Source organism: Streptomyces sp. NBC_01216 (assembly GCF_035994945.1).
Classification (GTDB): domain Bacteria; phylum Actinomycetota; class Actinomycetes; order Streptomycetales; family Streptomycetaceae; genus Streptomyces.
Genome location: NZ_CP108677.1, coordinates 5,305,426 through 5,361,320 on the forward strand (window position 1 = coordinate 5,305,426; position 55,895 = coordinate 5,361,320).

At 71.7% G+C, this 55,895-nt stretch carries 53 protein-coding genes, 1 other RNA gene and 3 pseudogenes (2 of these 57 only partly in view); 24 read left to right on the forward strand and 33 right to left on the reverse strand.

Translation table 11 applies throughout. The features are described from left to right. Together OG393_RS23760 and OG393_RS23765 are read left to right on the forward strand one after the other, a co-directional pair. A protein-coding gene (locus tag OG393_RS23760) for a bifunctional RNase H/acid phosphatase (protein WP_327376713.1) crosses the window boundary here: on the forward strand, positions 1 to 177 show its end. Its footprint begins 1,317 nt before the window's first position; only the last 177 of its 1,494 coding nucleotides appear in the window; the start codon falls outside the window, past its left edge; it ends in the stop codon at positions 175 to 177. Positions 178 to 250: 73 nt separating this feature from the next. Continuing rightward, entirely contained in the window at positions 251 to 1,057 is an 807-nt protein-coding gene (locus tag OG393_RS23765) for a GNAT family N-acetyltransferase (RefSeq protein WP_327376714.1), read from the forward strand. Positions 1,058 to 1,211: 154 nt separating this feature from the next. On the opposite strand, the gene eda is transcribed toward OG393_RS23765, so the two are convergent. Next, positions 1,212 to 1,850, reverse strand: a complete 639-nt coding sequence (gene eda, locus OG393_RS23770; RefSeq protein ID WP_327376715.1) for a bifunctional 4-hydroxy-2-oxoglutarate aldolase/2-dehydro-3-deoxy-phosphogluconate aldolase — start codon at positions 1,848 to 1,850, stop codon at positions 1,212 to 1,214. A gap of 222 nt (positions 1,851 to 2,072) precedes the next feature. Beyond that, entirely contained in the window at positions 2,073 to 2,837 is a 765-nt protein-coding gene (yaaA, locus tag OG393_RS23775; protein ID WP_327376716.1) for a peroxide stress protein YaaA, read from the reverse strand. A gap of 215 nt (positions 2,838 to 3,052) precedes the next feature. On the opposite strand from yaaA, the gene OG393_RS23780 reads away from it, so the two are divergent. Continuing rightward, a complete protein-coding gene (locus OG393_RS23780; protein ID WP_327376717.1) occupies positions 3,053 to 4,495 on the forward strand; it encodes an RNB domain-containing ribonuclease in 1,443 nt (480 codons plus the stop codon). A gap of 135 nt (positions 4,496 to 4,630) precedes the next feature. Here the strand turns inward: OG393_RS23780 and OG393_RS23785 are convergent, their stop codons facing one another. Then, entirely contained in the window at positions 4,631 to 5,437 is an 807-nt protein-coding gene (locus OG393_RS23785; protein WP_327376718.1) for a hypothetical protein, read from the reverse strand. A gap of 185 nt (positions 5,438 to 5,622) precedes the next feature. Further along, on the reverse strand, positions 5,623 to 6,441 hold the full coding sequence (locus OG393_RS23790; RefSeq protein WP_327376719.1) for a MerR family transcriptional regulator: 819 nt from the start codon (positions 6,439 to 6,441) through the stop codon (positions 5,623 to 5,625). A 164-nt stretch (positions 6,442 to 6,605) separates the two neighbouring features. Between OG393_RS23790 and rnpB the strand changes: the two genes are divergently transcribed. From rnpB to OG393_RS23805, 3 genes are all read left to right on the forward strand, one after another. Then, an RNA gene (rnpB, locus tag OG393_RS23795) (RNase P RNA component class A) lies at positions 6,606 to 7,010 on the forward strand. A gap of 571 nt (positions 7,011 to 7,581) precedes the next feature. Beyond that, positions 7,582 to 8,829, forward strand: a complete 1,248-nt coding sequence (locus tag OG393_RS23800) for a hypothetical protein (RefSeq protein ID WP_327376720.1) — start codon at positions 7,582 to 7,584, stop codon at positions 8,827 to 8,829. Continuing rightward, entirely contained in the window at positions 8,826 to 11,357 is a 2,532-nt protein-coding gene (locus OG393_RS23805; RefSeq protein WP_327376721.1) for a hypothetical protein, read from the forward strand. The genes OG393_RS23800 and OG393_RS23805 overlap by 4 nt, the downstream gene beginning before the upstream one ends. A 14-nt stretch (positions 11,358 to 11,371) precedes the next feature. On the opposite strand, the gene OG393_RS23810 is transcribed toward OG393_RS23805, so the two are convergent. The 12 genes from OG393_RS23810 to OG393_RS23865 form a co-directional block, all read right to left on the reverse strand. After that, positions 11,372 to 11,662, reverse strand: a complete 291-nt coding sequence (locus tag OG393_RS23810; protein ID WP_327376722.1) for a hypothetical protein — start codon at positions 11,660 to 11,662, stop codon at positions 11,372 to 11,374. Positions 11,663 to 12,004: 342 nt separating this feature from the next. Continuing rightward, positions 12,005 to 12,895 carry an aKG-HExxH-type peptide beta-hydroxylase gene (locus OG393_RS23815; RefSeq protein WP_327376723.1) on the reverse strand — a complete coding sequence of 297 codons (891 nt, stop codon included), beginning with the start codon at positions 12,893 to 12,895 and terminating at the stop codon, positions 12,005 to 12,007. A gap of 55 nt (positions 12,896 to 12,950) precedes the next feature. Continuing rightward, positions 12,951 to 13,112, reverse strand: coding sequence for a hypothetical protein (locus OG393_RS23820; RefSeq protein ID WP_327376724.1), 162 nt, complete (start codon positions 13,110 to 13,112; stop codon positions 12,951 to 12,953). Between the two features lie 73 nt (positions 13,113 to 13,185). Continuing rightward, complete coding sequence (locus OG393_RS23825) at positions 13,186 to 13,923, reverse strand: 2OG-Fe(II) oxygenase (protein WP_327376725.1); 738 nt, start codon at positions 13,921 to 13,923, stop codon at positions 13,186 to 13,188. Further along, positions 13,920 to 15,779 carry a radical SAM protein gene (locus tag OG393_RS23830; RefSeq protein ID WP_327376726.1) on the reverse strand — a complete coding sequence of 620 codons (1,860 nt, stop codon included), beginning with the start codon at positions 15,777 to 15,779 and terminating at the stop codon, positions 13,920 to 13,922. The genes OG393_RS23825 and OG393_RS23830 overlap by 4 nt, the downstream gene beginning before the upstream one ends. Before the next feature lie 30 nt (positions 15,780 to 15,809). Then, entirely contained in the window at positions 15,810 to 16,676 is an 867-nt protein-coding gene (locus tag OG393_RS23835) for a hypothetical protein (RefSeq protein ID WP_327376727.1), read from the reverse strand. Next, positions 16,673 to 17,596 carry an NAD(P)-dependent oxidoreductase gene (locus OG393_RS23840; RefSeq protein ID WP_327376728.1) on the reverse strand — a complete coding sequence of 308 codons (924 nt, stop codon included), beginning with the start codon at positions 17,594 to 17,596 and terminating at the stop codon, positions 16,673 to 16,675. Before OG393_RS23840 ends, OG393_RS23835 begins: the two co-directional genes overlap by 4 nt. Next, a complete protein-coding gene (locus tag OG393_RS23845) occupies positions 17,593 to 18,258 on the reverse strand; it encodes a TylF/MycF/NovP-related O-methyltransferase (RefSeq protein WP_327376729.1) in 666 nt (221 codons plus the stop codon). The genes OG393_RS23840 and OG393_RS23845 overlap by 4 nt, the downstream gene beginning before the upstream one ends. A 5-nt stretch (positions 18,259 to 18,263) precedes the next feature. Further along, positions 18,264 to 18,734: an NUDIX domain-containing protein gene (locus tag OG393_RS23850; protein WP_327376730.1), complete on the reverse strand. Its 471-nt coding sequence runs from the start codon at positions 18,732 to 18,734 to the stop codon at positions 18,264 to 18,266. Further along, complete coding sequence (locus tag OG393_RS23855; protein ID WP_327376731.1) at positions 18,725 to 19,594, reverse strand: isocitrate lyase/phosphoenolpyruvate mutase family protein; 870 nt, start codon at positions 19,592 to 19,594, stop codon at positions 18,725 to 18,727. The genes OG393_RS23850 and OG393_RS23855 overlap by 10 nt, the downstream gene beginning before the upstream one ends. Beyond that, a complete protein-coding gene (locus tag OG393_RS23860; protein ID WP_327376732.1) occupies positions 19,587 to 20,273 on the reverse strand; it encodes a dTMP kinase in 687 nt (228 codons plus the stop codon). Before OG393_RS23860 ends, OG393_RS23855 begins: the two co-directional genes overlap by 8 nt. After that, complete coding sequence (locus OG393_RS23865) at positions 20,270 to 21,031, reverse strand: hypothetical protein (RefSeq protein ID WP_327376733.1); 762 nt, start codon at positions 21,029 to 21,031, stop codon at positions 20,270 to 20,272. Before OG393_RS23865 ends, OG393_RS23860 begins: the two co-directional genes overlap by 4 nt. A 305-nt stretch (positions 21,032 to 21,336) precedes the next feature. On the opposite strand from OG393_RS23865, the gene OG393_RS23870 reads away from it, so the two are divergent. The 3 genes from OG393_RS23870 to OG393_RS23880 are packed head-to-tail and all read left to right on the forward strand — an operon-like array spanning position 21,337 to position 24,296. Further along, positions 21,337 to 22,749, forward strand: coding sequence for a helix-turn-helix domain-containing protein (locus tag OG393_RS23870; RefSeq protein ID WP_327376734.1), 1,413 nt, complete (start codon positions 21,337 to 21,339; stop codon positions 22,747 to 22,749). 59 nt (positions 22,750 to 22,808) lie between these two features. Continuing rightward, a complete protein-coding gene (locus OG393_RS23875) occupies positions 22,809 to 23,810 on the forward strand; it encodes an asparaginase (protein WP_327376735.1) in 1,002 nt (333 codons plus the stop codon). Between the two features lie 27 nt (positions 23,811 to 23,837). After that, a complete protein-coding gene (locus OG393_RS23880) occupies positions 23,838 to 24,296 on the forward strand; it encodes a PPC domain-containing DNA-binding protein (protein WP_327376736.1) in 459 nt (152 codons plus the stop codon). Here OG393_RS23880 and OG393_RS23885 read toward each other — a convergent pair. After that, positions 24,283 to 24,906: a nucleotidyltransferase domain-containing protein gene (locus OG393_RS23885; RefSeq protein ID WP_327376737.1), complete on the reverse strand. Its 624-nt coding sequence runs from the start codon at positions 24,904 to 24,906 to the stop codon at positions 24,283 to 24,285. The two genes, OG393_RS23880 and OG393_RS23885, sit on opposite strands and share 14 nt — an antisense overlap. A gap of 328 nt (positions 24,907 to 25,234) precedes the next feature. Between OG393_RS23885 and OG393_RS23890 the strand changes: the two genes are divergently transcribed. The 5 genes and pseudogenes from OG393_RS23890 to OG393_RS23910 all read left to right on the forward strand — a co-directional run. Then, on the forward strand, positions 25,235 to 25,915 hold the full coding sequence (locus OG393_RS23890; RefSeq protein ID WP_327376738.1) for an ATP-binding protein: 681 nt from the start codon (positions 25,235 to 25,237) through the stop codon (positions 25,913 to 25,915). Beyond that, positions 25,912 to 27,453 (forward strand): restriction endonuclease fold toxin-2 domain-containing protein, encoded by a 1,542-nt coding sequence (locus OG393_RS23895; RefSeq protein WP_327376739.1) that lies wholly within the window; start codon positions 25,912 to 25,914, stop codon positions 27,451 to 27,453. Before OG393_RS23890 ends, OG393_RS23895 begins: the two co-directional genes overlap by 4 nt. A gap of 29 nt (positions 27,454 to 27,482) precedes the next feature. Continuing rightward, positions 27,483 to 27,929 (forward strand): hypothetical protein, encoded by a 447-nt coding sequence (locus OG393_RS23900; RefSeq protein WP_327376740.1) that lies wholly within the window; start codon positions 27,483 to 27,485, stop codon positions 27,927 to 27,929. A gap of 60 nt (positions 27,930 to 27,989) precedes the next feature. Beyond that, positions 27,990 to 28,379, forward strand: a pseudogene (locus OG393_RS23905) (hypothetical protein); the annotation flags it as partial. Then, positions 28,370 to 28,887 (forward strand): annotated as a pseudogene (locus OG393_RS23910) (transposase); the annotation flags it as partial. The pseudogenes OG393_RS23905 and OG393_RS23910, both read left to right, overlap by 10 nt. 153 nt (positions 28,888 to 29,040) lie before the next feature. On the opposite strand, the gene OG393_RS23915 reads toward OG393_RS23910, so the two are convergent. Further along, a complete protein-coding gene (locus tag OG393_RS23915; RefSeq protein WP_327376741.1) occupies positions 29,041 to 30,075 on the reverse strand; it encodes a PASTA domain-containing protein in 1,035 nt (344 codons plus the stop codon). A 251-nt stretch (positions 30,076 to 30,326) separates the two neighbouring features. Beyond that, a pseudogene (locus tag OG393_RS23920) lies at positions 30,327 to 30,643 on the reverse strand (MazG-like family protein). Positions 30,644 to 30,782: 139 nt separating this feature from the next. Here OG393_RS23920 and OG393_RS23925 point away from each other — a divergent pair. After that, the gene (locus tag OG393_RS23925; RefSeq protein WP_327376742.1) at positions 30,783 to 31,106 is read left to right on the forward strand and encodes a nuclear transport factor 2 family protein; all 324 of its coding nucleotides are present in this window, start codon (positions 30,783 to 30,785) and stop codon (positions 31,104 to 31,106) included. 111 nt (positions 31,107 to 31,217) lie between these two features. Here the strand turns inward: OG393_RS23925 and OG393_RS23930 are convergent, their stop codons facing one another. Beyond that, entirely contained in the window at positions 31,218 to 31,973 is a 756-nt protein-coding gene (locus OG393_RS23930) for an SDR family oxidoreductase (RefSeq protein ID WP_327376743.1), read from the reverse strand. 135 nt (positions 31,974 to 32,108) lie between these two features. Between OG393_RS23930 and OG393_RS23935 the strand changes: the two genes are divergently transcribed. Next, positions 32,109 to 33,740, forward strand: a complete 1,632-nt coding sequence (locus OG393_RS23935) for an alkaline phosphatase D family protein (RefSeq protein WP_327376744.1) — start codon at positions 32,109 to 32,111, stop codon at positions 33,738 to 33,740. 6 nt (positions 33,741 to 33,746) lie between these two features. Here the strand turns inward: OG393_RS23935 and OG393_RS23940 are convergent, their stop codons facing one another. Then, positions 33,747 to 34,796, reverse strand: a complete 1,050-nt coding sequence (locus OG393_RS23940; RefSeq protein WP_327376745.1) for a Gfo/Idh/MocA family protein — start codon at positions 34,794 to 34,796, stop codon at positions 33,747 to 33,749. An 82-nt stretch (positions 34,797 to 34,878) separates the two neighbouring features. Here OG393_RS23940 and OG393_RS23945 point away from each other — a divergent pair, with 82 nt between their 5' ends. Both OG393_RS23945 and OG393_RS23950 read left to right on the forward strand, forming a co-directional pair. After that, the gene (locus OG393_RS23945) at positions 34,879 to 36,150 is read left to right on the forward strand and encodes a Bcr/CflA family multidrug efflux MFS transporter (protein ID WP_327378526.1); all 1,272 of its coding nucleotides are present in this window, start codon (positions 34,879 to 34,881) and stop codon (positions 36,148 to 36,150) included. Positions 36,151 to 36,224: 74 nt separating this feature from the next. Next, positions 36,225 to 37,214 carry a small ribosomal subunit Rsm22 family protein gene (locus OG393_RS23950; RefSeq protein WP_327376746.1) on the forward strand — a complete coding sequence of 330 codons (990 nt, stop codon included), beginning with the start codon at positions 36,225 to 36,227 and terminating at the stop codon, positions 37,212 to 37,214. A gap of 153 nt (positions 37,215 to 37,367) precedes the next feature. Here the strand turns inward: OG393_RS23950 and ddaH are convergent, their stop codons facing one another. After that, positions 37,368 to 38,234 carry a dimethylargininase gene (ddaH, locus tag OG393_RS23955; RefSeq protein WP_442817354.1) on the reverse strand — a complete coding sequence of 289 codons (867 nt, stop codon included), beginning with the start codon at positions 38,232 to 38,234 and terminating at the stop codon, positions 37,368 to 37,370. Positions 38,235 to 38,626: 392 nt separating this feature from the next. On the opposite strand from ddaH, the gene OG393_RS23960 reads away from it, so the two are divergent. Then, on the forward strand, positions 38,627 to 39,394 hold the full coding sequence (locus OG393_RS23960; RefSeq protein WP_327376747.1) for a bifunctional DNA primase/polymerase: 768 nt from the start codon (positions 38,627 to 38,629) through the stop codon (positions 39,392 to 39,394). Positions 39,395 to 39,611: 217 nt separating this feature from the next. On the opposite strand, the gene OG393_RS23965 is transcribed toward OG393_RS23960, so the two are convergent. The 4 genes from OG393_RS23965 to efeO are packed head-to-tail and all read right to left on the reverse strand — an operon-like array spanning position 39,612 to position 43,927. After that, a complete protein-coding gene (locus OG393_RS23965) occupies positions 39,612 to 40,532 on the reverse strand; it encodes a hypothetical protein (protein WP_327376748.1) in 921 nt (306 codons plus the stop codon). After that, complete coding sequence (efeU, locus tag OG393_RS23970) at positions 40,483 to 41,451, reverse strand: iron uptake transporter permease EfeU (protein ID WP_327376749.1); 969 nt, start codon at positions 41,449 to 41,451, stop codon at positions 40,483 to 40,485. Before efeU ends, OG393_RS23965 begins: the two co-directional genes overlap by 50 nt. A 37-nt stretch (positions 41,452 to 41,488) precedes the next feature. After that, positions 41,489 to 42,760 carry an iron uptake transporter deferrochelatase/peroxidase subunit gene (efeB, locus tag OG393_RS23975; protein WP_327376750.1) on the reverse strand — a complete coding sequence of 424 codons (1,272 nt, stop codon included), beginning with the start codon at positions 42,758 to 42,760 and terminating at the stop codon, positions 41,489 to 41,491. 15 nt (positions 42,761 to 42,775) lie between these two features. Continuing rightward, entirely contained in the window at positions 42,776 to 43,927 is a 1,152-nt protein-coding gene (gene efeO, locus OG393_RS23980; RefSeq protein WP_327376751.1) for an iron uptake system protein EfeO, read from the reverse strand. A 386-nt stretch (positions 43,928 to 44,313) separates the two neighbouring features. On the opposite strand from efeO, the gene OG393_RS23985 reads away from it, so the two are divergent. Next, positions 44,314 to 45,009, forward strand: a complete 696-nt coding sequence (locus tag OG393_RS23985; protein WP_327376752.1) for a PhzF family phenazine biosynthesis protein — start codon at positions 44,314 to 44,316, stop codon at positions 45,007 to 45,009. Positions 45,010 to 45,042: 33 nt separating this feature from the next. Here OG393_RS23985 and OG393_RS23990 read toward each other — a convergent pair whose 3' ends face one another. Both OG393_RS23990 and map read right to left on the reverse strand, forming a co-directional pair. Beyond that, positions 45,043 to 45,693 carry a biliverdin-producing heme oxygenase gene (locus tag OG393_RS23990; protein WP_327376753.1) on the reverse strand — a complete coding sequence of 217 codons (651 nt, stop codon included), beginning with the start codon at positions 45,691 to 45,693 and terminating at the stop codon, positions 45,043 to 45,045. Positions 45,694 to 45,812: 119 nt separating this feature from the next. Further along, positions 45,813 to 46,670, reverse strand: coding sequence for a type I methionyl aminopeptidase (gene map, locus OG393_RS23995; protein WP_327376754.1), 858 nt, complete (start codon positions 46,668 to 46,670; stop codon positions 45,813 to 45,815). A gap of 58 nt (positions 46,671 to 46,728) precedes the next feature. Here map and OG393_RS24000 point away from each other — a divergent pair, with 58 nt between their 5' ends. Beyond that, entirely contained in the window at positions 46,729 to 46,974 is a 246-nt protein-coding gene (locus tag OG393_RS24000; RefSeq protein WP_327376755.1) for a hypothetical protein, read from the forward strand. Between the two features lie 163 nt (positions 46,975 to 47,137). Here OG393_RS24000 and OG393_RS24005 read toward each other — a convergent pair whose 3' ends face one another. After that, a complete protein-coding gene (locus OG393_RS24005) occupies positions 47,138 to 47,740 on the reverse strand; it encodes a hypothetical protein (RefSeq protein ID WP_327376756.1) in 603 nt (200 codons plus the stop codon). A gap of 102 nt (positions 47,741 to 47,842) precedes the next feature. Between OG393_RS24005 and npdG the strand changes: the two genes are divergently transcribed. After that, positions 47,843 to 48,547, forward strand: a complete 705-nt coding sequence (gene npdG / locus OG393_RS24010; protein WP_327376758.1) for an NADPH-dependent F420 reductase — start codon at positions 47,843 to 47,845, stop codon at positions 48,545 to 48,547. A gap of 185 nt (positions 48,548 to 48,732) precedes the next feature. Beyond that, the gene (locus OG393_RS24015; RefSeq protein ID WP_327376759.1) at positions 48,733 to 48,918 is read left to right on the forward strand and encodes a hypothetical protein; all 186 of its coding nucleotides are present in this window, start codon (positions 48,733 to 48,735) and stop codon (positions 48,916 to 48,918) included. Positions 48,919 to 49,004: 86 nt separating this feature from the next. Here the strand turns inward: OG393_RS24015 and OG393_RS24020 are convergent, their stop codons facing one another. Further along, positions 49,005 to 49,802, reverse strand: coding sequence for a site-2 protease family protein (locus OG393_RS24020; protein WP_327376760.1), 798 nt, complete (start codon positions 49,800 to 49,802; stop codon positions 49,005 to 49,007). 95 nt (positions 49,803 to 49,897) lie between these two features. Here OG393_RS24020 and OG393_RS24025 point away from each other — a divergent pair, with 95 nt between their 5' ends. Next, on the forward strand, positions 49,898 to 53,224 hold the full coding sequence (locus OG393_RS24025) for an ATP-binding protein (protein WP_327376761.1): 3,327 nt from the start codon (positions 49,898 to 49,900) through the stop codon (positions 53,222 to 53,224). Between the two features lie 28 nt (positions 53,225 to 53,252). Here the strand turns inward: OG393_RS24025 and OG393_RS24030 are convergent, their stop codons facing one another. The 3 genes from OG393_RS24030 to panB all read right to left on the reverse strand — a co-directional run. Beyond that, positions 53,253 to 54,110, reverse strand: coding sequence for an ABC transporter permease (locus OG393_RS24030; RefSeq protein ID WP_327376762.1), 858 nt, complete (start codon positions 54,108 to 54,110; stop codon positions 53,253 to 53,255). Continuing rightward, the gene (locus tag OG393_RS24035) at positions 54,110 to 55,114 is read right to left on the reverse strand and encodes an ATP-binding cassette domain-containing protein (RefSeq protein ID WP_327376763.1); all 1,005 of its coding nucleotides are present in this window, start codon (positions 55,112 to 55,114) and stop codon (positions 54,110 to 54,112) included. The genes OG393_RS24030 and OG393_RS24035 overlap by 1 nt, the downstream gene beginning before the upstream one ends. Before the next feature lie 117 nt (positions 55,115 to 55,231). After that, positions 55,232 to 55,895: the 3' portion of a 3-methyl-2-oxobutanoate hydroxymethyltransferase gene (gene panB, locus OG393_RS24040; protein ID WP_327376764.1), read on the reverse strand. The gene runs 197 nt beyond the window's last position; the window shows 664 of its 861 coding nt (coding positions 198–861); its start codon lies beyond the right edge, outside the window; the stop codon is at positions 55,232 to 55,234.

Here is a 55,895-nt window from a genome sequence, read left to right on the forward strand (position 1 = left end):
GTCCTCCTCGTCACGCACGTCACACCGATCAAGACCCTGGTCCGGCTGGCCCTCGGCGCCCCGCCGGAATCCCTGTTCCGGATGGAGCTGTCGGCCGCTTCCCTGTCGGCGGTCGCCTACTACGCGGACGGCAACGCGTCCGTACGGCTCCTGAACGACACCGCGCACCTGAGGTGACCGACGACGGGGCGCCGGCAAGGGGGAGGAAAACACCTGGCCCCGCACCGCCGTCCCGTCGCACCATCGAACCATGACCTGGCACTTCACCCGGGACGCCGGGGCGTTCCGTACCGCCGCCGGCGACCGTCTGGCCGCCGCTCCCGCCCGCCACACCACCGTGCTCACGCTCGCCGACGGCGCCGCGCTCCTCGGCTGGTGGACCGAGCCCGACGGCGCCGTCACCGGCACCTGCGTGCTCGCCGCGCCCGATGTGCCGGTACTCGGGGTGATGGCGCGGCCCGCGGCCCGCGCCCTCGCTCGCACCCTCCCCGGCGTCGACGCCGTGACGGGCGTACGCGGCGAGACGGACACCTGCGGGACGTTCGCCCGGCAGCTGGGCCGCTCGTGGAGGACGACCCGCCGGATGCGGCTCTTCCGGCTCGGCGAACCGACCCCGCCGTGCCCGCCGCCCCCCGGCAGGGCGCGCCCGGCGACCGCCGAGGACGTGCCCCTCGCCGTGGCGTGGACGCGGGACTTCGCCCGCGGCGTCGGCGAGCCCCCCGGCGACGACCACACTCCGCAGATCTCGGCCCGCGTCGCCGACGGCCGCCTGTACCTCTGGGAGGACGAGGGCGTCCCCGTGTCGATGGCGGGCCTCTCCCCGACTCTGGCCGGCCAGGCGCGGGTCTCGCTCGTCTACACACCTCCGGAGCGGCGCGGACGGGGCTACGCGGGAGCCGTCACCAGCACGGTCGGGCGTGTGGCGGCCGATGCGGGCGCCGCACACGTCCTGCTCTTCACGGACCTGGCCAATCCGACGAGCAACGCCCTCTACCCGCGGCTCGGCTACCGCCCGGTGTGCGACCACGCGGCGCTCTCGTTCACGGCCGGCCCCTGACCGCGCCGCCGCCGGCCGTCCCGGGCCGGCGCCCCTCTCCGCGCCGCGCCGGCGACCGCACCCCGGCGCGGGCCGGCGACCGCACCCCGGCGCGGGCCGGCGACCGCCTCCCGGGACGTCGAGAGGTGCCTTCGGCCGGCCGCTCCGAGGGGGCTCAGTGGTCCGGAGCCGGGCGCAGCACGGCCGCCCGACGCGCCAGTGACTCCACCCGCGCCCAGTCGCGGTCCGCGAGCGCGCCGGGCGGCAGCATCCAGGTGCCGCCGACACAGCCGACGTTCGGCAGAGCGAGATAGGACGGCGCGGACGTGACCGAGATCCCGCCGGTCGGGCAGAAGCGGGCCTGCGGCAACGGCCCGGCCAGCGACCGCAGGTACGGGACGCCACCGGCCGCCTCCGCGGGGAAGAACTTCATCTCCCGGACGCCGTGCTCCAGCAGTGCCACGACCTCCGAGGCCGTGGAGACGCCCGGCAGGAAGGGCACGCCCGACCCCCGCAGGGCGTCGAGCAGGCTCGCCGTCCAGCCGGGGCTCACGAGGAAGCCCGCCCCCGCGCCGACGGCCGCCGTGACGTCGGCCGCCGTGACGACGGTGCCCGCTCCGACGACGGCCTCCGGCACCTCGGCGGCGATGGCCCGGACGGCGTCCAGTGCCGCCGGGGTCCGCAGGGTCACCTCGATCAGCGGCAGTCCGCCCGCCACCAGGGCGCGGGCCAGCGGAACGGCGTCGGCGACGTCCTCGATCACGAGGACCGGGACGACGGGGGTATCGGGTGCGAGGCCGAACACGCTCTCCATGCGCTCATCGTGCCGACGCCGGGTGAGCCGCGCAACGATCGTTGCGCAGAACGCAACGCCCTGTCCGTCTCCGCGTCCTCGCATCTCCGTTCTCCGCCCCTCCGCCCGCTGCCCGTCCGCGCCGCCCGACGGAGTGCGAGGCGGAGCGCGAGACGGCGATCGACGCCGAGGAGGGAGGGCCCGTGGACGGCCGTCCGGACGCGAGAGCCGTCCGGCCCGCCCTCAGTGGACCTCGTCCACCAGCACGTCCAGCGTCCCCGGCTTCCCCTCCTCGACGACGTACCCCAGCTCGCGCAGCGTCCCGGCCAGTTCCGCCCGCCCCCTCGGGCGGGCCCCGGCCTCCAGGAGACTGCGGACGATCCGCCCCTTCGTCGCCTTGTTGAAGTGACTGACGACCTTCCGCGTCGGCGCGTGGAGCACCCGCACCGTCGTGGTCCGCGCCGCCGCCTCGCCCTTCGGCTTCCAGGCCGAGGCGTACGCCGACGACCGCAGGTCGAGTACCAGACCGTCGCCGGCGGCCTCCGGCATGACGGTGGCCATCGCTCCGCGCCAGTGGGCGCCCAGCGCCCCGAGGCCCGGCAGCCTCACCCCCATCGAGCAGCGGTAGGACGGAATCCGGTCGTCCACCCGGACCGCGCCCCACAGCCCGGAGAACACGAGCAGCGACTGCCGGGCCCGCTTGCGGGCCGCGGCGTCGAGCGTCGCCAGGCCGAGCGCGTCGTACAGCACCCCCGTGTAGATCTCCCCGGCCGGCCGGGCTCCCGCCGTCAGCAGCCCGGCGTTCTTGGCGACCTCGCCGCGCAGACCCTCGCTCAGGCCCAGTACCTCCCGCGCCTTCTCCTCGTCGCCGGCGCACAGCTCGACCAGTTCGTCCAGGACCGCCGCCCGCGCCCCGGCCAGGCCGGGCAGCGACAACGACTCCGGCTTGAGCGGCGCCCCGCGGCCCGAGGAAGCCTTTCCTTCGGAGGGCGGCAACAGCACGAGCACGGCGGTTCTCCTTCGTACGTACGGGGTGGGGGTGCCCCGGCCGTTCAGCCTACAAAGCCGACAGCCCCCGCCCGTCCCGCGCCCGGCCGGGAGGGGGGACACCGCCCGCATCGCCTCCCGCGGCACCGCGGAGGCGCACCTCGGTCCCGCCCGCCGGCCCGGCCAGGACCGCACGCCGACGTGCCGGGGCCCGTACGCCGCCCTACGCTCGGTCCATGCCCCGCCGCCACATCCATGTGACCGGCGCAGCCGAGGCTCCGCTGCGGGCCGCCCTGCGCGCACTCCGTACCGAGCTCGCGACCCCGGACGCCTTCCCGCCGGCCGTCCTCGCCGAGGCGGAGCTGGCCGCCACGTCCCCCCGGCTCCCCGGTCGCGACGCCACCGACATTCCCTTCCTCACGATCGACCCACCGGGCTCCACCGATCTCGACCAGGCCATGCACCTGGCCCGGCGCGCGGACGGCGGCTACCGCGTCCACTACGCCATCGCCGACGTCGCCGCCTTCGTCGCCCCCGGCTCCCTCCTCGACGCCGAGGCACACCGCCGCGTCCTCACCCTCTACTTCCCCGACGGCAGGGTGCCGCTGTACCCGCCCGTGCTCTCCGAGGGGGCCGCCAGCCTGCTGCCCGGCGCCCCACGCCCCGCGCTGCTGTGGCGGATCGACCTCGACGCCGAGGGCCGGCGCGTCGCCACCGACGTGCGCCGTGCCCTCGTCCGGAGCCGTGCCAGGCTCGACTACGCGGAGGTACAGCACCGGATCGACTCGGGGACGGCGGAGGAACCCCTGGCCCTGCTCCGCGACATCGGGCGGCTGCGCGAAGCCCTCGAGGCCGAGCGTGGCGGCGTCTCCCTCCGCGTGCCCGAACAGGAGATCGTCGAGCGGGACCACACCTACACCCTCGCCTACCGTGCCCCGCTGCCCGCGGACGGCTGGAACGCCCAGATCTCCCTGCTCACCGGCATGGCCGCGGCCGACCTCATGACAGCGGCCGGCACCGGAATCCTGCGCACCCTCCCCACCGCCCCCGACGGCGCCGTCGCCCGGCTGCGCCGCTCCGCGCACGCCCTCGGGGTCGACTGGCCGCACCACGTCTCGTACGCGGACGTCGTCCGCTCCGCCGACCCCTCCGACCCCCGCCAGGCGGCCTTCCTCCAGGACTGCACCACCCTCCTGCGCGGCGCCGGCTACACCGTCTTCACCGACGGCAAGGTGCCGACCCCTGCGGTCCACGCGGCGGTCGCGGACGAGTACACCCACTGCACCGCGCCGCTGCGCCGGCTGGTCGACCGGTTCGCGGGGGAACTGTGCGTGGCGGCCGTCGCGGGGGAGGAGCCGCCGGAGTGGGTACGGTCCGCCCTGCCCGGCCTTCCGGACCGGATGGCGGCGGGTTCGCGGCGTGCCAACACCGTCGAGCGCGAGTCCGTCGACATCGTCGAGGCCGCCCTGCTGTCGGGACGGGTCGGCGAGGTCTTCGACGCCTGTGTGATCGACGTGAAGGAGAACGAACCCGCCGTCGGCACCGTGCACCTGGAGGACCCGGCGGTGGTGGCCCGGATCGAGGGTGGCGAGGCCGCGCTCCCGTTGGGCGAACGGCTGCGGGTCAGACTGACGGAGGCGGAGCCGGGAGCCGCGAAGGCGCGGTTCGCGCCCGCCTAGCTGTGCTGTCCCGTGAGGTCGGGGACGCGCCTGCCGGCCGACGCCCCGCACGGCGCCCCGGCCGGGAGGTCCGCGCACCCTCCCCGCGCGTGCCTCGACCCGGCCCTCGGGGGTCCGGCCCGCTGGTGTGTGGGGCTATACGCCGGGTACCTCCCGCTCACGTGCCCGCGCGAGGGCGTCCCCCAGCGCGCGGGCGAGCGCGCGGGCGTCGTCGGCGTGGCAGCGCACGATCCGTACCGGCCGGGGCGCACCGAACAACCGGGGCGCGTCGACCGGGTCGGTCAGCTCGAAGGTCAGGGAGGTCTGCGAACCGACGGCGAGATTCAGCTCCCCCTCGGCCCGCTCGTGCGTGAAGAGCGTTTCGTGCCGGACGGCCGCGATCCTCTCCAGCGGGACCCGCAGGTCGACGTGCGCGGCCTGGCGCAGCCGCAGGTGGTCGGAGGTGAGGATGTGCGGCCGGGTCACGGAGGCCGCGTGCAGGCCGAGGACGAACGCCACGGTGTACACGTCGAGGACGAGCACCGCGGCGTGGATCTTCGGCCAGTCGGCGAGCAGGTACGACATGCCGACGGTCTCGACGAGGCACACGAAGGCGAAGCCGTACATGAGGGCGGCCTGGTCCCTGGCGTGCGAGAAGGGCACGTCCCCCGCGCCGACGCCGGTCCTGCGGCGCGCGACCCACAGGCCGAGGCTCGACAGCAGCCGCAGCTCGTGGCCCACGAGCCGGAGGACCGGAGCGGGCACGAGCACGGCGAGCGCGCCCCACGAGGAGAGGCCGCGCCGCCGCAACCCTAGGAAGGCCCCGGCGCCGGCGGCCGACAGCACCAGGGCGGCGGCCTCGGCGACGAGGAGCAGGGGCTCGGGTATCCGCACGCCCGCGACGAGACAGACGGCGAGCGCGATCTCGGCGGCCGGCACCGTGCAGCCGACGGCCCGGAGCAAGCGGATTCCGGCACCCCGGGGGAGGGGCGGGACGGGGTGGCCTTCCGCGGCGGAGCGGAGGGAGCCGGGAGAGCCAGGACGGAGGGCGTCGGTCGCGTCGGTCACGCCCGCGGCGGCGGGAACCGGCGCGGTGGCGCCACCGCGCCGATTCCCGCTTGGCGCGGTCTCCTCGCGCGGGGGCCGGCTCACGCCGCACGCTCCCGGACGAGCCGGAGCGCGTGACGCACGGCGGCGGTCTGCGCCTCGGAGAAGGCTGCGAAGAAGGCGTCCGGTACCTGTCCGTCCTGTCCGTCCTGTCCGTCCTGTCCATCCCGTGCGTCCCGTGCGTCCCGTGCGTTCCGTGTGTCCCGGCCGTCCATGGCGGCCACCACCGTGTCGGGAAGGCAGTCGGCGAGGGCCCGGCCCGCCTCGGCCACCCGGGGATCGCCCGCGGTCGCCTCGGCCAGCGCGTCGAGCCGCGCGTACACGTCATGGACGCGTTCCCGTACCCCCGGTGCCTCCGTCAGGTCCCGCATCGCGCCGAACAGCCGGGCTCGTTCCTGCTCGGGCGCCACGGCCTCCAGCAGATCGAGCAGGTCCCGGTCCAGGGCCGCCGCCGGGGACGCGGGCAGCTCGCCCATGCCGGCGAGCAGCCCGGCCAGCTCCACCGAGAACGGGCCCTCCGCCGTCACCCGGCCGGCCCGCGCCTCGGTGAGCAGCGCGCCGAGGCGCGTCCGCCGCTCCCTGATCACCGCCTCCTGCCGCCCGAGATCGGCGTCCAGCTCCTCCAGGACCTCCACCAGCTCCCGCCCGGCGTCGTCCGCGAGGACGCCCTTCACCTCGTCGAGCCCGAGGCCGAGTTCGGCCAGCCGCCGGATCCGTGCGAGCAGCACGGCGTCCCGGATGTCGTACTTCCGGTAGCCGTTGGCCCGCCGGGCGGGCTCGGGCAGCAGCCCGAGACGGTGGTAGTGCCGCACGGCCCGCGGGGTGACCCCGGCGAGCGCGGCGATCTCGCCGATTCGCATGAGCCCAGTACAAACCCTGACGCTGCGACAAGGTCAAGCGCGGCCCGCGACGCCGGGCCGCTCCGCCGCCGACCCCGCCGGGCCCTCCCCAGGGTCCTCGGAGCCGGCGCGCCGGGACGGCCCGGCCCCGGCGGATCGGCGGGTAGCATGGTCGCCACGGCAGACGAGCCGGGCGGGCGGCCGCGTGGGGATCCTCGGATCCTCCCGAGGAACGTCCGGGCTCCACAGAGCAGGGTGATGGCTAACGGCCACCCGGGGTGACCCGCGGGACAGTGCCACAGAAAACAGACCGCCGGGGGCCTCGGTCCCCGGTAAGGGTGAAACGGTGGTGTAAGAGACCACCAGCGCCTGAGGTGACTCAGGCGGCTAGGTAAACCCCACCCGGAGCAAGGTCAAGAGGGGCCGCTTGGCGACAGGCGGCTCTGCGCGGACGTTCGAGGGCTGCTCGCCCGAGTCCGCGGGTAGACCGCACGAGACCGGCGGCAACGCCGGTCCTAGATGGATGGCCGTCACCCCGACGACCGCGAGGTCCCGGGGGACAGAACCCGGCGTACAGCCCGACTCGTCTGCCGCCACCTGCGGCTTTGCCTCGGAAAGGGCCTCTGACCTGCGTCGGAGGCCCTTTCCGGTCTTTCGGGGGCTTGCCGCGTTAGGCGGCCGAAAGTCCCTCGAAAGTCCCTCGGACAGCACTGAAAGTCCCTGAAAAGTCCCTGGAACGGAGGGGCGGGCGAGGCCTCTGAGCTGGGTGTTCGCGACAGCCGTCGAAGCGTGACGCTGACGTCGCGGACCTCGGGGTGATCTTGGACAGGAGGGATTACGTGGCCTCGACGTTGTCGGTCGTGGCGGTCCGTGCGGCCACCACCCAAGGTTCCTTGAACGTCTGGCGCGGTGACTACCGATGCCGGATGTACGCAGTCCGGCAATGACCTTACGGAACTGGTCGGCGAACTGGCGGCCCGTTCCGCTGTGCATGAAGATGCGGCGCCCAGTGCGCCTGCACACGGTAATTTGAAGCGAGTTTCGGACACCGGCTTTCTACGCTGACGTACTCGGGAGAACGGGGGCAAGGTGGGCAAGGGTCGAAAGAAGACAGGACGGACACCTCCCCAAGGGTTGGACCGACGACTCGCAGGTATGGACATGGCGAGCATGCAGGCTCTGCTCACTGCGGCGGGTGCCAGTCCCGGAACCCGGCACAGATGGGCGTCGGTCGGGTACCTCCTTCAGCAGCTGCTGGCTGCGCCGCCAACCGGGCGGTCTTCTGCCAAGGCTGTGGCCGTGGGCGGGCTACTGGACGCGTGTCGCCGGGAGGCGCCCTGGCTGGCTGGACTGGAAGACTTCGTTCCGGCGGATCCCCGCCAGGTTGTGCGCGCGAGGCTCGGTGACGAGGTGCTGCGGCTGGCTCCGGGCCAGGTGGAGAGGCCGCTGGCCGACGTCACGCGGTGGAAGACGGTGGCCCAGGCGACGGATTCGGTCTTGGTGCCCGAGCTGGGGTTCGGGATCTGCGAATACGTCGAGGTGGGGTTGCGGTACGCCGACCTTGCCATTGGGGCACTGGCCTCATCGTGGCCCGATGGGGACATGCCGACAGAGGGTCCTGCAACGTTGAGTGACCAGGAACTCGCGGCGGCGCAGATGCTTCTGAGCATGCCAGTGGATGCGATGGTCGCCCCCTCCGAGGCACTGCGGGCAGCGCTCGACTGGGCTACCGCACAGCAGGGAGAGCCGATTTACGATCCCCGTTCCCCGCAGAGTACGTTCGGCAGGTACCTGGCCGTTTCCCATCAGCAGTCCGACGGTGGCGCAGCGAGGTTCTGGCTACCGTTGGGCTTCCTGCCCGAAAGCCTGGGGCAGGGCGTCGTTGATCTCGCTCGGCACGCCGCCTCGGCGGAAGCGAACGTCAGCCTGCGCTTTGCCCAGCTCACAGCTGAACGTGCACGCCGAGCTCTGTGGCGGTTCTCGGACACGATTGTCGGCCCCCCTGACACTAGCAACGGCCCGGCTGTCTCCCCTCGCGACGTTGTCCAGTGGGTGGTGATGTTCGGACCTGCCAGGGCGTTGCTGGTACAGCTGTTCGCCCGCCCCCATCTGACGGATGCTCCCTTCCGGGAGGAACCAGCAGTGCTGCGGACCAGCGAGCATGCCCGTGCCCATTCGGACGAAGAGGTTCGTGTGCCGCTGCCCGGTGGGTCCCTGACCTTCCCGCAGGGACGGAGGTCGTTCCGCTTCTCCTCGTCGCATCTGCCGGACATCTGGTTGCGCCCCAACGGCCGGGGCTGGCCGCCATGTCCCTTGAGGATCTGCTTTGGGCCTCGACCACCGCCGACAGCGACACGGATCTCTACACCTTTTGCCGTGAACTTGCCGCGCCAGACAGACCCCACATGATCGTTTGGGAGGCGTTTGACCTATGGGAGTGGTGGCGCGGCAACAACAAGACGTTCTTCGGTGGCGGCAGGGCCCCGGACTTGATGATGGTCAGTCCCCACCACAGCGCCGCCGGGTGGGAACGCGGCCAGCGCCTGCAGGACCTGGAGCACGCGCTTGCCCTGCTCGCCCTGCCGGGAACGGACTCTTGGGATGCCCTGGATCCCATCGGACAGGGCGCATACGGGATCTACGAGTGGCGCCGAGCGCATGCGGATGAGCGGTCCGATGTGGGTACCCGATCGCCGGACCATGACCGCCCTGACCTGTACGGCTGGCGGATCCGGGCCGGCACCCCTGCTGTGGCCGTACGTTCCGCGCACCCTGCTTGGGGCGACGACCATCACCAACTTCTCCACGACCTCGCAGGCTCGTACGCCTTCGGCTTCGAGCAGGTGGATGACGCGTGGAAGGTGGCGCATGACGAAGCCTCGCCGGTCGGGTACATCCTCGAAATGCGGCCCGTTACGCTGGCCGAACGTGATCACGCCAAGTCCATCCGGGTCGGATCTGTCGAGGCACGTACCAGTGCGCACGGCCGGGTGATCCACGCCGAGTTCCTTGTCGACTGTGAGTTGCTCGCGGAGCAGACTCACCAGGACGCCGCAACCACGCGGGATGTCATGGCGCAGACGATCAAGTCCCTGCTGGAACAAAGTGATCTGTCGCCGGGGGCAGTTGGGACGGTCGCAACGGCCTGGCAGGTAGCTTCGCCCACACTTGCGATCCGCATCATGGCGGCGCCCATGAGCCGTCCACACCTTGCCCGCCCGTGGCAGGTGGACGCCCACCTGGTGGGCATGGTGGACCAGGAGGTGGCCCGTGCTGTGCAGGCAGCGGGCGTCGCACCCGGAACGTACGTGGGCGCACAGGCCAAAGCGCTTGACCGTGATGTGCTGGCACCAGCTGCGTTGGACGCTCTGAACCGTCGTCTCGCTCAACACTCCTCCGACGACCTTGTCACCGTCGGGATGCGACAGATCGAACGCACCTTGGCGACGAAGAACCAGCAATTCCGCGATCTCGAACAGGCCTCCCGCCTTCTCTCGGTGGCCTGGGACCCACTGGAGCGTCAGGCCGAACTCGAGCAAGAACATCTGTGGCTGCGGCGGAGCAACGAAATCGCGATCGAAGCAGCCTTGCGCGCTCAACCCACTGGAAACCGCCGCGTGGATCAGTACGCATGGATGGAGATCACCGCTGCGGCCTCCGCCTACCTGGCCGCGACGATGCGGAGCGAAGCGATTCATCATCAAGTTCGCCCCACCGGACTGAGAATCAGCGACGCATACGAGATCACCGTGGTGACCGATCTGGCCGATGCCGATGCCGATGCCGGGTCCGGGGGTGCGGGCTCCCGGGTGTTCGATCTGAACCTTGGTGCGTTCAGGCGGGCCCGAGCGGCTCACATGCTCGCGGCTCCGGTGATCCCCGCCGGACATACCCAGAGCGACGAGTTGGATCCGCCCGTCGAAGTCGTCGACCGGGAACAGACCGCCGAACTCGTCGATGCCGCTGTTGACGCTGCCATGCTTGCCACGTACGGAGCATCGGTGAGCGATATCCTGCAGGTCCTGTTCTCGTTGGCCCACTGGCCGCTGGCACCTGAGGATCCGGATGCTGTGGCCGCCCATGCAGATGCCGTACGGCAGCATCTGCTCGACACGTTGCGTCTCGCAGATGAGCCTGACGGACCTGCCCGTATAGCCGCTGCTCAGGGACTGCTCACCAGTACATCCTCCGCGCTGCGGGCTGTCGACTGGAAGCCGTGGCATGCGCGCAGCAGGCAGAAACGACTGGTCGTCCAGCCCCTGACAGAACTCACCGATGGGCGGATCGTCGTGGGCCCGCAGCTCTGCTACGCGAGTGCAGGTATCTACGGCAACTTCGTGGCCCAGGGAATCCTGCCCTGGACACAGCCGCCGCCTCCGCGCCGGGTGGCAGACGCTCTGGAGGCGGTTCGCGACCGCAAGAACAGGGCCCTTGAGACCGAGGTGGGACAAACGCTCCGGGCAGCCGGCTATGTGGTCGAGGAGCGCATCCGGGAGCAGGATCCGCAGCGTCTCGGAGTCCCGTCGCTCCAGACCGAGATCGATGTAGTCGCTGGGCGCGGGGCTGACTCGACCATCTGGCTGATTGAGGTGAAGGACCCAGCCGACGTACACGTGACACCAGAGATCCGACGCCACCTGGACGGCTTCTACGTCGACCGCCGAAAACCGTGTTACGCGACACAGCTCCAGCGGAAACTCGACGACCTGGCACCTTACGCCGACGAGGTGGCGGCCGCGCTCGGCCTGCCGACGTCAGTTCAGCCGCGTGTGGTCAAGGCGATCTTTGTCACCCGTGCGCCGGTGCCGGCGGGATTCGTTGGTGGTCCCTTCCAGTTCCACACCCTGAGGGATTTGGCGGCTGCTCTGGACGACGCCACCAGCCCGCCGCCGGGAGTCGCTGCTCCCGGACAGACCAGTGACACGGCCGGACGTTAACTCACGGCACTCCTTCAAAGCCCCGACATGGAGACCGGCACGCGGGCGAGAGCCCCGACGAGTTCCGGGAGGGTGACGTTGTTCAGCCACTCGCCGTTGAAACGCAGGTCGGCACGCCCGAACTCGATGAACGGCGTGCCCTGCCGCGGGTAGCCGCTCAGGTTGCGGGCGATGTCCTCGTCGGTGAGGGGTGGTCGCTCCGAGGAGCGTCCCGACGGGTCACCGATGTTGGCCGTGACGTCGCCGATGATGAAGACGATGTGATGGCCCATCCGCTGGAACCGGCTGACAATGATGATCGGCACCGCGTGGCTGAGGTGGACTCGGGCGACGTCGGGTCGATGCCGTACTTGACGACGAACGGACGTCCCGCGGCCTGCGCGACTTGGATCTTCTCGGCGAGCACCGCGGCCGGGATCAGGTGATTCGCGCGTCCCTCGACCAAGGCGGCCTGCTCCTGGAGGGAGAGGTCGGAGAGGTCCAGACTGCGCCGTGCCTTTGTCTCGCCGATCAGCTGCACGACCGTATAGTCCGCGCCCAGGTCCGCTCCATCGAGGATGTGCATGACACGGGTGACAGACTAACTCAAATAGCTCATGGTGTCTTTAGGCTCCTGCATCGGACAAAGTGATCGGATAGCCGCCGGGTTACGCCGAATCGACGGCCTTGCTCACTGCATGGCTGACGCGATCGCGGAGCGCGTTGGCGGAGACATAGGGGAGTGCCTCGGCCAGCGAATCCACTGCGGAGGCGAACTGGCCCTCCTGCTGGCGCAGATGGGCGTCAAGAAAGGAGGCCAGGGCCCCCGTGGCGCTGCGGCGGGCCTGCCGCGCGTACAGCACGGTGAGGGAGAAGGCCCAGCACGCGTGCAAGAAGCCGTAGACGGGGCGAGGAGATTCCCGCCAGGGGGAGAAGAAGGTGACGTCGGCTGGGAGGCTCACGTCGCGCGCGGCCAAGGCGTCGTTGAGCCAGTTGTGGGCGGCCTCGTGGATGAGGTCGCGGGCCAGGACCTCGGGGTGGGCGGTGTAGTCGGTGAAGACGGTGCCAGGGAGGCGGGTGAGGGCCCAACTGTGGAGGGTCTCATCGAGCCGGCGGTGGTTGAGCAGGCAGATGACGGGGGCGTGCTGGGTGAGCAGGGTGCCGAAGCCGTGCTCGGTCGCGGAGGCGAGAGCGGAACGAACGAGGCCATGGGCCTCTGGTGGGGCAGGGCTGGTGTCGGGGCCGACGAGGTAGTACGCGGTTTCGGAGATTTCCGACCGGAGCAGGTCCCCGGGACGTGGGCTGAGCAGGAGGTGTGAGCCGACGGAAAGATGGGGCAGGTCTCGCGTCGTCGTCTTCCGATACCAGGCGAGGTGGCCCGCGTTCCGGGCGCGCGCGGCGTGTTCGGCACCTTCGAGCAGGTGGTGGGCGACGGCGTAGTCGAGGGCGGACGAGCCCAGGCGGTTGCCGAGCACGGAGGCGATACGGCTTGTCCGGAGGCGCTGATGGCTGGCGATGCCGTCGAGGGTGACCAGGGCTTCCGGGGAGAGAGCGCTCATCTGGGCTCCAGAGGTGGAACGGGGCCGGACCGCCACGGGCCCGGCCCCGTGGCGGTCAGGACTCGGTGGTGGGCTCAGCAGCGTCGGGCTGCACCGTGGTGGCCAGCCAGGTCTCGGTGGCCGCGTTGGAGGTGTGTGCGGTGGTGCGCACGGGGTCGCTGTCGCGCAGGGACGCGACTGCCTCCAGGAACTCGTCGAATGTCTTGTTTTCTGGCAACTGCTCGCTCTTTCCTCTGGTCGGGGCCGTGGGTTGGGAGAGGGGTGGCTGCGGGGCGGGCCGCGGGGGCCGGTCATGGCGGCGAAGCCTCCGACTCGGAGACGAAGAGCGTGAGGAACTTGCGAACGCGACCGGCGCGGACAGGTTCGGTGCCGTGGACGAGCTGGCTGCCGAAGACCACGAGCGTGCCGGGAGCGGGTGCGACGCTCCATCGGGTGCGGGTCATGGCGCGGAACCAGGGAGAGGACATGTCCGTCCCGTCGTGTGCGAGGCGCATCCCCGGGGCGTAACCCGACCCGGTCGGCGCGTCGTCGGCGGTCCAGACGGCATCGCTGCCCGTGGTCTCCACGTAGAACGCCCCGCCGGTGTCCTGGATGTCCGTGAGCGTGATCGTCGCGGCGGCGATCTGGCGGGGACGGGTGAGGGGATCGGGGGCGATGCCGTCGGCATGTGGGGTGATGTACTGGCCGGCGCCGTACTCGAGGTAGATCCACGGCCGGTGGCCGGTGACCGACGGCAGGGTGCGCGTGATGGCGGCCATGTGCAGCTTCAGCGCCTGATCGAGGAGGGCGGTCGCCTCGTACGGGATCTCGGTTACCTCGATCCGGCCGGCCGGCTCGTAGACGTCCTGCGCCTCGGCGGGGGAGTGACCGGGGATCTCGTGGATGGTCGTGCTGCGGCCAGTGCCGTACCGGTCGCGTCCGAGGGAGCCGAGCGTGTCGTCCATGACAAGGTTGAGTCGCTCGATCTCGTCCGGCTTGAGGAAGCCCTCCACAGTACGGATGGACAGAGTCTCGGCGATGTGGATCACTGCTCGCCTCCGCACGCGCAGGGGGTGGAGGGCGGGGCAGAGGCGGCCTTGGCCAGGGCTTCCGTGAGTACGTGCACGGCCTGGGAGAGGTCCTCGAAGTACTCGGCAGGCGTGGTGCCGGCAGTGGGTACGAGATGGAGGTCGAGCGTCGGGTACACCCGGCCGGTGGTGCGGCACGTGAGCTCGCTGCGACCGAGGACCAAGGAACACGCCACGGGCAGGGAGGACTCGGCTCGGCTGGCGGCATGGCACAGGCGCGTGGCTGTACGCGCGTACTCGGCGCGGTCGCGCGGCAGGATGCCGACCGAGAGGAAGCGGGGCTCGGCTTGGGGGAGGTCGGCGTACGTGTGGCCCTGGCAGCTGTCATAGGTGACGGCGTTATAGCCCGTAGTGAGCGCGTCGACTACCGGACGGACGCCGGGCTCGATGCCCTCGTACCACTGGGGGTGTAGCGGGTCGAGATCGTCTGCCTCATGCACACCGGGGAGCCCGACCGTGTTGATGTTGCCGTGGGGGCTTACCTGGAGGTGTGCTGGCGGGCGGGGTACGGCGGGGTCATCCCACCGGGCCAGGAAGGCGGCGACGTGGTGCATGTCGTTGGGGCGGACGGGACGCCAGCGCAGCCGGGAACAGGAGGCACCGGGCGGGAGGTCCGGCTGGGCGAGCAGGGCGGCGACGCCGTCGATCAGACGCATGCGGTGGTCGCAGTACGCGTCTTCGTCGCCCGTGGCGGCGAAGCGGAGGCGGACTGCCGCGCAGCCCGCGCCGCAGGTGTCGCGGTAGTCGCAGGTCGTGCACTTTGTGACCAGGGAGCGTGCCTGCCGGAGCAGGGGAGAGCCGCCCTGGGCGCCGGCGACGTCCGCCTCAGCGTGCACGTCGCCGAGGGTGGTCAGGCCGGCCTGCGGCCAGGGCAGCTCGTCGCAGCTTCCCAGGCGGTCATCGGGATAGAGGGTGAGAACGTGGTCGCACTTCAAGTCGGAGAAGTGACAGGAACGGGTTTGTAGACCCCTCAGGCGGCGGATGACGGAGACGACGGGCTCCAGCTTGACGCGGTGGAACAGGCCGTCGGCGACCCAGTGGTGGGCGGCCTCCAGTACGAAGTCGGCGTACTGACGCGGCGTGACGGCCCAGGCCGGGCCGGTGGGGCCGATGGCCCGTCGCTGTAGTGCCCGGCTGGTCGGCGTACGGGATCCGGCCACCGTAGTCGACCGGGTGACCGCCGCGTCGAAGCACGGCACAAGGCTGACCGTCGTCACGGCGGGAAAGGAGGCGAGGTGCTTCATGACTTCGGAGGCCCGGCCGAGGACGTAGGGGGTGACGGCGCAGATGACGCCGACGTGGCGTTCCCGACGGCCGAGGAGTTCCAGGGCTTCGATCACTCGGGGGTACGTGGGGCGGCCGTCGTAACCGACGCGCCACGAGTTCCCGAGCGCGTCCCCGTCGAGGGAGATACCGATCTCCAGCTCCGGGCAGTGCCGCTCGAAGAGGTCCAGCCAGGTGTCGTCGAGCTGGAGGCCGTTGGTCTGGAGGCTCACGCGGATGACGTTCGGCTGTGCGGCGAGCGCGTCCAGGATCTCCGCGATCCGTTCCCGGCCGGCGGTCAGGGGCTCCCCGCCGTGGAGTTCGACGCTGAGCGGGCGCCCAGAGAAGATCGAACCGAGGCGGTGGACCTGCGCTGCGCTGATACGGGCGCCGCCCGGTGACTCCTTGCGCTTCTCGAAGCAGTACAGGCAGTCGATGTCGCAGGTCTCGCCGCGGAGTTTGAGGATGACGGAGACCGCGGTGTCCGGACCGGTGCTCGGCAGCGGGGCGTAGAGACTCTCCAGGTTTGTCGGGGCGGTGCGGGTGACGGGCATCAGAGGACTCCTGAGGAGGAGAGGCGCGGTCTACGCGCCATCGGTGGAGACCGTGGACAGCCACCCGAGAAGCTGTCCGCCGGTGATGGGGATGTGGACGTCGCCGCGGCGAAGGAACCACCCGTCGGCGTACCGCTGGGGCAGCCAGCCGGCGTCGGGGGCGACCAGGTTGGGAGGCTTCTGCACCGGGTCGTCGACGGGCCAGCAGCTGAGGAGCGCTCTGGTCACGCGTCGTTGAACCGGACGGAACCACTCCCACGTTTCCGTGCGGGCCGGGTCGATCGGCGGACGGAACGGAGCGCTGGCAAGCAGCGGTAGCCACTTGTCGCCCAGTACCGGATGACCAGCCGCCGCGCACTCGAGCGCGGTGAGGCAGGTCTCCAGCTTCCGGCACACGACGTCGGCGGGTTCGGCCAGGCCGTCTTCGACGAGACCGGTCAGGTCCTCGGCGAGACTCGCCGCGACCTCGGCCTGGTCGGCGACAGCCCAGCCTCGGTAGCCCTGGCGCTCCTCGGGATCGAGCACCGGATCCCAGCGTCCAGAGCCGTACGAGAGAGCGGTGCGCAGACACATGAGGTCGCGCATCGAGGCGCGTACCCGGCGGAACGATCCGAGGTCGTCTCGGCGGACGTCGAAGGAGCGGAGCAGGTGACGGAGTTCCTCCGCCCGCTGCGGCGCCTCCGCTTGGAGGTCGACACGGACGCCGTCCACGATGCGTGACTCCCACGCCGGTAGGGCGCCGTCCACGATGCCACGCAGGTCGATGTCGCTCGCTGCGTGGGCGAAGCCGCAGGCGAGGGCTCCCTCCAGCCAGACCTCGCGGGCCTCGCCGGATGTGAGTAGCGCCTGGGCGACTCTGTCGGCGATCTCCCGGCGCAATCGTGCCGATGGGTTCACCGGTGGCCTCCTTCGATCAGGATCGTGTTGTCAGCGGTGATCTCCTTGAGGAGATCGACGGCCCATCGGTCGAGCGCGCAGCGCACGTCGGAGCGCTGGGCCCCGATGTGGGGCGAGGCCAGGAGGTTGAGCGGCGTCGTGGAGCCGGTGAGGAGCGGCAGGTGCTCCCGCTCGACCGGGTCGAGTGCAAGGCCCGAGAGCCTTCCGTCCTCCAGTGCCCGCAGGCAGGCGGCGACGTCGAGGGTCTCCAGCCGTCCTGCGCAGATGAGCAGAGGCCGCTGCGGAGCGACGCGTTCGAGGAAGTCCTCGCCGATGAGCTGTTCGGTCGTGGGGCGCAGCGGCAGAGCGATCACGTGTACCTGCGACTGCTCCATGAGCGCTGTCTGCGACAGCTCCCGCAGGCCGGGAGGGTTCGACGGCCACGCGGCGAAGGCCGTCCGGCCCATGAAGGGGGCCAGGGCCCAGTCGGCGGCCAGCCCCACCGGGCCCGCGCCCCAGATACCTGCGGCCAGGGTGCCGAGTGACGCACCCATGCACGCCTGCTTCTCGTGCCGGCCGAGCAGCAGCGCGTGCTGCCCCAAGGGGATCCGCCGGGCCAGGGCGAGGGCAGCGGCGAGGACCCACTCGCCCACGGCGTCCGCGCCGGCCTCGGCGTTGCGGTGCAGCGCGATGCCACGGTGCCGGAGGGCGTTCACGTCGATGTGGTCGATGCCGGAGCCGGTCCGTACGACGTGCCGCAGGCGAGGAAGCACGTCGAGCTCGCTCTCGCCGAGACGGACGCCGGAACGCAGGACAAGCACGGCTGTTTCGGCGGGCAGAGGCGAGTCCAGGTCCGGCGACTCGTGTACGAGGACATCGGGCAGGGCGCGGCGGATCGCGCTCGCGTCCGCCGCACCACGTAGCACCAGGACAGGGCTCATCGGAGGAACTCCGGCTTCTCGTACCGGCCGAAGGCGAGATCGCCCTCGCCGACGACGACAGTCACGGGCGAAGGCGCGCCGAAGTACGCGTCGCAGGCGCGCTTCACCCCCGGGAGCCCGTCCCAGGCCCGCGGATTGACCGCCGTGTCCGCGTAGTCGTCGATGAGCAGCACGCCCGTCGGTACCAGACGGGTGACACAGTGCGTGAGCCCCGCGAGGGTGGAGTCGTAGAAGTCGCCGTCCAGGTAGGCGAACGCGATCTGGTCGGGCAGTTCCTTGGGAAGGGTCTCGTCGAACCATCCCGGATGGATGACCGGCGCCGGCCTGCCCCAGGCCGCGTGCGTGGCGCGCACGTCGTCCGGGGTAGACCGGAGCTCGCCCGCCGCCAGATGGTCCGAGTCCTCGGCGCCGGGCGCGGGCATGCCCTGGAAGGAGTCGAAGACGTGGATCTCGCGGTCGGTGTCGCCCAGCGAGTCGAGCACGCTACGGATCCAGAGGGCCATCACCCCCCGGTAACAGCCGAGCTCCACCACGGGGCCCGGCAGACCGCGGGCGGTCAGGCCGGCGAGCTCGTCGGCGATCACGTGGAGTCGGTCGGCACAGACCGTCCCGGAGTGCTCCCGCAGCAGCCACTCCCGCAGATCCTTCAGCGTCGGTTCCATGAAGGTCACCACCTGTCCACGAAGGGGTCGACGAGCTCCCCGCTCAACGCCGCCGACAGATGGCGGTTGATCCGGGGCAACAGGTACACGTCGCCCAGACGTTCCAGCGGAACCCACTCGAAGCCCACCTGGATGGGGTCCGGCGGTTCCGGCATGCGCGGCTCGGCGTCGTCCACCTGCTCGGCGAGGAAGTTGAACTGAACCTTCTGTATGTCCCCGAACTCGCCCTGCCACGACTCGGGGACGTACTCGACGACACACAGCAGACGCCGGGCCACGACCTGGAGGCCGGACTCCTGCGCGACCTTCCGCCTCACGGCCTGGCGCAGGTCCTCGCCGACCTGGGCCTTGCCGCCGGGAAGGTTGTAGTGGAACCCGGCCTCGTCGTCGTACGACAGCAGCAGGACGGCGCCGTCGCGCACGATCGCCGCCTTCACGGACACACTGATCCGAGGCAGCTCGGCTGTCAGAGGCACGACAGTGCCTCCGGTTCGCCGACGCGCATCAGGTCGCCGACCTCCGCGAGGGACCCTGCGACGGTGGAGCGGAAACTCCCTCCGCGCTGGAACTGACGGGCGGCGGTGCGCATACCCGCGAGGGCGGCACGGCTGAGCTGGTTCGCGTAGATGCAGAGGCCGAAGCCGGCCTCGCCGAGTTCGGCGGCGCTCAGGTCGGGGAACGCCGTGGGCACGCTGACGAGCGGTACGCCGTGCCTCCACGCACCTCCGATGGCCCGCGCCTGATCACCGGTCGCGTCCTTGGAGTGGATGAGTACCGCATCCGCTCCGGCCTCGGCGTACGCCTCGGCGCGGGCGATCGCCGTGGCCAGGTCCTCGCCGGCGATCAGGGCCTCGGTGCGGGCCACGACCACGAGGCCGTCACCGGCGACCTTCCGTATGCGCCCCACCTGTTCGCACAGCAGGTCCCGGTCCGCGAGGCTCTGGTCCCGGTGGGCCGCGAAGCTGTTGCACTTCGGGTACGCGCTGTCCTCGACACACACCGCCGCGGCTCCTGCGCGCATCAGGTCGTACGCGAACCGCTCCGCCGTGCGCCCCGAGCCGCCCGCGTTGTCGATGTCCACGACGACGGGCAGTTCGGTGACACGGCCGAGCGAGGCGACCACGTCGGACAGGTCCCGGGGCCCCAGGACGTTGGCGTCCGGCAGCCCGGAGGCCGCGGACACCTCCAGACCGCTCACCCACAGGGCGTCGAAGCCCGCCTCCGCCGCGACGTGCGCGGCGAGCGCGTTCACCGCACCGATCGCCAGCAGAGGGTGCTTTCGCTCGCTGTCGTCGAGGGCCTCACGTAGGCGCGTCGCCTTCGAGCCGTCAGCCATGGGTCTCTCCTTCTTCCGCGCGGGCGGCGAGCGACGGCACCAGCTGCCGTTCGCGCAGTACGTCCCAGGCGGCGAGCAGCACCTCGGACCGAGGTCGGCGGGCGTCCAGGCGGACCACGTCGCCGAGGGACGGGAACTCGTCGGGCTTCGTGACCACGGCCTCGTAGGTCTCGCGAACCCGGCTCTGGACGTCGTGGACGTCCCAGTCGGCCCGGACGGCGTCACCCTGGCGGGCCTGCGCCCGGCTCATCGAGGCGTCGGTCTCCAGGTCCAGGACGAACGTGAGATGCGGGGCCGCGGTGAGCTGCGCGGCCAGCACCTCGTACGTCTGCGACACCCTCATGTCGTGCTTCACGGCGAAGAAGGCCAGCTCGCTGAGGAGCCAGCGATCCGCGATCACGGGCCGGGCCGGCCGCTGGGGGAGCACGAGGCGATCCAGCGTGGCCCGCTTGTCCGCCGCGATCGCGGACAGGTAGGCGTCACGGTTCCCGGTGTTCGGCTGGTACTTGCCGGTGACGATTGCGGCGGCCTGGTCGGCGGCGAGGAAGTTGGTGGTGAGCATGCACAGCGGGGTGACGCCGTAGAGCCCCTCCCAGAGCCGGAACAGACCCTTGCGCAGCGTCGTCTTGCCGGTGCCGTCGAGCCCCTCGATGACGATGAACGGATAGCGGTGGTTCATTCGACCTGCCCCGCTCCCGTGCCGCCGGCGTACTTGGTGAAGCGACCACGCCAGCGGGCCGTGGTGGACACCAGGTCCACCAGCCGCAGCTCCGCCAACTCGTCGATGAGGCGGGGCAGCTCGGGCTCGGCGCAGATGCCTGCCTCGATGGCCCGGCAGTACGCGGCGCGGAGGTCCGGGTCGTCGTCGGAGTTACGCAGCGCCGCCTCCAGCACCCGCGTGGCCATGCCGTGGGCCACGACGCTCACCGCGGTGCCCAGGGCCTGCTCATGGAGCGGGCTCGGGTGCGGCTCCAGCGTGATGTGGTGCACCCCGCGGTGACGGATGACCGTGAAGAAGCCCACCCACCACGCGGCGGCGGCGCTGACGGCCGTCACGGCGTCGGACCAAGCCGCCCCGGACTGCTCCGCGAGGATGCCCTGGACAGCGGTGTCGGCGGCGCGGTGAAGCGCCCCGCGCTGGTTCCGCGACTCCGCTCCGTGTCGTTGGGGCAGTTCCCACCAGAAGCCGAGCCCGGCGTCCTCCAGCAGCGCCATCGCGGACCCGTCGCCTGCCGACAATGGAGACGGGCGCTGGGCCAGCACGGAGACATCGGCGCCCGGCACGTCCGGCAGCGCCTTCTCCTCGGCGACGGCAGCCCGCCATTCGTCGAGGTGGAGATGGAGCCGCTGGGTCAGCAGCCCGTCCGCCAGCGTCTGCCAGGCGTGGGCCAGCGGCGGTGAACCGGGGGGCCGGGGCGGCAGGGTCAAGGAGGTCACAGGTGGATCCTCACGTCCGGGGAGTCGCGGCACGCGGCTCCGGTCGGTGGTGCTCCACCACGATGGTCGCCACGAAGGCCCACGCCTATGAGTGTTTATGAGCCCCACCAGCGGAACGTGTCCGGGTGGTCGCGGAGAGAGGGAGAATGCCGACCATGGTCGACAGCGGACAGCGGCGGTGTGTGCGCTGCGGTGCCCTACTCAGTCGCTTCAACGCCGGTACACGATGCGCCTCGTGCCAGGACGGGCCGGCCGCCCGACGGGCCGACCCGGCCTTCTGGCGTGATCCGACGGTCCGGCGAGCCGTGGCCGCATGGGAACTCGGAACCGTCGTCAAGCTGTTCAGGAAGCACACGGGCCTCTCCCAGGCCGGGGTGGCGCGGATGGTCAGCATCGACCAGGCCGAGGTCAGCAGACTGGAACGCGGGCTCAAACAGATCCGCGACCGACGGCAGTTCGTCCAGTGGACCGATGCGCTGGGAGTCCCGGAGGAACTGCTCGGGCTCCTGCCTACGGCCGATCCACACATCCCGGGCTCCACGGGCCGACTGGGAGCGGCGGACACCGGAGCCCGTGGGTACGCGGCGCTGCCCGAAGGGCCGGGCCAGCTTCTGTTACCCGCCGGCCGGTCCGTCTCGACGACGGCGCTTCCCGTGCTGACCCTTCCCGCGGCCTCCTTCCTCGGGGACAGCCTGAGACTCGACTCCCGCCCGGAGCTGGATGCCTGGCGCACCATGCCGATGCGCGCGCTCGTCGTCGCGAACCGCACGGTGGACGGGGCGGTCCGGCAGTTCGTCACCGACGCCCGACCGAGCGGCGCACGCGCCACTGCCTCCGACCCGGTCGACATTCCCGCCGCGTACGAACTGGACGACCTGACTTACGGCATCCTGTGGGCCATGTCGGGATTCGAGGCGGCACTGCTCGGCGACGACCAGGCCCTGTACACCTCGCTGGCTTCGCTCACCGCTTCCCTAGGCTCGCCGCTCGCCTCCGACCACGGCCTGACCGAAGTCTCCCGGATGTTGATCGGCTCGGAGACCGCAGCCCGGTACATCCTGGGCCACCGTGACCACCTGGGCGACGCACCCGTGTTCTGGACCAGGGAACAGCGCGGTGAGGAGGCCGCCACGTGGCTGTTCTTCCGGCACAAGTACCAGTACCTGGAACGAATGGCACCCCGGCGTCCGGGCGGTACGAGCGGCCGAGGGTTCTGCGTCCCCGAGACGGCGGTCGCCTCGTCGCCGGCGTGCGAGCGCGTTCTGCTGTTCCTCGCCATCGCGCTCATGGAGTCCTTCGGCATTCGCACTTGGGTGACCGACGACGGAGGCTTCGCACACACTGACGGTTTCGCCCTCTCTCCCGGGCGCCGGGCTGTCATCGCCTCTTGGGTACGGACCGAGGGAGCGTCCCACCTCGCGGTCACCGCGCGTCCGGGAGCCCTGCGGACGTTCGCCGATGTGACCGGCCACGTCAGTCACCACTCGGCCACAGCGGCCGAGCAAGCCGGACAGCGCCTCGCGGCGACGGCGGAGTACCTCGGCCTCGATGCCTCCTGGCTCGGTCGCCGGTGCGCACAGTTGTCGGCCGTCGGCACGGAGCGGCTTGCCCGGCCGCGCAGCCGGTTGCTCGGCCTCGAAGGGCTGGAGGCCGCCTGTCGGTTCGTGGCCGAGAAGCTGGTGATCATTCCGCGTACCCGGACGGCACCGACCCGATAGCCTGCGTGAACCACTCGTGAGGCCGCGCTCGGCGGCGTCCGGACAGGGGAGCAGGGGATATGACGGAGTCGGTCAGGAACGTGGCGGTCTTCTCCCTCGGCGGCACGATCGCCATGACCACGGATCCCACCACGGGTGGCGTCGTACCCGCGCTCTCGGCCCATGAACTCCTCGCCGCGGTACCCGCACTGGCCACGAGCGGCATCGACCTCAAGGTGCGGGACTTTCGACGTCTGCCCGGCGCCTCCCTGACGTTCGAGGACCTCACCGCGCTGTCGGCCGAGATCACGGCGGAGCTGGAGACCGGAGACATCGACGGTGTCGTCGTCACTCAGGGGACCGACACCATCGAGGAGACCGCCTTCCTCCTCGACCTCTACCACGGCCATGAGCAGCCGGTCGTCGTCACAGGGGCGATGCGCAACCCCACCCTGCCCGGCGCCGACGGCCCTGCCAACCTCCACGCCGCAGTCCTGGCCGCCGCCGATCCCGGCCTCAGGGGCGCCGGCTGCCTCGTCGTACTCGGCGACGAGATCCACGCGGCCCGGACCGTCCGCAAGTCCCACACCACCAGCCCCGCCGCCTTCACCTCACCGGCGTGCGGCCCGATCGCGCGGATCGCGGAGAACCGGGTGCGGATGGCGAGCGGCCTGCCGAGCCGTGGGCCGCTGGTACGTACCCCCACCCGCGAGGCGCGCGTTGGGCTCTACGTCGTCACTCTTGGCGATGACGGTGCCCTGCTCGACCTGTGGGACGGCAACTGCGACGGACTTGTGGTCGCGGCCTTCGGCGTCGGCCACGTCCCGGAGCGTCTCGTCGAAGGGCTCACCAAGCTCGCGTCCCGCATCCCTGTGGTCCTCGCCTCCCGTATCGGCAACGGCCCCGTCCTGTCCGACACGTACGGCTTCCCCGGCTCCGAGAAGGACCTCCTCGGTCGAGGGCTCATCGGTGCCGGAGACCTCGGCCCTTACCAGGCGCGGCTCCTGCTGCAGGCCCTGCTTGCCCAAGGCGCCGACGGGGCGGTCGTCCGCGAGACCTTCACCACCGCCGCTGCCCGCTGATCCCACGTCATCAGGAGAAACCCGCACATGCGTGCTCACGAGCTGACCGTCGGCCGTACCTTCGGCGTCACCTTCGACCACGGGGAGGACTTCTTCGAGGCGCTGTCCACCTTCTGCCGGGACAACGGTGTGCGACAGGGCTACATCCCCTCGTTCATCGGAGCCTTCGCGGAGGCCGAGATCGTGGGCGCCTGCGAGAAGCTCGCGGACCCGGACGCACCGGTCTGGGCGAAGACGTACGTCACCAACGTCGAGGCGTTCGGAGCGGGCACCCTTGCCCACGATCCCGCCACCGGCGGGATACTTCCGCACATCCACGTATCCGCCGGCCTGAAGGCCCAGTCGGCCGACGGCAGGACGAGCCACCTCCTCAGCGCCAAGGTCCAGTTCCTCAGCGAGCTGTTCATCGTTGAGGTCACGTCGCCCACGATGACCCGGCCCCGGAACCCCGATCTCTACGACGTTCCGCTGCTCACGTTCGGCTGACCGGCAGGAGCCGGCGAATCCAGGGGTGGTCGGGCGCGATCACGTTGATCGCGTCCGCCAGCCAAGCGCGTGCCGGAGCGTCGAGCAGCGGCAGCACAGCTGCGAAGTCGGTCTCGTCCTTGTCCCGGGTCGCCTTGGCCTTGTAGAAGAGCTGCACCTCGGGCGCGAGATACGGGATGCCTGTCTCGCTCGTTCGCCCGAGCCGGTCGATCGGGAGCCGGATCTCCGGGGTGCGCCGCGAGATCCACTCGGTGCCCTCGGCCTCGTCCAGCATGAGCTGTACGGACCAGGGCGCCTTCGGCGTGCGGCGGCACCAGATGTCGTGGAGCGGTGGCTGAAGGACCTCTCCAGGACGCCACGGGCGCAGCTCCCCTTGGCCGGGCGGGTCCGCTACGTACAGGTCCCAGTCGGCCAGGAGATCTTGTACGCGGGCCTGGTCGCGCCGGAGGACGAGCACGTCGAGATCGCCGTGTGCGCGTAGCTCGCGGCCGACCGCGAGTTCGATTGCGTAGCCACCGGCGATCCACCACCGGAAGTCAGCCTTGGCGAAGACCGCGGCCACTTCCTCGGGACGATCCGGTACCCAGCGTCCCAACACGTCAGCACTCACCCGCCCATTCTCCCAGTGATCAGACGGGCGAAAGCGAAGGCCGGCGGCGGGTCGGCGGTGTCGCTGGAGTGCCGTGCCGCTCGCTGGCCCCTCGCGCTCATAAACGCCCATGAGCATCAGGGGCACCGGCGGTCATCGTTGAGTGCGTGACTCGCGACCGGCCTTGTGGCTGGTGCTTGAGCCACGATCCTTCCGGGTCCGCGCGCCAGAAGTCTGGGTGCTTCCTGCGGCTGGACGCCTCTCACCGGCGTACCTGGCGCACTTCCGCGACCACGTCGCAGCCTCGGGAGAAGGCCATCGACGTCACCCACAGGAGGTCCGCCGCCCGATGATCAGCGCACCGTTCGCCGCTCTCGGCCTCGTGTACCGCTGGACCGACCGCACCATCAACCCGACCGGCGAAGCCCGCGCGGTTCTGCGACGTGTTCTCAAGGACCTGGGTGTGTCCGGGGATGTCATCAGTGATGGAGTCCTGGCCGTCTCGGAGCTCGTGGCGAACGCGCACGAGCACGCGTGTGGCCCGTACGAGGTGCACGTCCGCTCGGCCGCCGGGAGGTACATCTGCGAGATCCATGATGGGGATCCTCTGCTCCCCACGGGCCTCTACCTCGGTGCCACGTCGTCGGACGTCGAACCGGCCGAGGGAGCGAGCGGGTTGCTCGTCGAGCGGGGACGGGGCCTGCGCATCGTGAACGAACTGGCCCGGGGGCAGTGGGGGTTCCATGTCACGGAACGTGGCGCCAAGGCCGCCTGGATCGTGCTGGCCCAAGCGTTGCCAGACCCGTCCGACGGGAGTGACGCTGACGGCACTCGGGCATCCCGTTTCGGGAATGAGTCGCTCCGGTGGCTTGACAGCACATCAGAATCCCACGATGGCAGCGGTCAAGCCCGCCACCGGCAGGAATCGGCCACAGATGCTCCACGTGCCCGGTGCGGCGGAGCTCCTCCCCTCGCCAACGTGTACGGTCCATCGAACAGCCTGGTGGCCGAGGGCGCGGGGGAGTCTTGAATCTTCAACACAAGGCGGGGAACTACGTCAACGCTTCGTGGTCCATGGTGCGGCTGCGGGACCTGATCTACGACATGCTGGGCCTGCTGTTCACGGAGCTCAGCGCTCATGGCGGGATGGCGGGCGACGACAACGCCGGACGAGCCTTCGCCGCCGTCTACAAGCCGGCCGTGAAGACCGTCTTCGAGGCGGCCGGCCTCGCTCACCAGGTGATGGCGAACGGTGCGGGCGCCATGCTCAAGGCCACCGAGGACTTTCTCAAGCAGGAGAGCGCAATCGCCGCGTCCCTGCTCGGCCAGAGCGTGGGGCCCGACATCGGAGCCCAGCCTTCGAGACCGGACTGCAATCCGCGCGCCAGCCACAACGCCGAGGAACTTCCCGAGGTCGTCGGCGAGACCAGCTGGACCGATCAGTACCTGCTCAGCTCCCGCTTCCACGGCCAGCGGGACAAGCTCCGCAAGACGGCCAACGCCTGGCGTTCGGCGGCGGGGATTCTCGACGACGCCCACGGGGACTCCGAGAGCGCCTGGCGTACCGCGACCGCCCAGCAACTCGGCGAGACCGCCGCAGCCGTCCAGACCTTCTTCACCGTCTTCGTCGGCAAGACTCCGCCTCCCTCCGAGGTGGGCGAGGACGAGACCCTGATGGCGAACCTGCCGTCCGCCTGCCGGATGATCGCCCACGCCTGCGACTCGTACGCCGATCACATCGAAACGGCGCTGAAGAGGATCCCGGACGAGCAAAGCCCCCTCTTCGGCGAGCCACTCGCCATCTGGGAACGACCGCAGTTCGGTGGGGAGGGACACGACGGCGGGCTGCACGAGCTCGTCACCGGCGACATGCGCATCGCGCGTTTGGGGAACATTCCTCCGGCGCTCGACAGCTCGCAGGCCAAGGTCCCTATGCCGCAGCCCGACGGGGGCGGGTTCCTGCCCCTTCCGTCCCTGCCGCCCTTCCTCGCACCGCTGATCCGGGTGCCTCTCCTGGTCCCCGTGGGCTACCGCCCGCCGAACGGGCCTCGCGTTCAGCCGATGGCACCGCCGACGCCGCCGGACCCGCGCTTCCCGCCCCTCACTGCCCCTGAGCAGCAGAACTTCCAGACCTGGTTGAACTCTCTGCGGGCCGGAGACGTGTCCGGCGGGAAGCCCGCCGAGGTCGCCTACCAGAAGCGGGTCGCCGGATACCCCGAGTACGAGGTCCCCATCCCGCTCGGCATCAGCGCCAACAGCACCCTGATGGTCGACGGCTTCCGTGACCGCGACGGCATGGCGATCGAGGCCAAGTACGTCAACAACCCGAACAAGCCGTGCTACCGCTCGCTCGACGAACTCCGCGCGAACCACCAGTCCGGCAAGAAGGACTTCCTCTACGACAAGGACCGCAAGGAGCTCACGAAGTACAACGCCGCTCTCAACGACCCACGCAACAAGGAGATGCGGGGCGTGGAAACGGTCACCAACAACGCTGATTCCGTGGCCTACTGGCGCGTCATGATGGCCGCCTACGGCGTCAAGGGCTACGCCCGATACGTACCCTGACCGGCAGCACACGATGAGGGAGTGAGCGCGTGGACGCGTCCGAACTGGCCGAACTCCGCACCATGTACGTCTTCTGCCCTGCCGAGGGTTCCACATGGGGCCTGACCTACGAAGGGATCGAGGCCAAGCTGCGCGAGCGGGAGACGGATACGTTCGTCCGTATTGACGCGGGCGACGAAGGCCCCGTTCGCGGGTCCGTCATGCACTTCGGCATCACGGTCGGCGAGGAGGAGCTGGAGGGCATGGCCAAGCTGTCCCCGGAAGGCATCGCCGTCGAGGACTGCACGGCTCATGCCGCAGCGGAGTTCGTCGGGTGGCTGTGGGGCAGCGTCGTCCCGGACGGCAGCAGCATCACCTTCAACACGGAGTGGGGCCTGGAAGCCGACCTGCCCGACGCGCTCGTCCCCCACGTCCCCCGCCCACGCCTTGTGGCCACCTTTCTCGCTCACCTCGAAGCCACCGGCGGGCTGGACTGACAGCGAGCATCCCCCCGGGATCACGGCCAGGTGAGCGACATGCGAAAGGGCCTGGACACCATGACAGAGAAGACCTCCCGTGTCTCGGGCGCAGAGGCCGTTCGCGACGCCGGCCCAGTTGGTGCTCCGGTCGTCCTGGGCAACGAGCCCGGCTCGTTCGCCTGGGGTGTGCTGGCCAAGCGCCACCCTGCCCTCATCCGGCAGGTTCGAGACGCCTTTCCGTACGGCCGCCGACAGCACGAGGCCCTCGACGCCCTGCTGGACGAGATCACCAACGGCGTCGTCGAGCCCCTGGCCCTCGAAGACCACGACTTCGAGCGTTGGGCGGACTGGGGTCGGGGGTACTTCGGGCGGTCCTGGTACGACGCGCCGTTCTTGTGGGCGGAGAGCTACTTCTACCGCCGCCTTCTCGGTGCGGTCGGGTACTTCGGTACCGGGCCGTGGCGGGGCACGATCCGGGCAAGGTCCTGCTGGATGTCGCCCTCGCGGCGGCTCTGGGCGGGGCTGCCTCGCCGATGTCGCCATGCTGCGGGCCGAGCCCGACGTGTTCGGCTCGGTGGCATCGGACCCGACTGTCTCCCGGCTCATCGACGCCCTTGCCGCAGCCGGACCGAAGGCGCTGACCGCGATCCGGTCGGCGCGGGCCGAAGTACGCTCGCGGGTCTGGGAACTGGCCGGGATGAGAAGTCCGGCCGCCGACGGCTCGGTGACCGTGGACATCGACGGCGTGCTCGTCCTTGCGCACTCCGAGAAGCAGGACGCCGCCGCGACCTGGAAGAAGACCTTCGGCCATCACCCGCTCGTCGCGTTCGTCGACCACGGCCGGGCCGGATCCGGCGAGCCGGTTGCCGCGCTGCTGCGGCCCGGCAACGCGGGCTCCAACACCGCGAGCGATCACATCGAAACCGCTCGACTCGCTCTGGCCCAACTCCCCAAGCACCTGCGGCGGGGCCGGAAGACGCCACGCACTCCTTGCCGCTGTAGGCGACGGGGTTGGGGCCCGCGGAGTTTCCGGCGCTCTGGACCGCGTTGGCGAAGACGAACTCGTCACAGCTCCTCTGGTCGGTGCGCGGTTCCCTTGCCTCCAGGGTCACGGAGTCAGGCCGGGTCCTCAGCGGCGCCAGCGGTCCTGGCCGGGACCCTTGCAGGTGTAGACGTTCCCGTTGCCTCCGATGCCGGTCGACCCGGGGGTCGAGCAGTACGCGCCCGGGGTGACCGTCCCGACGCTCCCGCCGCCTGTCGTCGAACCGCCTGTCGTTCCGCCGTCGGAGGACTCGCCGGAGGAGTCGTCGGGGTCGTCCTCGCCCGTGCCCGAGCGCCGGACGGGGTGCAGTTCGGTGTTCGGGGTCGCGGGGCATCCGGTGTCCGGGGCGGTGACGGAGAGGTACGCCGTCTGGTACTGCGGCGTGCGGACCTCCTCGGCCGGCCGCGGGTCCTGGAAGCAGACCTTCCAACCGTCCACGGAGTCGGGGAGGGGGACGTCGGTGTAGGCGCTCCGCGGCTCGACCGCCTTGAAGCCGAGCGGTTCGAGCCGCTGCTTCGCCTCGCCGAAGGCCGGGCCCGTGACGGTGGGCATCCTGGGCCACGGCACCTTCTCGCCGTCCTTCACCGGACAGGGCGCGTCGATCCGGCCCACGCCGAAGTCCAGCGCGGGCCGGTCGCCGGTCCGCCGCTCCGCCGGGGTCTGGAAGCAGACCGTCCAGCCTCCGGCGTCCCACTGCCGTGCGTCGCCGTCCGAGGCGTCGTGGGAGACGGAGTCGTATCCGGCGGCCAGCGCGGCGGCCTTCGCGTCCGCCAGGGTCCTGCCCACGAGATTCGGCGGACCGGCCGGCGTCGGACTCGCGCTCGGGGTCTCCGGCGCCGCGCCCGCGGCCGACGCGCTCGCCCGTGGCTTGGCGTCGGCCGCGGGGTCCGCCGGCGGGTCGGAGAGCAGGAACAGGAGGAACCACAGGCCGGACAGGACGGTCGCGGCGATCTTCCCGTTCCGGCTCCACCGGCTCAGCCAGGCCAGCGCGATCCCGACGGGCGGCAGGACGACCAGGGCCGCCACGACGAGTGCGGGATGCCGCCACCACTGCCGGACCGGCGCGGGCGGCTGCGGCGCGTGGGGGCTCGGGTACGGCTGCGGCGGTGGGGGCGGGTACACGGGGCTCCTGACGGCAGGGGCGGTCAAGGCGGTGGCCGACGCGGACGCCCGGAGCGCCGGTCGTGGTGATGGCCGTGGCGGTGGTCGAGTGCCCGGATCCTACACAGAGTCGCCGCCCCACTGCGGGGCGTACGAGAGGCCGGGCGTACGAGAGGCCGGGCGTACGAAGGCGTAGAAGGAGTCAAAGGAGTAAGGGGCCGAGGGGGCGAAGGGGTGCCGGTGGTGTCCGGTTGCGCGTCGCCCGGTTCCGCTCAGCTCGTCAGGGACCGCCGCGCGACCCGGTGCAGATGACCGGTGAAGACCTCGGCCGCCTCGGGTGTGAGGGTGCGCAGTGCGACCATCGCGGTGATGATCACGTCGCAGAGTTCGGCCTCGACGTCCTGCCAGGAGTGACTCGTGCCCTTACGCGGGTTCTGGCCGGTCGCGCCGATCAGCGCCTCGGCGACCTCGCCGACCTCCTCGGAGAGCTTCAGGACCGTAGCAGTACCTCCTGTCCCGGCGGCAGGTCCTGATGGTCGGTCAGCCAGGCGTGCAGACGGGAAACGGTGGTCCAGGCGTCGTCATCCATGCGGCTCAGCCTGCCAGGTGGGATGCGCGGGCGGGCCCCGCCGCGCTCGCCCAGGTGGCCGAGTCCGTCCTCCGCTGATCGCGGCACATCAGCGGCCCGGGTTCACCGGGATCCGGACCGCCAGGTGTACGGGTTAGGCATGACCATTCCCGTGGACAAACTCACCGACCCCGCCGTGCGCGCTTTCGTGGTGGCCCTCAACGCCAACGACCGCGACGCCTTCCGGGGTGCTCTGACGGACGGCGCCACCATGTCGGACGACGGTTCGGAACGCGACCTCGACGACTGGACCGACAAGGAGATCTTCTCCTCGCGCGGCCACATGGAGATCGAGTCCGTCAAGGACGGCGGGCAGGCGCTCGTCGCCCGGTTCCGCAACGACACCTGGGGCGAGATGCGGACCCGCTGGCGCTTCGTCGTCGAGGGCGGGAAGGTCGCGCGCTTCGAGACCGGCCAGGCGTAGCGTCCGCTCGCCGGGAAGCCGGGCGGGAGGGACGCCGGCCGGCCGGGCGTCGGCGTACCGGCCCCCGGGCCTGCCCGGCCTCCCGCCCCCGCCCTCCGCGGACGGACGCCGTTACCCCCGGCCGATGTACGGCATCGTCGTCGCCATCACCGTCGCGAACTGCACGTTTGCCTCCAGGGGCAGGCCCGCCATGTGCACCACCGTGGCCGCCACGTCCGCCGCGTCCATCACGGGCTCCACCGCGAGTTCGCCGCCGGCCTGCAGGATGCCGGTCCGCATCCGTGTCGTCATCTCCGTCGCCGCGTTCCCGATGTCCAGTTGTCCGCAGGCGATCCGGTACGGACGTCCCTCCAGCGAGAGCGATTTCGTCATGCCGGTCATCGCGTGCTTGGTCGCCGTGTACGCGATGGAGTGCGGACGCGGTACGTGCGCCGAGATCGAGCCGTTGTTGATGATCCGGCCACCTCGCGGGGACTGTTCCTTCATCGCCCGGAACGCCGCCTGCGCGCACAGGAACGCGCCCGTCAGATTCACGTCGACGGCCGTCCGCCAGGTCTCGTGGTCCAGGTTCTCGACCGGGACCCCACCGCCCGCGAACGTGCCCGCGTTGTTGAAGAGCAGGTCCACCCGGCCGAAGCGTTCCCGTACCGCCTCGAACAGCGCTGTCACCGCCTGCGGGGAGGTCACGTCGGTGGGGACCGGAAGGACGGCCCTCGGCGGGAGGGACGCGGCCGTTGCTTCCAGGGCCTCCCGTCTGCGGCCCGCCAGCGCCACCGACCAGCCCGCCTCCGCCAGGGCCAGCGCCACGCTCCGGCCGATGCCCGAACCCGCTCCCGTCACCACTGCCACCCGCGACTCAGTGCTCATGGGCGCGCAGCGTACGGGAGACCGGTGCACAGGGAACTCATCTGTCCGACACGCGGATGTTCTGTACCCGACAATCCCGGGTCTTCCCTTACCTCTGCAATATCCGGACGGACACCATCCGTCAGGGGAGGGCTCATGACACCCGCGCAGACCCACACCGACGAACTCCGCACCGCCGCGGCCGGGTTCGGCCGCCGCAGGTTCCTCACCGTCACCGGCGCCGCCGCCGCGCTGGCCTTCGCCGTCGGCCTGCCGGCCGCCGGTGCCGCGAGCGCCGCCGAACTCGACGGCCGCCGGATCACCGAGGACCCGTTCACCCTGGGCGTGGCGTCCGGGGACCCGCTGCCCGGCTCCGTGCTGCTGTGGACCCGGCTCGCGCCCCGTCCCTTCGAGGCCGACTCCGGGCTGCCCCGCGAGCGGGTCGCCGTCCGCTGGGAACTGGCCCGCGACGAGCTCTTCCGCGGGATCGTCCGCCGCGGGAAGGCCACCGCCCACCCGGAGTTCCAGCACACCGCGCATGTCGAGGTCGACCACCTCGACCCCGGCCGCGTGTACTTCTACCGCTTCCGGGCCGGTGACTGGATCAGCCCCGTCGGCCGCACCCGCACCGCGCCCGCCGCCGGTGCCGCGGTCTCCGGGCTCAGGCTCGCCGCCGTCTCCTGCCAGGCGTACCACGACGGCTACTTCACCGCCTACCGGCACCTCGCCGGGGAGGACCTCGACGTCGTCTTCCACCTCGGCGACTACCTCTACGAGTACCCGGTCGACGCCACCGGAGGGGCCCGCGCCTACACCGACCGGCGCCTCCCGGCCGTCTTCGCCCGGGAGACCGTCACCCTGGAGGACTACCGGCTGCGCTACGCCCTCTACAAGTCGGACCCCGACCTGAGGGCCGCGCACGCCGCGCACCCCTTCGTCGTCACCTGGGACGACCACGAGACCGAGAACAACTACGCGGGCGGCATCCCGGAGAACGACACGCCCCCGGAGGAGTTCCTGCTCCGTCGGGCCGCCGCCTACCGCGCCTACTGGGAGAACCAGCCGCTGCGCGCGCCCCAGCGGCCCGACGGGCCCGACATGCGGCTCTACCGGCGCCTGCGCTTCGGCCGGCTCGCCCAGTTCGACATCCTCGACACCCGTCAGTACCGCTCGGACCAGGCGTACGGGGACGGCTGGCAGGTCCCCGGGCCCGCGTCCGAGGACCCCTGGCGCACCCTGACCGGCGCCACCCAGGAACGCTGGCTGATCGACGGCTGGCGCCGGTCGGACGCGCGCTGGAACGTCGTGCCGCAGCAGGTCGTCCTCGCCGAGCGCCGCAACGCCCCGGGGCCCGGCTACAAGCTGTCCATGGACGCCTGGGACGGCTACCCGGCCTCCCGGCGGAGGGTCCTGGACGGAGCCGCCGCGGCCGGTGTCGACAACCTCATGGTGCTCACCGGCGACGTCCACGTCGGCCACGGCTTCGACCTCAAGGCCGACTTCCGCGACCCGGACTCCCGGACCGTCGGCACCGAGATCGTCGCCACCTCCATCGCCAGCGGACGGGACGGCGCCGACCGGCCGGCCAACCACGACACTCTGACACGGGCCAACCCGCACATGAAGTTCTACAACGGGCGGCGCGGCTATGTGACGGTCGCGTTCGACGAACACGGCGCCCGCGCGGACTTCCGTACCGTCGCGGCCGTGACGACGCCGGACGCCCCGGTGACCACGGCCGCTTCCTTCGTCACGGAGGCGGGCAACCCGGGGCTCACACCCGCGTAGCGCGCCTCACGCCTCATGTCCGCGCGGGCCGGCGGCCCCCGCGGCGGCCCGTTCGCCGGGGTAGCGGACGCCGATGTGGTCCCGTACCGCGTCGAGCGTCCGCATCACCGCGAGCGAACCGTCCAGCGGGACCAGCGGCGACTCGGTCTCGCCGGCCCGCAAACACCGCATCACCTCGGCCGCCTCGTGGCGGAAGGTATGCCGCTCGGCGGAGCCGTCGCCCGCGAGCACGTACTCCTCCGGTTCCCGGCCCGTCCGGTGCAGGGCGAACCGTTCCGGATGGAAGAAGCCGCGCGGGAAGTCGATCCGGCCCCGCGCCCCCGTCACCGAGGCGGTCATCGGGGTGTCCGCCACGATCGAACAGGACAGCAGAGCCGAGGCACCCGAATCCGTCCAGCCCAGCAGCATGGCCGTGTTCAGGTCCACCCCCTCGGGCGAGAGCAGCGCGTGGGCCCGGACCGAGTCGGGCTCGCCGAGCAGCAACTGGGCGAACGAGACGGGGTACACCCCCAGGTCGAGGAGGGCCCCGCCGCCCACCGCCGGATCGCGCAACCGGTGACCCGCCGCGAACGGGCCTTCCAGACCGAAGTCCGCCTGGACGGTCCGGACCTCTCCGATGGCGCCGTCCGCGACCAGATCCGCCACCTTCCGGATCAGCGGATTGCAGTACATCCACATGGCTTCCATCAGGAAGAGCCCGCGCTCGCGGGCCAGCGCCACCAGCTCCCCGGCCTCACCGGCGTCGAGGGTGAACGCCTTCTCGCACAGGACGGCCTTGCCCGCTTCGAGGGCGAGCCCGGCCGCCGCCCGGTGCGCGTGGTGCGGCGTCGCCACGTACACCACGTCCACCTCGGGGTCGGCGGCCAGCGCGGCCCACTCCCCGTACGCCCTGGGTATCCCGAAACGCTCGGCGAAGGTCTTCGCCGTCGCTTCCGTACGGGAGGCGACCGCCACCACCTCGGCGTCTTCCATGCCCAGCAGATCGGTGGTGAACTGCGCGGCGATCCCTCCGGTCGCCAGCACACCCCACCGGACGGTCCCTCCGGACTTCGCCATGTCCCACCCCAGCCACATTAGGTCTCGACCACCCCGGACGAGCTGAGAGCATAGGGAAAGATTCAACGAAATGGAGCAGTCGATGCCGGAGCGCGGCCAGACCACGAGGCAAGGCCACACGTCCACCACCCCCGTCGCCGCCGCCCGGCGCACCGGGCTGCTCGTGACGCTCGTCCTCGGCGGCCTCACGGCGCTGCCACCGCTCTCCATGGACATGTATCTGCCGGCCCTGCCGGAGGTCACCGACGCGCTGCGTTCGCCCGCCGCGACCATCCAACTCACCCTCACCGCATGCCTCGCCGGCATGGCGCTCGGGCAGCTCGTCGTCGGCCCGATGAGCGACCGGTGGGGGCGTCGCCGCCCGCTGCTCATCGGCATGATCGTGTACGTCGCCGCCACGGCGGTCTGCGCGCTCGCTCCCTCCGCCGGACTGCTCATCGGCTTCCGGCTGCTCCAGGGCCTGGCCGGCGCGGCCGGCATCGTGATCGCCCGCGCCGTCGTCCGCGACCTCTACGACGGAGTGGAGATGGCCCGGTTCTTCTCCACCCTGATGCTGATCTCCGGCGTCGCCCCGATCGTCGCCCCGCTCATCGGCGGCCAGATCCTCCGGATCACCGACTGGCGGGGCGTCTTCTACGTCCTCACCCTCGTCGGCGTGCTGCTCACCCTGGTGGTCTGGCGCTTCCTCGACGAGACCCTGCCGCCCGCGCGGCGCCACGAGGGCGGCGTCGGCGAGGCACTGCGCACCATGCGAGGACTGCTCGCGGACCGGGTCTTCACCGGATACGTGCTGGCCGGCGGGCTGGCCTTCGCCGCCCTCTTCGCCTACATCTCGGCCTCGCCGTTCGTGGTGCAGGAGATATACGGTGCCTCGCCGCAGACCTTCAGCCTGCTCTTCGGACTGAACTCCATCGGCCTCGTCGCCGTCGGGCAGATCAACGGCAAGCTGCTCGTCGGCCGGGTCAGCCTGGACAAGGCCCTCGGCTGCGGACTGGCCCTGATCCTGCTGGCCTCGCTGGCGCTGCTGCTGATGACGAGCGGGGTGTTCGGTGACGTGGGCCTGGCGCCGGTCGCCGCCGGCCTGTTCGTCCTGATGTCCGCGATGGGCCTGGCCATGCCCAACACCAACGCCCAGGCACTCATGCGGACGCCGCACGCGGCCGGCTCGGCCTCCGCCCTGCTCGGGACGTCCTCCTTCCTGATCGGGGCGATCGCGTCGCCGCTCGTCGGGATCGCCGGCGAGGCGACGGCGGTGCCCATGGCCGTGGTGCAACTGGTCTGCGCGGTGGCGGCGCTCACCTGCTTCCTGGGGATGTGCCGGCCCTGGCGCGCCCCGGAGCCGCGGACCGCCTGAGCTGAGCTGAGAGCCTGTCGGGTGGCCTCTGACCGGGCGGCCGAAGGCCACCCGACAGGCTCTAGCATGTCCGGGTGAACGCCTCCCTCCCGACCGCTCCCACCGCCGACGCCCTGCGGGCCGCCCTGGCCGGGCTGCTCGACGGGCTGCCGCCGAGGCAGGCGGCCTCGGCGGTCGAGCGACTGATCGCCAACTACCGCGGGACCACGCCGACCGACGCGCCCGTCCTGCGCGACCGCTCCGACGTCGCCGCCTACGCCGCGTACCGGATGCCGGCGACCTTCGAGGCGGTACGGGCGGCCCTCGGCGCGCTGCGGGACGCGGCGCCCGGCTGGGAGCCGGCCACGCACACGGACGTCGGCGGCGGCACCGGCGCGGCGAGCTGGGCGGTCGCCGAGGCATGGGACGGGGCGGCCCGCACGACGGTCCTGGACTGGGCGGAGCCGGCCCTCGCACTGGGGCGGGAGCTGGCGGAGGGCGCCTTCGCGGCCGAGTGGCGGCGGGCCAGGATCGGCGGGGCGTCCAAGCTCGAGGAGACGGACCTGGTGACGGTCTCGTACGTCCTGAAGGAGCTGACCGAGGGCGACCGCCGGGCGGTCGTGACCGAGGCGGCACGGGTGGCGCGGGCCGTCGTGATCGTGGAGCCGGGCACGCCCGACGGCTACCAGCGGATCATCGCCGCGCGCTCCCTCCTCGTGGCGGCCGGTCTGACGGTGGCGGCGCCCTGCCCGCACAGCGGGGACTGTCCGATCGAGCCGGGCGCGGACTGGTGCCACTTCGCCGCGCGGGTGAGCCGTTCCTCGCTGCACCGGCAGGTGAAGGGCGGCTCCCTGCCCTACGAGGACGAGAAGTTCAGCTACGTCGTGGCCACCCGCTTCCCGGTCGTCCCGGCGCCCGCGCGGATCACCCGCAAGCCGCAGATCCGTAAGGGCCAGGTCCTCCTCGACCTGTGCGGGCCCCGGGAGACGGGCCTGACCCGGGAGACGGTCACCAAACGCCACGGCGCGCTCTACCGGGCGGCGCGCGACGTGGACTGGGGCGATGCCTGGCCCCCGGAGGGGTGACGGCGGAAGCACGAAGGCCGAGGCGCGTCGGCGGAAGCGGCGACCGCGACAGGCCGGCGGAGGCGTGATCCCGGAGGCGCGGCCTCCGGGACGCCACACGGGAGGACCCCCGGGGGGTGGGACGCCCACCGGGGGCAGGGCGGGTGCGGAGACTCAGGCCGTCCGCAGCTCCTGGGTGCAGCACTTGACGCTGCCGCCGCCCTTGAGGAGTTCCGACAGGTCCATGCCCATCGGCTCGAAGCCCCGGTCCCGCAGCGGGTCGAACAAGCCCACCGCGGCCTGGGGCAGCAGTACGTGCAGGCCGTCACTGACGGCGTTCAGGCCGAGCGCCCCGGCGTCGCGCTCGGTGGCCAGCAGGGCGTCGGGGAAGAGTCGGGCCAGAACCCTCCGGCTTCCGGGGGAGAAGGCGCCGGGGTAGTACATGACCTCGTCGCGGGCGTCGTCCAGCACGCACAGCGCGGTGTCCAGGTGGTAGTAGCGCGGGTCCAGCAGATCGAGGCCGATCACCGGGCGGCCGAAGAACTCCTGGGCCTCGTCGTGTGCGAGCGTGCTGGAGCGGAAGCCCCGTCCGGCCAGGAGCCAGGACGAGGTCACGGCGAAATCGCCCTCGCCCTCGTTCACGTGCTCCGGCACCCGAAGATCCGGGTAACCGTTCCCGCGGAACCATTCCCGGTGCGCCGCCGCCTCGTCCGTACGCTCGGGGTGGGCGAACCTCGCGCCGAGCACCCGGCCGCCGACCACGGTCGCGCCGTTCGCGGCGAAGACCATGTCGGGGAGTCCCGGCCGGGGGTCGAGCAGCTCGACGGTGTGGCCGAGCGAGCGGTAGCGGTCGCGCAGGTCTTCCCACTGGGCGAGGGCCAGCGGCGGGTCGACCGGTTTCGTGGGGTCCATCCAGGGGTTGATGGAATACGTCACCGAGAAGTGCGTGGGTGGGCACATCAGGTAACGGCGGGGCGAAGCCTCGCGCGGAGTTGGGCGCAATGAGGGCTCCTCACGGATGTCGGATCGGACGGTCCCCATGGTCCGCCCTCCCCGGCGTCCGCGCAGTGAACCGTTCGGGTGGTTCGGCTGAATATCGGTGCCGCCGGCATCGTACCGCCGCGCCCCGCGCGGCCGTCGGCGCGGCGAGACGTCCGCCACATCCCGGCGCTCGGGAGGCCGCGGACCGCTCCGCGACACCGCTCGGCCTGCCGCGCGCGCGGCGGTTGCACGTGTCCCATTGTCGCGCCCGCCCGCTCCGGCACCGCTCGCCGGGCGCGTGCGGCACCCGGCACCACCCCGCCGGCCCGGCCCCGTCCGGCCTGGCGGAGAGGAGCCGCCCACCCCGGTTGGGCAGTCCGGTCACCCGGAGCGCAGGATGGTGGGACCATGGGCAGAGCTCGAACGGGCGGGTACGAGGTGTGAGGGGATAGATGGGCGACGGCAACGACCGCTACCGCGGCACGGAGGGCAGGCTCGCACAGTGGCTGCGCAGGCGCCCCCGGCGTGCCGCCGCCGCCGACGGGGACGACCGCGAGAAGCTGCTCCTGGCCGTCGCCGCCGCGGGGATGCCCCTCGCTCCCGCCGCCTACCCCGTCGGGTACCGGTGCTCCTGCGAGCGCATCGGCTGCCCCACGCCCGCCCGCCATCCGGTGTCCTTCGCCTGGCAGACCCAGGCGACCACCGACCGCGCCCAGATCGAGCGATGGGTCCGGGGCGAGCCCGAGGCCAACTTCGTCACCGCCACCGGCATGGTCCACGACGTCCTCGACGTTCCCCTGGAGGCCGGTCGTGCCGCCCTGGAGCGGCTCGTCGCCGAGGGGGTCGAGGTCGGCCCCGTCGCCGCGTCCGCTCCGAGCGCGGGCGGCGGCGGCCGGATGCTGTTCTTCACCGCCACCCGGGGCACCCCCGAGGACGAGGACGAGTGGTGGCCCTGCGAACTTGACTGTCACCCGGAGACCATGGACGAGCACCCGGGGCTGCGCTGGCACTGCCGGGGCAGCTACGTCCTCGTGCCGCCGGCCCGGCTCATCGGCGACGAGGAGCAGCAGCCGGCCGTGTCCTGGCTCCACGGTCCCGAGCACGCCCTGCCCGACCCGCTGAACCTGCTGGAGACGCTCACCGACGCCTGCGCCAGGCACGCCGCCGCACGCGAGGAGCAGCAGGCGGGACACGAGGTCGCCTGGCCGTTGAGTCGTTGAGTCGTTGAGTCGTTGAGTCGTTGAGTCGTTGAGTCGTTGAGTCGTTGAGCGGTCCGGTGCGCGGAGGCGGGAGGCCGCCGGGCCGGTCTGTCTCGGGCCGTCGAGCGGGCGCGGCGCGGGTGGGGCGCCGCCCACGGGACCGCCGGGACCCGACGCCGTGGCCGCCACCGGGGTTTCGCCCGGCCGGGTACGCGAGGAGCCCCGGAGGGAACCGGGACTACGAGCCTTCCGCCGCCGTCACGCCCTGGAGACGGCCCGCGACCGTGACCCCGTCCTTCTGCCGAGTGCCCGCCGGCTTCACGAGCACCGCCTGGCTGGATATCCACGTCTTGGTGACCGAGCTCTTGATCTCGCCGGTCAGCAGTGCCTTCACGTCCGCGCCCACCTTCGGCCGGTATCCCTGCGCCGCGGTCTGCCGCTCGAAATACCTCGTCGCGAAGAAGACCAGCGCCCCGCCCTCCCGCGTCTCGAGCCCCAGCGGTGCGAAGTCCCCGGTGTCGGTGGCCTCGTCGATGTACTGCGTGGCGAGCCCGACGCGCTTCGCCGACTTCTCCCGCTGGGCCCGCCACTGCGAGGTGTGCGGTCCCGCCGCGAACGGCCCCGGGGTGCCCGTCCGGAGGTAGGAGACGTACTCCTTGCCGAGCTCCCGCGGGGCGACCACGAGCCCGGGGGAGTCCGCGGCGACGGGAACCGCGTATCCGGCGTCGTCGGTGGCGAAGTCCGGCACCTCGTCCGGGGTGAGGATCGTCAGATAGGCGACCTCCCACAGCTGGGTGGCGCCGTTGCGCACGAACACCAGCAGCCAGCGGTTGTCGCCGGGCCCCTGGTCGACGTCCCGGTTCGAGTCGGTGTCCGCGACGAACCAGCGCGGCCACCCCGCCTTCCTCGGCAGCAGGAACCGCGCGTCCGACAGTTCCAGCGGGACGTGCTTCGGGTTGCCGTTCGGGCTGGTGACCGAACGCGACGTCAGGCCGGCCTGGTTGATCGCCCCGAGCGGACCGGTGACCCGGCCCGCGGTGCGGGCCGGGTCGTTCGCCTTGTCGCCCTCGTTGTAGGCGGCGACGAAGTCGTCGAGGGCCTGTCGGGCCTCAGTCTTCGTCGCCGCCGGCAGCAGCTCCAGCTCGCCGTGCACCGTCACGCAGCCGCTCGCCGTCAGCGCCAGTACGGTCGCCGCCGCCGTCGCCACGAGCGCCCTCGCCGGCCGCCTCAGCCTTCTCATCGGTCGCCCTCTGCCCCTTCACCCGCACGGACGAACCCGACCCTACCGGGGCCAGGAACAGGACGAGTGTCGGGATCAGATAGAGCGCCCACACCGTGACCTGAAGGACCGTCGGGTCCGGCTGGAAGTTGAAGACGCCCTTGAGCAGCGTGCCGTACCAGCTGTCCGGAGGGATGGTCTCCGAGACGTCGAAGGCCTTGTTCGCGAGGCCCCCGAGGAAGCGTGCCTCCTGGAGGTCGTGCACGCCGTAGGCGAGCACACCCGCCGCGACCACGACCAGCATGCCGCCGGTCCAGGTGAAGAACCGTGCCAGGTTGATCTTCAGCGCGCCGCGGTAGAACAGCCAGCCCAGGACCACCGCCGTCGCGATGCCGAGCAGCACCCCGAGCAGCGGGCCCGACGTGCCGTCCTGCGAGGCCCGTACGGACGCCCACACGAACAGCGCCGTCTCCAGGCCCTCCCGGCCGACGGCCAGGAACGCGGTGGCCACCAGTGCCCCGGTCCCCATGCTGAGCGCCGTGTCCAGCTTGCCGTGCAGCTCCTTCTTGAGGTGCCGCGCCGTCCGCCGCATCCAGAAGACCATCCAGGTCACCAGGCACACCGCGAGGATGGACAGCGAGCCGCCCAGCAGCTCCTGCGCCTCGAACGTCAGCTCCTGCGAGCCGTACTCGAGGGCGAAGCCGAAGGCCAGGGCGAGGCCGACCGCCACGGAGATGCCGATCCAGATCGCCTTCAGCGCGTCGCGGCGGTCCGTTTTCACCAGGTACGCGATGAGGATGCAGACGACCAGGCTGGCCTCCAGCCCTTCCCGGAGGCCGATCAGGTAGTTGCCGAACACGTCGGCTCCTTTCGGTAACGCCTGTCGGTGGTGGCCGCTACGAGAACAGTTCCCGGCCCCACCAGTCGTCCTTGTCCCGGACTCCCGGCGGGACCGCGAAGAGCGCCGAACCCACGTGCTGGATGTACTCGTTGAGACCGTCGGCGCGGGCCAGCGACGTCTGGACCGGGATGAAGCCCTTGCGGACGTCACGCTGGTACGCGAGGAAGAACAGGCCCGCGTCGAGGCGGCCGAGACCGTCCGTGCCGTCGGTGAAGGAGTAGCCGCGGCGCAGGATCGTCGCCCCGTCGTTGGTGTCCGGGTGCGCGAGCCGGACGTGCGCCTCCGGCTTCATCGCCTTCAGGAACGGCTCGTCGTGTTCCTTGGCCTTGCCGACCGGGGCGCCCTCGGCCTTGTCGCGGCCGAAGATGTCCTCCTGCTCCAGGAGCGACGTGCGGTCCCAGGTCTCGATGTTCATCCGGATCCGGCGTGCCACCAGGTAGGAGCCGCCCGCCATCCAGGCGGCACCGTCCTTCCCGGCGGCCCACACGTGCTTGTCGAGCGCGGCGTTGTCGGTGCCCGCGATGTTCCGGGTGCCGTCCTTGAAGCCCATCATGTTGCGCGGGGTCTGTGCCTCGGGAGTCGTCGAGGACGTCTTGCCGAAGCCCAGCTGCGACCAGCGGACCGCGACCTTGCCGAAGCCGATGCGGGCCAGGTTGCGGATCGCGTGCACGGCGATCTGCGGGTCGTCCGCACATGCCTGCACGCACAGGTCGCCGCCGCTGCGGGCCGCGTCCAGGTTGTCGCCGGGGAACTTCGGCAGGTCGACCAGGGCGCCGGGCCGCCGGTCCTTCAGGCCGAAGCGTCCGTCGAACAAGGAGGGGCCGAAGCCGATGGTGAGGGTGAGCCGACTCGGCTTGAGGCCGAGGGCCTCGCCGGTGTCGTCCGGCGGTGCCTCCGGCAGACCGCCGTAGGCTCCCTCGCCGACCTCGTGACCCGCCGTCATGCGCTCGGCTGCCCGCGTCCAGTCCTTGAGGAGCTGGACAAGCTCCGCCCGGTCCGTCGTCTTCACGTCGAAGGACGCGAAGTGCAGCCGGTCCTGGACGGGGGTGGCGATGCCGGCCTGGTGGGCGCCGTGGAACGGGATGGCGCCTCCGCTGTCGGCGACGGGAACGGCGGTGTCCCCGCCGCGGGCCAGAGCGACGGCGCCGCCGGCCGCGGCGGCGCCGAGCGCGAGCCCGGCACCTCCCCAGCCGAGCAGGGTGCGCCGCGAGGTCGCCGGCGCGGCCGCGGCCTCGGGTGCGTCCTGGGTGTCGTGGGTGTCGGTCATCGTAGGGTCCCCCTCTTACTTCACGACCGCGGCGGCAAGCTTGGAGAGCGGTTCGGCCAGCGCGTTGACGCCGTCCGAGAGCTCCTTGCGCTCCTCCTTGCCGACCTTCTCGTACGAGGTGAAGACGTAGGTGCTCTGGTCGGCCCGGTACGTGTCCAGCAGCGTGTTCAGCGCCGCGAACTGCTTGTCCAGCTCGGCGACGAGCTTCGGGTCGTTCTTCGTGGCGACCGGCTTGAGCAGCTCGTAGGACTTCTGGGCGCCCTCGACGTTCGCCTTGAAGTCGACCAGGTCGGTGTGGGAGTAACGCTCCTCCTCACCGGTGACCTTGCCGCTGGCGACCTCGTCCAGGAGCTCCTTGGCGCCGTTGGCCATCGAGGTGGGCGTGATGTCGGCCTGGCCGATCCGCTTCACCCAGTCCGCGAGGTCCTTGTCGAGGAGGTCCGCGAGTTCCTTCTCACGGGCGCCGATCGTCTTGTCCTGCCAGAGCGCCTTCTCCAGACGGTGCCAGCCGGTCCAGTCCTTCGCCGGGTCCTGGCCCTCCTCGAGGCCGTCCTCGCGGACGTCGACCTTCGGGTCGATGTCGCCGAAGGACTCGGCGACCGGCTCGGTGCGCTCCCAGCCGATGCGGGAGTCGGCGTACGCCTTCTTCGCGGCCTCGACGTCGCCGGCGCGGACCGCGTCGGTGAAGACCTTCACCTTCGGCAGCGTCGCCTCCGCCTGCGCCTGCACGTACTGGCGGTAGGCGGCGACGGCGGCGTCCATCTCGGGGGAACGCGTGGACGCCTCGGCACCACCGGTGACGGTGACCTGCTGGCTGATGCCCGCGCCCTTCATGCCCGGCTTGCAGACGATCGAGTAGTCGCCGGCCTTGATCTCGGCGGTGATGTTCGCCTTGGTGGACGGGCCGATGTTCTCGCGCTCGGTGACGATCCGGCCGTCCGGGTAGAGGACGTAGACCTCGGTGACCTTGGAGCCCTGGTTCTCCACGGCGAGCTTCACGTGCCCGGCCGGGAACTCCTTCTGGGACACCGTGCAGGAGTCGTCCTTGGCGATGACCTTGACGGCGTCGCCGTCCTTGGCGTCGCTTTTCTCGGTGCAGCCCGTGACGGCGGTCAGAGCGGCCGCGGTCGCGGCGGCGGTGACGACGGAGAGACGGACGGCTCGCATAAGACGACTCCAGAGGGGGACGAGGGGCCGGAGACGGGACAGTCCGGCGGTGAGGCGGACCTAACTTAACCGAGGCTTACCTGAGTCATGCCCCCGCGTCCAGTGATTCAGCTCTCACGCGCCGGGCGGCGGACACGGCGGGGTCACGGTATCTCCAAGGGAAAGTCAGGGGCAGGTCAAGTGAACGTAAAGTCATCCGGTTCGGGGCTTTTGTCGGGCGGCGGCCGTGTTCGTTTCGGTACCACGCGGGTTCCTCCCCGGCGGCCTCGTCGTACCGCCGGACCCGGATCCGGCCGCCGGGGCCCAGGCAGCGGACGGGCGCGCCCGGAGCGGGCGGATTCCGGGTGGTCCCGCGCACCGGGATGGCTGGATGTTTCAATTCCGGCATGAACACGACCGTGACTGACATCGTGCGCAGCGCCACCGACATCGACGTCCTGCGCGTCTTCTGCGCGGCGGACGGCCGGTACGGCAACGCCCTCGGCGTCGTACGCGAGGGCCGTGCCCACCCGGACGAGGCGTCCCGCCAGGCGCTGGCCAAGGAACTCGGCCTCAGCGAGACGGTCTTCGTGGACGACCCCGAGCGGGGCGTCCTCGACATCTACACGCCCGGGGTCCGGCTGCCGTTCGCGGGCCATCCGGTGGTCGGTGCGGCCTGGCTGCTCGATCTGGAGGTCGTCTGCCCGCCCGCCGGCGAGGTATGGGTGCGCGGCGACGGGGAGTTCACCTGGATCGAGGCCCGCGCCGAGTGGGCCCCGCCGCGCACCCTGCGGCGGTACGCCTCGGCCGCCGAGGTCGAAGCGCTGGAGGTGCCAGGACCGGGGGAGTGGATCTATGCCTGGGCCTGGGAGGACGAGGCGGCCGGCCGCGTCCGGGCGCGGGCCTTCCCGGGGCGCGGGGACGGCGTCGACGAGGACGAGGCCACCGGCGCGGCGGCACTGCTGCTGACGGCCGAACTCGGCCGGGCCCTGAACATCACGCAGGGCCGGGGCTCGCAGATCCTGACGGCACCCGGCCCCGACGGGGTGATCGAACTCGGCGGACGGGTCCGGCTGGAACGCACCCTGCCGGCCGTGCGCTGAACCGGGCGGCGCGCCCGGGGCGGTGCCCGCCGCCTACGCGCTCAGCGGGAACTCGCCGGCCAGCTCGCGGAACACCGCGCCGTTCAGCTCGAAGGCGAGCTTGCACTCGTCGACGATCCGCTGCTTCTCCAGGTCGTCGGCGTTCACGTCGTCGAGCAGCTCCCGGTAGCCGCGTTTGAAGGCCGCCGGGTTCGCGATCCCGTCGAAGACGTAGAACCGGACACCGGCGCCCTTGCGCGCGAAGCCCCAGGTGCGTTCTGCCCTGTCGCGGATGATCTGCCCGCCGGAGAGATCGCCGAGATAGCGGGTGTAGTGGTGCGCCACGTAACCGGCGGGCCACTCGCGCGCACACCGCGCGACCCGCTCCGCGTAGGCCGCCGTCGCGGGCAGCGAGGAGAGCCCGTCGCGCCAGCGGGGGCCCCGCAGGTGCGTCAGGTCGCTCTCCAGCGAGGCCGTACGGAAGAGCTCCGGCCGCACGAACGGCCCCGCGACCGGGTCGTCCCGTAGGGCCTCGGCGCCCTCCTCCAGCGCGCGGTACACATACCAGAGCTGCTCCGTGTACCGCGCGTAGGCGTCCACCGTGAGGCGTCCGCCGAGGAGATCGCTCATGAACGCCGACGTCTCGGCCTCGGTGTGCTGCTGGTGCGAGGCCGTGCGGATGAGCGTCGAGAAGGGCGTGTCCAAGGCGTGCCTCCGGGGACCTTGCCGATGGGACGGGAACCCGCTGGCCCGTGCCGCTCGGACGTTCCCGGCCCGGCCTGTTCCCGACGTCCTGTCGGTAAGAACGCTACCCGGCGGCGGCGTCAGGGCAACGTGAGGATTTCGGCCCCGGTGTCGGTCACGACGAGGGTGTGCTCGAACTGCGCGGTCCGCTTCCGGTCCTTGGTCACGACCGTCCAGCCGTCCTCCCAGAGGTCGTACTCGTGGGTGCCCAGCGTCAGCATCGGCTCGATGGTGAAGGTCATGCCCGGCTGGATGACGGTGGTGGCGTGCGGGGAGTCGTAGTGCGGGATGATCAGGCCGGAGTGGAAGGACGAGTTGATGCCGTGGCCGGTGAAGTCGCGCACCACGCCGTAGCCGAAGCGCTTGGCGTACGACTCGATGACCCGCCCGATGATGTTGATCTGACGGCCCGGCTTCACGGCCTTGACGGCGCGGTTCAGGGACTCGCGGGTCCGCTCGACCAGCAGACGCGACTCCTCGTCCACGTCGCCGCAGAGGTAGGTGGCGTTGTTGTCGCCGTGGACGCCGTGGATGTACGCGGTGACGTCGAGGTTCACGATGTCGCCGTCCCGGAGCAGGGTGGAGTCCGGGATGCCGTGGCAGATGACCTCGTTGACCGAGGAGCACAGCGACTTCGGGAACCCGCGGTAGCCGAGGGTGGAGGGGTACGCGCCGTGGTCGCACATGAACTCGTGGGCGACCCGGTCCAGCTCGTCCGTCGTCACACCGGGCGCGATGTGACGGGCGGCCTCCTCCATGGCCTGCGCCGCGATGCGGCCGGCGATCCGCATCCGTTCGATGGTGTCGGAGTCCTGCACCTCAGGCCCCGTGTACGGGGTGGGGGCGGGCTTTCCGACGTACTCGGGACGACGGATGGCTCCCGGAACGGAGCGGTGGGGGGAGAGTTCCCCGGGCACGAGAAGCGACTGGCCAGACATGCCAGCGAGTCTAACGACCGCGTCTGGGGCAGCATGGCGTCAGAGGAAGGAGCCGACGATGGCCCTGTTCAAGAAGCGCACGGCGGGCAAACCGGGCGAATGGTACTACTGCCTGGAGCACAAGAAGGTCGAGGAGGGGCCGGAGTGCCCGGCCAGGAACCGCTTCGGGCCCTATGCCTCCCGTGAGGAGGCGTCCCACGCGATGGATACGGCGCGGGAACGCAATCTGGAGTGGGAGACCGACCCGAAGTGGCACGACGCCCCGGCGTCCGACGCCCCCCGGAGCGACGAGACACCGGACTGAGGACGGAGCGCCGTCCCACGCCGGACTCGTCCGCGGGACTCCGGCGGCCGCGGTTCACGAACAGGACGTGGACGAGGGCGAGGAACCCGAGCCCGGCCTCGGTGCGGATGATCAGCTCGCGCCGGTCGACGGCGTCGGCGAGCGCGCCGGTTCGCCCGCCCCGCTACCAGGGCTCCGGCGGAGGCGCCGTCAGCTGATCGGCCAGCCGGGCGAGCCGGTCGCGGAACCGGCGCCGGCCGCGCGGGTGCGGCAGGTCGTTCTCCCCGGCCGCCGCGCTCACCAGGTGCTGGACGGTGTCCAGGTCGACCTGCGCCTCGGCGTCCACCGTCAGTGACTGGTGCGCCAGACCGCGCACCTCCGGAACGCCACGGTCCAGGGCGAGTACCGTGGCCCCCGCCCGGCGGACGCCGTGCACCCGCTCCAGGAGCTCCGCGTCGGGCCGTTCCGCGGCCACCACCAGCAGGGTCGCCCCGCGCCCCGCCGAGTCCAGCCGCCCCAGGGAGACCGCCAGGTGCCCCGGGTCCCCGGGACGCGTCCGGTGCCGCACCAGCGTCGGGACCAGCTCCGGCCGTCCCGACCAGGCCGCCTCGTCCACCAGATGGGCGGCCAGGTGCCAGGGTTCGTACCCCGCCGTCCCCACCAGCAGCAGCCCCCCGCCGCGGGGGACGACGGAGGCCCGCAGGGCGCCCGCGAAGCGGCGGGCCTCCCCGGGCCACGTGGTACCGGCCAGCACTTCCCTCAGCAGCGCGACGCGTACGGCATCCATGACGCCGCATCCTGCCCCCTCGGCCCCCGTACCGCCGCCGGTTCCACGCGATCCACCCGTACGGGGCGCCTCCCGGCGCGACCGGCCAGTAATGTCGAGGCCATGACTTCCGACACCTCCGCCCCCGCCCCCGCGCCCAAGGACCCCTGGGACCTTCCCGACGTCTCCGGCCTCGTCGTCGGCGTCCTCGGCGGGACCGGCGACCAGGGCCGCGGCCTCGCCTACCGGCTCGCCCAGGCCGGCCAGAAGGTGATCATCGGCTCCCGGGCCGCCGACCGCGCGGGCGCCGCCGCCGACGGGATCGGTCTCGGCGTCGAGGGCGCCGACAACGCCGAGTGCGCCCGCCGCAGCGACGTCGTGATCGTGGCCGTGCCGTGGGACGGCCACGCCAAGACCCTCGAGTCGCTGCGTGACGAGCTGGCCGGCAAGCTCGTCGTCGACTGCGTCAACCCGCTCGGTTTCGACAAGAAGGGCGCCTACGCCCTGAAGCCCGAGGAAGGGTCCGCCGCCGAGCAGGCAGCCGCCCTGCTGCCCCACTCCCGGGTCACCGCGGCCTTCCACCACCTGTCCGCCGTCCTGCTCCAGGACACCGCGATCGACGCGATCGACACGGACGTGATGGTCCTCGGCGAGGAGCGCGCCGACGTCGAGATCGTGCAGGCGCTCGCCGGCCGGATCCCCGGCATGCGTGGTGTCTTCGCGGGCCGGCTGCGCAACGCCCACCAGGTCGAGTCACTCGTCGCCAACCTGATCTCGGTCAACCGCCGCTACAAGGCCCACGCCGGCCTGCGCGTCACCGACGTCTGAGCTTCGCTTCCTGCTGTCGGGTGGCCTGGGACCGCCCTGTCGGATGCCACCCGACAGGCTCTGAGCGCCCGCCCCGGTCCGGCGCGTCACCCCTGCCCCGGGCGCGCGCCCGGGGCGGGCCCGGACCCGGGCATGGGGGACACTGGACGGGCACCCTCAGCCGTACCCGACAGGAGCCGACCCCCATGCCCCGCCTCGCTCTCTACGCCCTCGCCGTCTGCGCCCTCGCCGTGGCCGCGGCCGTCGTCTCCTTCGTCCAGGGCAGCTTCCTCGGTGTGATCTGGGTACTCCTCGCCGGTCTCTCCTCGAACATGGCCTGGTACTACATCCGCCGCGCCAAGGCCGAGAACGCCGGCACCTCCCAGGTCTGACGCCGGCACCTCCCGGGTGTGACGCCGGTGGCCCGGGGTACGCCTCAGAGCCTGTCGATCGAAGGCCACCCGACAGGCTCTGAAGCTCAGCCGACCCGGCAGAGCTCCGGCGCCCCCTCCCAGAAGCGGAACAGCTCCAGACCGCAGTAGCGGTACACCTCCGGCACCCCGAGCGAGCGCATCAGCGCGTCGATCACGTCGAAGAACGCGCTGTTGACCACCGGCACGAAGAGCAGCGCGATCACGATGAAGAAGCCGTACGGCGCGTACGGCTCGATCTGCCGCTTCACCCGGTACGACAGCCACGGCTCGATCACCCCGTACCCGTCGAGGCCCGGCACCGGAAGCAGGTTCAGCAGGGCCGCCGTCACCTGGAGGAACGCCAGGAAAGCGAGCGCGAAGCGGAACGGGAACGGCACGCCGTCGAGGGCGTGCAGCCAGAAGGGCGCGGTGCACACGAGCGCGAAGAGGACGTTGGCCAATGGTCCCGCCGCCGAGATCAGGCTGTGCTTCCAGCGCCCCCGGATCCGGCCGTGCTCGATGAAGACCGCACCACCCGGCAGGCCGATACCTCCCATGATCACGAAGAGCACCGGCAGCACGACACTGAGCATGGTGTGCGTGTAGGCGAGCGGGTTGAGGGTGAGATAGCCCTTCGCGCCGATCGTGATGTCCCCGCTGTGCAGGGCCGTGCGGGCGTGCGCGTACTCGTGCAGGCACAGCGAGACGACCCACGCCGAGGTCACGAAGAGGAAGACGGCGAGTCCGGGGGACGTGGCGAATCCCGTCCACACGGCCCAGCCGGTGACCGCCATGACGGCGAGGATCGCCAGGAACACCGGGCTGATCCTGCGTTCGTGGCTGCGGGTGGTGACCGTGGACATCGATGCGACTCCCAGGGGGACGGTGGTGTGCGGAAAACGTGCCGGGCCGGGGGCGAGTTCCGGCGAAGGCCCCCGGCTCACGGAGAATAGGCCCTGTGCGCTACTCCGTCCTCGGCCCCACCCTGGCCCACCGCCCCGACGGCACCCCCGTCCCCGTCGGCGGTCCCCGCCTGCGGGCCCTGCTGACCGTGCTCGCGCTGCGGGCCGGCCGCACGGTCCCGGCCGGCGTCCTCGTCGACGAGGTCTGGGACGGGGCACCGCCCGCCGACGGGGCCGCCGCCCTGCAGGCCCTGGTCGGGCGGGCCCGGCGAGCGCTCGGCCACGAGGCCGTCGTCTCGGCGACGGGCGGATACCGGCTGGCCGGCGCCCCCGGGGATGTGGACGCCCACCGCTTCGAGCGCCTCGCGGCGGAGGGCACGCGGGCCCTGGGCGCCGCGGACCCCGAGCGCGCCGCCCGGCTGCTCGACGAGGCCCTCGCGCTCTGGCGCGGCCCCGCGCTCGCGGACCTGCCGGACCGCACCGCGGAGGCCGCCCGCTGGGAAGCCCTCCGACTGGACGCCCGGCGCGCCCGCTTCGGTGCCGCCCTCGCCCTGGGGCAGGCGGCGGAGGCCCTGCCCGGACTCGCCGCGCTGTGCGAGGAGCACCCGCTCGACGAGCCGCTCCAGGCCCTGCGCATCCGGGCCCTGCGGGACACCGGCCGGGCGGCTGAGGCGTTGCACGCGTACGAGGACATCCGCCGGCACCTGGCCGAACACCTCGGCGCGGACCCCTCGGCCGCCCTGCGGGCCCTCCACACCGAGCTGCTGGGCACGGGACCGGCCGCCCCCGCACCCGTCGCCGCCGCGGGCCCCCCGGCCGGCCCCTCCTCCGCACCCCCCGTCGGCAACCTCCGCGCCCGGCTCACCAGCTTCGTCGGGCGCGAGCAGGACATCGCCGCGCTGCGCGAGGCATTGCGCGGCGCCCGGCTCGTCACGCTCCTCGGCCCCGGCGGCGCGGGCAAGACCCGGCTCTCGCAGGAAGCCGCGGACGCCGCGGCCGACACCTGGCCGGACGGCGTGTGGATGGCCGAACTGGCCCCGGTCACCGACCCGGAGGCCGTCGCCGAGGCCGTTCTCGGGGCGGTCGGGGCGCGCCAGACGGTGCTGCGCGGCGCCGGCGCCGAGGAACTGCGCGCGAAGGGCAACGACGACCCGTTGGAACGTCTCGTCGAACACTGCGGCTCGCGGCGCCTGCTGGTGCTGCTGGACAACTGCGAGCACGTCATCGAGGCGGCGGCGGGTCTGGTGGAGGCGTTGCTGGCACGGTGCCCGGGTGTGTCGGTACTGGCGACGAGTCGTGAACCGCTCGGGATTCCAGGGGAACTCGTGCGCCCGATCGGGCCGTTGCCCCGGGAGGAGTCGCTGCGGCTGCTGGCGGAGCGGGGCGCGGCGGCCCGCCCCGGCTTCGACCCCGCGGAGGACCTGGAGGCGTGCGCGGAGATCGGCCGCAGGCTGGACGGAATGCCCCTGGCCATCGAACTGGCCGCCGCGAGGCTGCGGTTGCTGACGCCGCGGCAGATCGCGGAGCGGCTGGACGACCGGTTCGCCCTCCTGACGTCGGGGGCCCGGACGGTGCTGCCGAGGCAGCAGACCCTGCGGGCGGTCGTCGACTGGTCGTGGGAGCTGCTGGACGAGGACGAGCGGGCGGTGCTGCGCCGCCTGTCGGTGTTCGCCGGCGGCTGCGCGCTGGAGGCCGCGGAGGCCGTCTGCGCGGAACCGGGCCGGGCCGCCGGGGTGCTCGGCGCGCTGGGCGGGTTGGTGGACAAGTCCCTTGTCGTCGCGGCTCCGGCGGACGACGGGAGGATGCGCTACCGGCTGTTGGAGACGGTCGCCGAGTACGCCGGCGAGCGGCTGGACGAGGCCGGTGACCGCGACCGGACCGAGCGGCGCCATCTGACGTACTACCGCGAACTCGCCCGCACCACCGACCCCGAACTCCGCGGCGGCGGGCAGGTCGCCGCCATGGCCCGTCTCCGGCTCGACTACGAGAACCTGCGCAGCGCCCTGCGGCGCGCCGTCGCCACACGGGACGAGCACGAGGCGCTCAGCCTCGTCCACGCCCTGGTCTGGTACTGGCAGATGTGCGATCTGCGCGCCGACGCCCTGCACTGGTCCGAGGCCGTCGCCGCCCTGGGCCCCGACCCCTTCGGTCCGGACGCCCCGCCGGTCGTGCCCCTCCTCGAAGCCGTCACCGCCGCCCCGCCGCCGTTCGACGAGGACCTGCTGTGGGAGGCCCGCCGGGGCGTCCGGCTCGCCGAGCTGTTGAACATGGACCACGAGACCGGCCGCTGGACCACCCCCGAGGGCATCGCCCGGCTGCGGCTGATCACCGGTGCGTATCCTCCCGGTCTGCCGCAGACCTGCCGGCTGCCCGGCTCGTTCTCCGTCTTCGCCGTCATGCTCATCGGCGAGCCGGACCGGATGCGCGAGGCGCTCGACATCACCGTCGAGGCGTGCCGGACCCACGGCTACGAATGGGAGCTGGCCAACGTCCTCCAGCTGCGTGCCAACATGCTCGCCAACCGCGCCGTCTGGACCGCCGGGGCGGGTGCCGACGCCGACGAGAGCCTGAGGATCTTCGTCCGGCTGGAGGACGCGTGGGGCGCGGCCGAGGCGCTCTCGGCCCGGGGGGAGGCCCGCGAGCGGCGCTGCGAGTTCGAGGGGGCCGCCGAGGACTTCGCCGCCGCCATCGGGTACGCCGAGCGGATCGGCGCCCAGGCCCAGACGGCCCTGCTCCGGGCCCGGTACGCCGACATGCTCGTGTCCCTCGGCCGGACCGAGGAGGGCGAGGCGATCCTGCGGCAGGTGCTGGCGGACGGTCCCGCGTCGCACGGGCACGGGCCGATGCTCGCCGCCCGGATCTTCCTGTCGCTCCTGCTGGGCCGTACCGGCCGGGTGGCCGAGGCGCGCGAGCAGCTCCACGCGCTCCTGGCGGAGGTCGGTTCGGAAACCCTGTCGATCTTCGAAGGGTTCACGTTCGGCAGTCTGGCCTGGCTGGACAACCTGGACGGGGCGTACGGCTCCGCGCTGACGCTCGCCCGGAAGGCCCTGGAGCGGGCGAGCGGCATGCTGTCGATGATGGTCGCCCCGCAGATGCCGGCGGTCCACCTGATCATCTCGGCCTGGGCGCTGGCCGGTCTCGGCGGCGGCGACGAGGTGCGCGCGGCGCGGCTTCTCGGAGCGGTGCCCGGACTCCTCCCCGACGGACATCTGCTGGCGCCGCTGGAACGGGAGAACCTGGAGACGGCCACCCGGCTGACCCGGTCGTCGCTCGGCGACGAGGCGTTCGAGGCCGCGTACGCCGAGGGCGGTGGCCTCTCCCTGGAGGAGGCCACCGCCCTGCTCGACGGCGCCGACGCGATCACGGGGCGTGGCGGGTCCTGATGGTTCCGGGGGCGTGGCCCCGGACGGATCAGGTCTTCCTGCGGAACCTGGCGACCGCGAGCGGCGCCGTGACGGCCGTGATCGCCACCGCCCAGCCGAGGGTCATCCACACCGAGTGGGCGACCGGACCGCCGTTGATCAGGTTCCTGGCCGCGTCGGCCAGGTTGGACAGCGGGTTGTAGTCGGTGAAGGTCTTCAGCCAGCCCGGCATCGAGTCCGGCGGGGCGAAGATCGAGGAGCCGAACTGGAGCGGCATCAGGACGATCATGGCCATGCCCTGGACGGCCTGGGCGGTCTTCAGGGTGAGACCGAGGAGGATGAAGATCCACATCAGCGAGGCTCCGAACACCATCGACAGGCCGATGGCGGCGAGCAGGTCGACGACCGAGGTCTTGATCTCCAGGCCCAGCAGGAAGCCCATGCCGAGCAGGATCGCGGTGGCGATCAGCATGCGGCCGACCTCGACGACGATCTTCGCGATGAGGACGGAGGACCGGGCGATCGGCATGGTGCGGAACCGGTCCATCACCCCCTTCTTGAAGTCGTCGTTGATGCCGGTGCCGACGGCCATGGCGATGTTCATGCCCATCATCGCCATCAGGCCGGGGACCACGTAGTTCACGTAGGCGTCGTTGTTGCCCTTGCCGGAGATCGCGCCGCCGAACACGTACACGAACAGCAGGACGAAGATGACCGGCATCAGGACCGCGTCGAACATCGACTCCGGGTCCTGCTTGATCTGCAGCGCGTTGCGGCGGACCAGGGCGCCGATGTGGCGGAGGTTGGCCCGCAGGCCGATCCGGCCCTCCTCGGCCGGAGCGGTGGGCGCGCTGTCGCGGAGGGCGGCGGGGGCCCCGGCGCGCTTCTCGGTCGTGGCGGTGCTCATTAGAGGACCATCCCTTCTGCAGCCCTCTTCGGTAGGGTGTCGGAGGCGGTTGCCTTCTCGCCCGTGATGGCCAGGAACACCTCGTCCAGGCTGGGCAGATGGGTCCCGATGTGGGCGATGTCGTAGCCGCGGGCGCCGATCACGCCGACGACGGCCGTCAGTTGCTCGTCGCTGAGGATCGGCACGTACAGCACGCCCTCGTCGGGGACGACGGTGGCGCCCGCGATGCCGTCCAGGCCGGACTCGCGCAGGGCCGCGGCCATGGCGGACAGGTCGGCGGCGCGCACCGGGCGGACCTTGAGGGTCCGTCCGCCGACCCGGGCCTTGAGTTCGTCGACCTTGCCCTCGGCGATGACCCGGCCCCGGTCGACGACCGTGAGTTCGTGGGCGAGCTGTTCGGCCTCCTCCATGTACTGGGTGGTGAGCAGGACGGTCACCCCTTCGGAGACCATCCGCTGGACCTCGTCCCAGACCTCGTTGCGGGTGCGCGGGTCGAGCCCCGTCGTGGGCTCGTCGAGGTAGAGGACGGCCGGCTGCCCGATCATCGAGGCGGCCAGGTCGAGTCGGCGCCGCATTCCGCCGGAGTAGTTCATCGCCGGTCTCCCGGCCGCCTCGGTGAGGGAGAAGCGTTCCAGCATCTCGTCGGCGCGGCGCCGGGCGGCGGCGCGCGAGAGGTCGAGCAGCCGCCCGATCATGTAGAGGTTCTCCCGGCCGGAGAGCTTCTCGTCGACGGAGGCGTACTGGCCGGTGAGGCCGATGGTGCGGCGCAGCTGGCGGGGCTGGCGCACCACGTCGTAGCCGGCGACCCGGGCGGTCCCGGCGTCCGGCACGACCAGAGTGGACAGACAGCGTACGAGGGTGGTCTTGCCGGCGCCGTTGGGGCCGAGGACCCCGAGTACCGTGCCCTCGCGGACATCGAGGTCGACCCCGTCGAGGGCCTTCGTCGCGCCGTAGTGCTTCACGAGGCCCCGGACCTCGACGGCGTGGGTGTGTGATCGCGTCATGGTCCCCAGTGCACCAGTCGCCACCGACAAGGTTCCGACAGGCCGCCGACAGCGTCCCGGCGCACCGACAGCCCGCCGACGGGGGATATCGGCGGGCTGTCGTCCGTGCCGCGATGGTCAGTGGAAGGTGTGCTCCTCGGCGGGGAACGCCCCGCCGGAGACGTCCTCGGCGAAGGCGCGCGCGGCCTCGCCGAGCGTCCGGCGGAGGTCGGCGTACTGCTTGGTGAAGCGCGGGACCTTGCCGCCGGTCAGGCCGGCCATGTCGGTCCAGACGAGGACCTGGGCGTCGGTGTCCGGCCCGGCACCGATACCGATGGTCGGGATGTGCAGGGACCGGGTGACCTCGGCGGCCAGCTCGGCCGGCACGAGCTCCAGGACGACCGCGAAGGCGCCCGCGTCCTGGGCGGCCTTGGCGTCGCTCAGCAGCCGGTGGGCGGCCTCGTCGCTGCGGCCCTGCACCCGGTAGCCCATGGTGTTGACGGACTGCGGGGTGAGTCCGAGGTGGGACATGACCGGGATGCCCGCCTGGACCAGGAGCTCGGTCTGCGGCAGCGAACGCTCGCCGCCCTCCAGCTTGATCGCTCCGACGCCCGCGTCCTTGACGAGCCGGGTGGCGTTGCGCAGGGCCTGCACGGGCCCTTCCTGGTATGAGCCGAAGGGAAGGTCGCCGACGACGAGGGCCCGCCGGGTGCCTCGGACGACGGCGGCGGACAGCAGGGTCATCTCGTCCATCGTGACGGGCACGGTGGTCTCGTAGCCGAGGTGGCAGTTGCCCATCGAG

Bases quoted from the DNA above. Each gene is read 5' to 3' on its own strand.
- eda (WP_327376715.1), bottom strand. From the start codon at position 1,850: ATGGAGAGCGTGTTCGGCCTCGCACCCGATACCCCCGTCGTCCCGGTC.
- OG393_RS24035 (WP_327376763.1), bottom strand. From the start codon at position 55,114: ATGACGCGATCACACACCCACGCCGTCGAGGTCCGGGGCCTCGTGAAG.
- OG393_RS23800 (WP_327376720.1), top strand. From the start codon at position 7,582: ATGGCGAGCATGCAGGCTCTGCTCACTGCGGCGGGTGCCAGTCCCGGA.
- OG393_RS24030 (WP_327376762.1), bottom strand. From the start codon at position 54,110: ATGAGCACCGCCACGACCGAGAAGCGCGCCGGGGCCCCCGCCGCCCTC.
- OG393_RS23985 (WP_327376752.1), top strand. From the start codon at position 44,314: ATGAACACGACCGTGACTGACATCGTGCGCAGCGCCACCGACATCGAC.
- OG393_RS24015 (WP_327376759.1), top strand. From the start codon at position 48,733: ATGCCCCGCCTCGCTCTCTACGCCCTCGCCGTCTGCGCCCTCGCCGTG.
- OG393_RS24005 (WP_327376756.1), bottom strand. From the start codon at position 47,740: ATGGATGCCGTACGCGTCGCGCTGCTGAGGGAAGTGCTGGCCGGTACC.
- OG393_RS23880 (WP_327376736.1), top strand. From the start codon at position 23,838: ATGCGTGCTCACGAGCTGACCGTCGGCCGTACCTTCGGCGTCACCTTC.
- OG393_RS23860 (WP_327376732.1), bottom strand. From the start codon at position 20,273: ATGAACCACCGCTATCCGTTCATCGTCATCGAGGGGCTCGACGGCACC.
- OG393_RS23935 (WP_327376744.1), top strand. From the start codon at position 32,109: ATGACACCCGCGCAGACCCACACCGACGAACTCCGCACCGCCGCGGCC.
- OG393_RS23815 (WP_327376723.1), bottom strand. From the start codon at position 12,895: ATGAGCGCTCTCTCCCCGGAAGCCCTGGTCACCCTCGACGGCATCGCC.
- OG393_RS24020 (WP_327376760.1), bottom strand. From the start codon at position 49,802: ATGTCCACGGTCACCACCCGCAGCCACGAACGCAGGATCAGCCCGGTG.
- OG393_RS23845 (WP_327376729.1), bottom strand. From the start codon at position 18,258: ATGGAACCGACGCTGAAGGATCTGCGGGAGTGGCTGCTGCGGGAGCAC.
- OG393_RS23930 (WP_327376743.1), bottom strand. From the start codon at position 31,973: ATGAGCACTGAGTCGCGGGTGGCAGTGGTGACGGGAGCGGGTTCGGGC.
- OG393_RS23830 (WP_327376726.1), bottom strand. From the start codon at position 15,779: ATGCCCGTCACCCGCACCGCCCCGACAAACCTGGAGAGTCTCTACGCC.
- OG393_RS23790 (WP_327376719.1), bottom strand. From the start codon at position 6,441: ATGCGAATCGGCGAGATCGCCGCGCTCGCCGGGGTCACCCCGCGGGCC.
- OG393_RS23960 (WP_327376747.1), top strand. From the start codon at position 38,627: ATGGGCGACGGCAACGACCGCTACCGCGGCACGGAGGGCAGGCTCGCA.
- OG393_RS23890 (WP_327376738.1), top strand. From the start codon at position 25,235: ATGATCAGCGCACCGTTCGCCGCTCTCGGCCTCGTGTACCGCTGGACC.
- map (WP_327376754.1), bottom strand. From the start codon at position 46,670: ATGTCTGGCCAGTCGCTTCTCGTGCCCGGGGAACTCTCCCCCCACCGC.
- OG393_RS23855 (WP_327376731.1), bottom strand. From the start codon at position 19,594: ATGGCTGACGGCTCGAAGGCGACGCGCCTACGTGAGGCCCTCGACGAC.
- OG393_RS23780 (WP_327376717.1), top strand. From the start codon at position 3,053: ATGCCCCGCCGCCACATCCATGTGACCGGCGCAGCCGAGGCTCCGCTG.
- efeB (WP_327376750.1), bottom strand. From the start codon at position 42,760: ATGACCGACACCCACGACACCCAGGACGCACCCGAGGCCGCGGCCGCG.
- OG393_RS23840 (WP_327376728.1), bottom strand. From the start codon at position 17,596: ATGAGCCCTGTCCTGGTGCTACGTGGTGCGGCGGACGCGAGCGCGATC.
- efeO (WP_327376751.1), bottom strand. From the start codon at position 43,927: ATGCGAGCCGTCCGTCTCTCCGTCGTCACCGCCGCCGCGACCGCGGCC.
- OG393_RS23765 (WP_327376714.1), top strand. From the start codon at position 251: ATGACCTGGCACTTCACCCGGGACGCCGGGGCGTTCCGTACCGCCGCC.
- OG393_RS23925 (WP_327376742.1), top strand. From the start codon at position 30,783: ATGACCATTCCCGTGGACAAACTCACCGACCCCGCCGTGCGCGCTTTC.
- OG393_RS23805 (WP_327376721.1), top strand. From the start codon at position 8,826: ATGATCGTTTGGGAGGCGTTTGACCTATGGGAGTGGTGGCGCGGCAAC.
- OG393_RS24000 (WP_327376755.1), top strand. From the start codon at position 46,729: ATGGCCCTGTTCAAGAAGCGCACGGCGGGCAAACCGGGCGAATGGTAC.
- ddaH (WP_442817354.1), bottom strand. From the start codon at position 38,234: ATGGGGACCGTCCGATCCGACATCCGTGAGGAGCCCTCATTGCGCCCA.
- OG393_RS23940 (WP_327376745.1), bottom strand. From the start codon at position 34,796: ATGGCGAAGTCCGGAGGGACCGTCCGGTGGGGTGTGCTGGCGACCGGA.
- OG393_RS23875 (WP_327376735.1), top strand. From the start codon at position 22,809: ATGACGGAGTCGGTCAGGAACGTGGCGGTCTTCTCCCTCGGCGGCACG.
- npdG (WP_327376758.1), top strand. From the start codon at position 47,843: ATGACTTCCGACACCTCCGCCCCCGCCCCCGCGCCCAAGGACCCCTGG.
- OG393_RS23945 (WP_327378526.1), top strand. From the start codon at position 34,879: ATGCCGGAGCGCGGCCAGACCACGAGGCAAGGCCACACGTCCACCACC.